The organism is Corallococcus sp. AB045, from assembly GCF_003668895.1.
In the GTDB taxonomy this organism is placed as follows: Bacteria; Myxococcota; Myxococcia; order Myxococcales; family Myxococcaceae; genus Corallococcus; species Corallococcus coralloides.
Map to the genome: position 1 here is coordinate 1 of NZ_RAWN01000057.1, position 50,760 is coordinate 50,760.

Annotated in this window: 42 protein-coding genes, 1 tRNA gene and 1 pseudogene; 25 read left to right on the forward strand and 19 right to left on the reverse strand. The window is 69.3% G+C overall.

Annotation, left to right across the window (positions count from 1 at the left end; genetic code table 11):
- Positions 1–1,215: hypothetical protein (locus tag D7Y21_RS43465; protein ID WP_233612121.1), on the forward strand; the 1,215-nt coding region annotated here is incomplete at its 5' end.
- 25 nt (positions 1,216–1,240) lie between these two features.
- Here D7Y21_RS43465 and D7Y21_RS15920 read toward each other — a convergent pair.
- Entirely contained in the window at positions 1,241–2,269 is a 1,029-nt protein-coding gene (locus tag D7Y21_RS15920) for a lipoate--protein ligase (RefSeq protein WP_120568071.1), read from the reverse strand.
- Between the two features lie 160 nt (positions 2,270–2,429).
- Between D7Y21_RS15920 and D7Y21_RS15925 the strand changes: the two genes are divergently transcribed.
- Positions 2,430–3,182: a pyridoxal-phosphate dependent enzyme gene (locus tag D7Y21_RS15925; protein WP_120568070.1), complete on the forward strand. Its 753-nt coding sequence runs from the start codon at positions 2,430–2,432 to the stop codon at positions 3,180–3,182.
- A gap of 12 nt (positions 3,183–3,194) precedes the next feature.
- Here the strand turns inward: D7Y21_RS15925 and D7Y21_RS15930 are convergent, their stop codons facing one another.
- Entirely contained in the window at positions 3,195–3,980 is a 786-nt protein-coding gene (locus tag D7Y21_RS15930) for a hypothetical protein (protein WP_120568069.1), read from the reverse strand.
- A 218-nt stretch (positions 3,981–4,198) separates the two neighbouring features.
- On the opposite strand from D7Y21_RS15930, the gene D7Y21_RS15935 reads away from it, so the two are divergent.
- Both D7Y21_RS15935 and D7Y21_RS15940 read left to right on the forward strand, forming a co-directional pair.
- The gene (locus tag D7Y21_RS15935) at positions 4,199–5,125 is read left to right on the forward strand and encodes a triacylglycerol lipase (RefSeq protein WP_120568068.1); all 927 of its coding nucleotides are present in this window, start codon (positions 4,199–4,201) and stop codon (positions 5,123–5,125) included.
- 22 nt (positions 5,126–5,147) lie between these two features.
- On the forward strand, positions 5,148–6,203 hold the full coding sequence (locus D7Y21_RS15940) for a lipase secretion chaperone (RefSeq protein WP_121714155.1): 1,056 nt from the start codon (positions 5,148–5,150) through the stop codon (positions 6,201–6,203).
- Between the two features lie 6 nt (positions 6,204–6,209).
- Here D7Y21_RS15940 and nadE read toward each other — a convergent pair whose 3' ends face one another.
- From nadE to D7Y21_RS15980, 8 genes are all read right to left on the reverse strand, one after another.
- Entirely contained in the window at positions 6,210–7,205 is a 996-nt protein-coding gene (gene nadE / locus D7Y21_RS15945; RefSeq protein WP_120568066.1) for an NAD(+) synthase, read from the reverse strand.
- Between the two features lie 2 nt (positions 7,206–7,207).
- Positions 7,208–8,806: a class I adenylate-forming enzyme family protein gene (locus D7Y21_RS15950; protein ID WP_121714157.1), complete on the reverse strand. Its 1,599-nt coding sequence runs from the start codon at positions 8,804–8,806 to the stop codon at positions 7,208–7,210.
- A gap of 67 nt (positions 8,807–8,873) precedes the next feature.
- The gene (asnB, locus tag D7Y21_RS15955) at positions 8,874–10,844 is read right to left on the reverse strand and encodes an asparagine synthase (glutamine-hydrolyzing) (RefSeq protein WP_121714159.1); all 1,971 of its coding nucleotides are present in this window, start codon (positions 10,842–10,844) and stop codon (positions 8,874–8,876) included.
- Between the two features lie 7 nt (positions 10,845–10,851).
- Positions 10,852–11,100 (reverse strand): acyl carrier protein, encoded by a 249-nt coding sequence (locus D7Y21_RS15960; RefSeq protein ID WP_014398060.1) that lies wholly within the window; start codon positions 11,098–11,100, stop codon positions 10,852–10,854.
- 108 nt (positions 11,101–11,208) lie between these two features.
- A complete protein-coding gene (locus tag D7Y21_RS15965; protein ID WP_120568063.1) occupies positions 11,209–11,805 on the reverse strand; it encodes an acyltransferase in 597 nt (198 codons plus the stop codon).
- On the reverse strand, positions 11,802–12,344 hold the full coding sequence (locus D7Y21_RS15970; RefSeq protein WP_120568062.1) for a DapH/DapD/GlmU-related protein: 543 nt from the start codon (positions 12,342–12,344) through the stop codon (positions 11,802–11,804). The genes D7Y21_RS15965 and D7Y21_RS15970 overlap by 4 nt, the downstream gene beginning before the upstream one ends.
- A 3-nt stretch (positions 12,345–12,347) precedes the next feature.
- Entirely contained in the window at positions 12,348–13,214 is an 867-nt protein-coding gene (locus D7Y21_RS15975; protein WP_120568061.1) for a hypothetical protein, read from the reverse strand.
- Between the two features lie 134 nt (positions 13,215–13,348).
- On the reverse strand, positions 13,349–14,839 hold the full coding sequence (locus D7Y21_RS15980; RefSeq protein ID WP_121714161.1) for a mechanosensitive ion channel family protein: 1,491 nt from the start codon (positions 14,837–14,839) through the stop codon (positions 13,349–13,351).
- 83 nt (positions 14,840–14,922) lie between these two features.
- On the opposite strand from D7Y21_RS15980, the gene holB reads away from it, so the two are divergent.
- The 5 genes from holB (at position 14,923) to D7Y21_RS16005 (ending at position 21,028) form a co-directional block, all read left to right on the forward strand.
- On the forward strand, positions 14,923–15,957 hold the full coding sequence (gene holB, locus D7Y21_RS15985) for a DNA polymerase III subunit delta' (RefSeq protein ID WP_121714163.1): 1,035 nt from the start codon (positions 14,923–14,925) through the stop codon (positions 15,955–15,957).
- Between the two features lie 8 nt (positions 15,958–15,965).
- Positions 15,966–17,270 (forward strand): DNA polymerase III subunit delta, encoded by a 1,305-nt coding sequence (holA, locus tag D7Y21_RS15990; RefSeq protein ID WP_120568087.1) that lies wholly within the window; start codon positions 15,966–15,968, stop codon positions 17,268–17,270.
- A 25-nt stretch (positions 17,271–17,295) separates the two neighbouring features.
- Entirely contained in the window at positions 17,296–17,745 is a 450-nt protein-coding gene (locus D7Y21_RS15995; protein WP_120568058.1) for a hypothetical protein, read from the forward strand.
- A 338-nt stretch (positions 17,746–18,083) separates the two neighbouring features.
- Positions 18,084–19,979 carry a M4 family metallopeptidase gene (locus tag D7Y21_RS16000; protein WP_121714165.1) on the forward strand — a complete coding sequence of 632 codons (1,896 nt, stop codon included), beginning with the start codon at positions 18,084–18,086 and terminating at the stop codon, positions 19,977–19,979.
- A gap of 158 nt (positions 19,980–20,137) precedes the next feature.
- The gene (locus tag D7Y21_RS16005) at positions 20,138–21,028 is read left to right on the forward strand and encodes a patatin-like phospholipase family protein (protein WP_121714167.1); all 891 of its coding nucleotides are present in this window, start codon (positions 20,138–20,140) and stop codon (positions 21,026–21,028) included.
- 16 nt (positions 21,029–21,044) lie between these two features.
- Here D7Y21_RS16005 and D7Y21_RS16010 read toward each other — a convergent pair whose 3' ends face one another.
- Positions 21,045–21,842: an NRDE family protein gene (locus D7Y21_RS16010; RefSeq protein WP_121714169.1), complete on the reverse strand. Its 798-nt coding sequence runs from the start codon at positions 21,840–21,842 to the stop codon at positions 21,045–21,047.
- Positions 21,843–21,951: 109 nt separating this feature from the next.
- Here D7Y21_RS16010 and metG point away from each other — a divergent pair, with 109 nt between their 5' ends.
- The 3 genes from metG to D7Y21_RS16025 all read left to right on the forward strand — a co-directional run bounded on the left by metG (position 21,952) and on the right by D7Y21_RS16025 (position 26,082).
- On the forward strand, positions 21,952–24,078 hold the full coding sequence (gene metG / locus D7Y21_RS16015) for a methionine--tRNA ligase (protein WP_121714171.1): 2,127 nt from the start codon (positions 21,952–21,954) through the stop codon (positions 24,076–24,078).
- Positions 24,079–24,334: 256 nt separating this feature from the next.
- A complete protein-coding gene (locus tag D7Y21_RS16020) occupies positions 24,335–25,309 on the forward strand; it encodes a HEAT repeat domain-containing protein (protein WP_121714173.1) in 975 nt (324 codons plus the stop codon).
- Complete coding sequence (locus D7Y21_RS16025; protein WP_120568052.1) at positions 25,306–26,082, forward strand: TatD family hydrolase; 777 nt, start codon at positions 25,306–25,308, stop codon at positions 26,080–26,082. The genes D7Y21_RS16020 and D7Y21_RS16025 overlap by 4 nt, the downstream gene beginning before the upstream one ends.
- Here the strand turns inward: D7Y21_RS16025 and D7Y21_RS16030 are convergent.
- The 5 genes from D7Y21_RS16030 to D7Y21_RS16050 form a co-directional block, all read right to left on the reverse strand.
- Entirely contained in the window at positions 26,069–28,039 is a 1,971-nt protein-coding gene (locus D7Y21_RS16030) for an HD domain-containing phosphohydrolase (RefSeq protein WP_121714175.1), read from the reverse strand. The two genes, D7Y21_RS16025 and D7Y21_RS16030, sit on opposite strands and share 14 nt — an antisense overlap.
- 5 nt (positions 28,040–28,044) lie before the next feature.
- Complete coding sequence (locus D7Y21_RS16035; RefSeq protein ID WP_121714177.1) at positions 28,045–29,571, reverse strand: HD domain-containing protein; 1,527 nt, start codon at positions 29,569–29,571, stop codon at positions 28,045–28,047.
- A 56-nt stretch (positions 29,572–29,627) separates the two neighbouring features.
- Positions 29,628–30,767 (reverse strand): class I SAM-dependent rRNA methyltransferase, encoded by a 1,140-nt coding sequence (locus tag D7Y21_RS16040; RefSeq protein WP_120568086.1) that lies wholly within the window; start codon positions 30,765–30,767, stop codon positions 29,628–29,630.
- Between the two features lie 127 nt (positions 30,768–30,894).
- Positions 30,895–31,269 carry a hypothetical protein gene (locus D7Y21_RS16045; RefSeq protein WP_121714179.1) on the reverse strand — a complete coding sequence of 125 codons (375 nt, stop codon included), beginning with the start codon at positions 31,267–31,269 and terminating at the stop codon, positions 30,895–30,897.
- Between the two features lie 48 nt (positions 31,270–31,317).
- Positions 31,318–32,913 (reverse strand): NAD(P)/FAD-dependent oxidoreductase, encoded by a 1,596-nt coding sequence (locus tag D7Y21_RS16050; protein ID WP_120568048.1) that lies wholly within the window; start codon positions 32,911–32,913, stop codon positions 31,318–31,320.
- Positions 32,914–33,233: 320 nt separating this feature from the next.
- On the opposite strand from D7Y21_RS16050, the gene D7Y21_RS16055 reads away from it, so the two are divergent.
- Positions 33,234–33,446 (forward strand): hypothetical protein, encoded by a 213-nt coding sequence (locus tag D7Y21_RS16055; RefSeq protein WP_233592079.1) that lies wholly within the window; start codon positions 33,234–33,236, stop codon positions 33,444–33,446.
- 186 nt (positions 33,447–33,632) lie between these two features.
- Positions 33,633–34,040, forward strand: a complete 408-nt coding sequence (locus D7Y21_RS16060; protein WP_121714181.1) for a YciI family protein — start codon at positions 33,633–33,635, stop codon at positions 34,038–34,040.
- Positions 34,041–34,097: 57 nt separating this feature from the next.
- On the opposite strand, the gene D7Y21_RS16065 is transcribed toward D7Y21_RS16060, so the two are convergent.
- Positions 34,098–34,742 (reverse strand): diacylglycerol kinase family protein, encoded by a 645-nt coding sequence (locus D7Y21_RS16065; RefSeq protein WP_120568045.1) that lies wholly within the window; start codon positions 34,740–34,742, stop codon positions 34,098–34,100.
- A gap of 80 nt (positions 34,743–34,822) precedes the next feature.
- Here D7Y21_RS16065 and D7Y21_RS16070 point away from each other — a divergent pair, with 80 nt between their 5' ends.
- The 6 genes from D7Y21_RS16070 to D7Y21_RS16095 all read left to right on the forward strand — a co-directional run bounded on the left by D7Y21_RS16070 (position 34,823) and on the right by D7Y21_RS16095 (position 41,514).
- Positions 34,823–37,705 carry an N-acetylmuramoyl-L-alanine amidase gene (locus D7Y21_RS16070; RefSeq protein WP_121714184.1) on the forward strand — a complete coding sequence of 961 codons (2,883 nt, stop codon included), beginning with the start codon at positions 34,823–34,825 and terminating at the stop codon, positions 37,703–37,705.
- Positions 37,706–37,802: 97 nt separating this feature from the next.
- The gene (gene gap / locus D7Y21_RS16075) at positions 37,803–38,816 is read left to right on the forward strand and encodes a type I glyceraldehyde-3-phosphate dehydrogenase (protein ID WP_120577065.1); all 1,014 of its coding nucleotides are present in this window, start codon (positions 37,803–37,805) and stop codon (positions 38,814–38,816) included.
- 56 nt (positions 38,817–38,872) lie between these two features.
- Positions 38,873–40,066 carry a phosphoglycerate kinase gene (gene pgk, locus D7Y21_RS16080; protein WP_121714186.1) on the forward strand — a complete coding sequence of 398 codons (1,194 nt, stop codon included), beginning with the start codon at positions 38,873–38,875 and terminating at the stop codon, positions 40,064–40,066.
- Positions 40,067–40,102: 36 nt separating this feature from the next.
- Positions 40,103–40,864, forward strand: coding sequence for a triose-phosphate isomerase (gene tpiA, locus D7Y21_RS16085; protein WP_121714188.1), 762 nt, complete (start codon positions 40,103–40,105; stop codon positions 40,862–40,864).
- Between the two features lie 84 nt (positions 40,865–40,948).
- Positions 40,949–41,347 carry a preprotein translocase subunit SecG gene (secG, locus tag D7Y21_RS16090; RefSeq protein ID WP_120568040.1) on the forward strand — a complete coding sequence of 133 codons (399 nt, stop codon included), beginning with the start codon at positions 40,949–40,951 and terminating at the stop codon, positions 41,345–41,347.
- Between the two features lie 85 nt (positions 41,348–41,432).
- A tRNA-Leu gene (locus D7Y21_RS16095) sits at positions 41,433–41,514 on the forward strand.
- Between the two features lie 169 nt (positions 41,515–41,683).
- Here the strand turns inward: D7Y21_RS16095 and D7Y21_RS16100 are convergent.
- Positions 41,684–42,115 (reverse strand): tyrosine-type recombinase/integrase, encoded by a 432-nt coding sequence (locus tag D7Y21_RS16100; RefSeq protein ID WP_147469297.1) that lies wholly within the window; start codon positions 42,113–42,115, stop codon positions 41,684–41,686.
- A 186-nt stretch (positions 42,116–42,301) separates the two neighbouring features.
- Positions 42,302–42,502, reverse strand: a complete 201-nt coding sequence (locus tag D7Y21_RS43645) for an N-terminal phage integrase SAM-like domain-containing protein (RefSeq protein WP_121714193.1) — start codon at positions 42,500–42,502, stop codon at positions 42,302–42,304.
- A gap of 89 nt (positions 42,503–42,591) precedes the next feature.
- Here D7Y21_RS43645 and D7Y21_RS43650 point away from each other — a divergent pair.
- The 5 genes and pseudogenes from D7Y21_RS43650 to D7Y21_RS16135 all read left to right on the forward strand — a co-directional run bounded on the left by D7Y21_RS43650 (position 42,592) and on the right by D7Y21_RS16135 (position 50,281).
- Positions 42,592–42,801 (forward strand): annotated as a pseudogene (locus D7Y21_RS43650) (helix-turn-helix domain-containing protein).
- A complete protein-coding gene (locus tag D7Y21_RS16120) occupies positions 42,801–45,221 on the forward strand; it encodes a class I SAM-dependent DNA methyltransferase (RefSeq protein WP_121714195.1) in 2,421 nt (806 codons plus the stop codon). The pseudogene D7Y21_RS43650 and the gene D7Y21_RS16120 overlap by 1 nt, the downstream one beginning before the upstream one ends.
- The gene (locus D7Y21_RS16125; protein WP_121714197.1) at positions 45,212–46,471 is read left to right on the forward strand and encodes a restriction endonuclease subunit S; all 1,260 of its coding nucleotides are present in this window, start codon (positions 45,212–45,214) and stop codon (positions 46,469–46,471) included. The genes D7Y21_RS16120 and D7Y21_RS16125 overlap by 10 nt, the downstream gene beginning before the upstream one ends.
- Entirely contained in the window at positions 46,464–49,556 is a 3,093-nt protein-coding gene (locus D7Y21_RS16130) for a type I restriction endonuclease subunit R (protein ID WP_121714199.1), read from the forward strand. The genes D7Y21_RS16125 and D7Y21_RS16130 overlap by 8 nt, the downstream gene beginning before the upstream one ends.
- Positions 49,556–50,281, forward strand: coding sequence for a M48 family metallopeptidase (locus D7Y21_RS16135; RefSeq protein ID WP_199735425.1), 726 nt, complete (start codon positions 49,556–49,558; stop codon positions 50,279–50,281). Before D7Y21_RS16130 ends, D7Y21_RS16135 begins: the two co-directional genes overlap by 1 nt.
- Positions 50,282–50,760 lie beyond the last annotated feature (479 nt).

Sequence of the window (50,760 nt, forward strand, 5' to 3'; positions counted from 1 at the left end):
CCCCCTGACCTGCCCGCCGAGTCACCGACCCCCCGGCCCTATGCCGGCGCGGTCTGGACGTCCGGGCACTGGTACTGGGACGGCGACAACTGGCAGTTCAAGTCCGGCGGCTGGGTGGAGCGCATGCCCGGCTACCAGTACGTCAACGGCTACTGGGCGCAGGACGACGACGTCTGGCGCTGGGTGTCCGGCGGCTGGGCCCAGGAGGGCTCCACCGAGGTGGAGATCCCCGTGGAGGTCGCCAGCGAGGACGTGACGGCCACCCAGGCGCCTCCGGCCCTGCGCGTGGAGGCGCCGCCCCCCGCGCCGGCCGTGGGCTACACGTGGGCGCCGGGCTACTGGTACTGGGGCGCCAACGGCTACGAGTGGGTCTCCGGCTCGTGGATGGAGCCGCCGCGTCCGGGCCTGGTGTTCGTGTCGCCGCACTGGGTGCGCCGCGGCCCGTCCTGGGCGTTCGTGGGCGGTGGCTGGGGCTATAACGGCTCGGTGCGCGTCGTCGTCCCGGTCTACCGCCACGCGCACATCTCGTTCTCCTTCGGCCGTCCGAACCCGTTCCTGCGCACGTGGTACCGGTACCCGGGCGTGTCGTGGCGCTACTACGGCTACGGGCACAGCCGCTACCGCCCGGGCGGCTACCACTACTCGCGCCCGGGGCCGTACCGGTACAACAGCCCGCGCGGGCATGACGCTTCGCCCGGGCGCTACACGTCCAACGGCGGCCGGGGCAACAGCCGTCCCGGGCCCTACCGTCCGCAGGGCAGCGGCGTCCATTCGTCGAACAACGGCAACGGTGGCAACAGCGGCGGCTGGGGTGGCACGCGCGGCCCGCCCCCCGGTGGGCGCGGCACGAGCGGCGGCGGGCACCCGTCCAGCGGCGGCAACAGCGGTTGGAATGGCGGCTCCAGCCCCGGGCGTCCGTCGTCGGGTGGCGGCTCCAGCCCCGGGCGTCCGTCGTCGGGTGGCGGGGGACGCTCCTCGTCCAGCAACGGCAGCGGTTGGGGCGGCGGCAGCTCCGGCCGTGTCCAGCAGACCGGCGGCGGGTCCTCCAGCAGCAACAGCGGCGGTTGGGGTGGCGGCAGCTCCGGCCGCGGCGGTGGCTCCTCCTCGCGCGGCTCCAGCGGCGGTGCGTCTCACGGTTCCAGCCGCGGCGGTGGCAATGGCGGCGGCTGGGGTGGCAACTCCGGCGGTGGCCACGGCGGTGGTGGCCATCGCTGAGTGAAGTGACGGCGGATGGGCCGGGTCAGACCTCGACCTGGCCCATCAGCCACGTCCCCAGCTCTCCCAGCTCGCGCTCCTGCGAGGGGTGACGGGCGCGGACCTCGGCGACGGCCTGCTGCATCCCGTCGCGGCTGTGCGGCTTGCCGGTGATTGCCGTCTGCAGGTCCTGCACGAGGTCCGGGTAGAGCGCATCCGAGAAGACCTGCGCGCGGGTGACGTGTCCGTTCTCCGCGTCGACGTGGACCTCGAAGAAGCCCCACGACAGGTACTCCACCATCTGGTGGCTGAAGCGGGGCGCGTTGCCGAAGCGCCAGTCCCACGACGCGTAGTGATCGAAGGTGCGCTTGAGCGACGGCTGGCCCTCCAGGAACGAGGGCTCCAGCAGCTCCGGCTCCGCGGTGGCGCCGTGGAAGTCGCAGAAGGCGCCAATCATCGCCTTCACCAGCGACTCATGGGAGGCCTCCGGCTGGAGGTCGCGGATGTTCATCACGCGCGAGCGCACCGACGCGCTGCCCTTGGACTCCAGCTTCTTAGGGTGCGGCGTGAGGTAGTTGGCCAGCCGCGACAGGTTGGCGTGGATGAGGAACGTGCCGTGGTGGAAGGCGCGGTCCTTCGTCTCGCGGTACGCGCTGCCGCTGATCTTCCGGGGGCCGTCCTCCAGCGGAATCACCAGGTCGTTGCGCCCGGACGCCTGCGCCGTCACGCCCAGCCGCGACAGCGCGTCCAGCAGGATGGTGACGTTCGCCGTCTTGTTGTAGCCCTCCTTCGCGGACAGGAACGTGAAGCAGGTGTTGCCCAGGTCGTGGAACACCGCGCCGCCGCCGCTGGTGCGCCGCGCGAGGAAGACCTGGTCCTCCTCCATGCGGGAGAGGTTGCACTCGGACCACGGGTTCTGGTTGCGGCCGATGACGACCGTGTTGTCGTTGCGCCAGAGGAAGAGCGTCTGGGTGGAGGGATCCAGCTCGCGGAAGATCCAGTCCTCGGTCGCGAGGTTGAACCAGGGGTTGTACGTCTCCGACAGCAGGATGCGGACGCGCGGGGCTTGAGACATGGGCCCGGAGCATAACCGCCCGCCACGTGCTTGCAGGGACTTGCGCCGTCCCGCGCAGGACATCCGCCCCGTCCCGGGGGCAATGGCCGTGGAGGGGCCCCCTCCGGAAGACTCCGGCGCGTGTCGGGCGCGGAATGCAGGTGCGCGCCAGGGGGCGGCCATGCGTGGAGTGTTTTCCCTGTCGCGTCCGCGAGCGAGCGGTCCGGTGGTGTTGTGGGGCGGGGCGCAGCCGTCCGGCAGCCTCAAGTACCTCACCTTCGCGCGCTACCTGGCCGCGATGCCGCCGGGCTCGCGCGGGCTGGTGGAGCTGTCCGGCGCGTCGAGCGCGCTGGCGCTGGACCTCCTGGGCCGCGAGCGGGGCCTGCCCACGGTGGCGCTGACGGACGCGGCGGGCGCGACGTACCTGCGCGCCCACGGCTTCCAGGGGCAGGTGCGGCAGGTGGACTCGATGGCGGACATGTTCCACCAGGCCCAGTCCCTGGAGCGCGAGGGCTGGTCCTGGCCCCGGCAGCTCACCAACCGGGCGCTGGTGGCGTGCGTGGAGGCCTGGGCGTCGGGGCTGCGCGCGCAGGTGCGCGAGCGCTTCCCCACGGTGCGGCACGTGGTGTGTGGCTTCGGCACGGGCGCGACGCTGGTGGGCCTGACGCGCGTCTTCATGGCCGGTGGCTTCACCGTCACCGGCCTGCAGCCCGCGCCCGGCAATTCGATGCCCGGCTGGCGCACGTGGGGGGCCCAGAACCTGGGCGCGGAGGACCTGTTCTTCGAACACCAGCCGCGCATGCTCCTGGCCACGGCCGCCCCCGCGCCGGATGCCTTCACCGCGCTCCTGGACTGGGCGCGCCGGCAGCCGAATCCCGAGCGGGTGCTCGTCATCGCGCACAACGCCCGGGAACCGGACTCCGCCCGCGCCTGAGGTGCCGCGCGCCTACCGGTGCGCCGCTTCGATTCGCGCCCGCACGGCGGCCACTCCGTCGCGCGGGTACGCGGGCACGTGGGACAGCTCGCGCTCGGCCAGTCGCAGGAGCGTGCGCGCGAGGCCGGGCGTATCGCCCTCCATGGCTCGCGCCAGCTCACCGCCGGTCTCCGGATACACGCGCTCCACGCGCCGCACCGGATCCAACCCGTCCAGCAGCGAAGCAGCAGGGGCGGGGACATGGCGCGCGAGCAGCAGGCAGAACAGGCGCACCGCTTCGTGGAGCCGTGAGCGTCCGCTGAGCCCTTCGCCGCGCGCGTGGCGCCCCACGCCCACCAGCACCTGCGTGAGCCACTGCCCGAACAGCCACGCGTCGTCCGGGGCCGTGCGCTGGAGCTCCACCGCCGTGTCCCGCGCGCGCTCGTTCATGCGCTCCGTCACGCCGCCCTTGTCCAGCAGCACGCGGTAGCGGTTGACGCGCGCGAACGACAGCTCCTCCAGGTCGAACACCGCGAACTCCAGCAGGTGCCCGTCGCGGTACACGACCTTGAGGCCATGCGCCGTCTCGCGGAACGCCAGCGCCACGTCCTCCGCGCGGGGCAGCCAGCCGCGCTCCTGTCTCAATGTTTCAGCGTGTCCGGGCCAGGCGACGACGAAGAAGTCATGGTCGCTGAAGTCATCCGGCGCGTAGTCGCGCGCCGCCATCGAGCCCAGCGCCACGAGCCCGCGGAACCGGCCGTCCGCGTCAGCCCTGCGCGTCAATTCCGTGGTGAAGGCCTGATAGGCGGCGGTGTCCAAGCGAGTGCTCCTCGGGAAGGGCCCGCATGCTGCCACTTTTCATGACGCAACGGGTCGCAGAGGGAAGGGCCGCAAACGCATGCGTCTGTCTTGACCCGGAGCTGACATGCTTTTCGGTTAATTCTGAGGTTGGCTTGATTTTTATCAGTGTCTCGCTTTATGGGCTGATTCGCGGGTCAATCCCTTCGATGATCCGCCCTCCCCAATCAGGAGCCTGTATGCGAAACGCCGTCCGGACCCTCGTTCTGACTGTCGCGGTTCTTGCCCTCTGGGCGCAGCCCGCCCGCGCGGATACGTACACGCAGACGAAGTACCCCATCGTGCTGGCGCACGGCATGGCGGGTTTTGATTCGCTGTTCGGGGTGCTCGACTACTTCTACGGCATCGAGTCGACGCTGAAGTCGGGCGGCGCGAAGGTCTACATCACGCACGTTCCGCAGTTCAACACGAGCGAGGCGCGCGGCGAGGCGCTGCTGGCGCAGGTGCAGGACGTGCTCGCGCGTTCGGGCGCGAAGAAGGTGAACCTGATTGGCCACAGCCACGGCGGCCTGGACGTGCGCTACGTGGCGGCGGTGCGGCCGGACCTGGTGGCGTCCGTGACGACGGTGGGCTCTCCGCACAAGGGCGCGGACCTGGCCACCTACCTGCGCTCGAACATCAAGGGCGGTTCGTTCACGGAGAGCGTGCTGTCGTACTTCGCGAACAACCTGGGCATGGTGCTGGGCCTGCTGTCCGGCAAGACGCAGCCGCAGGACGCGATTGGCGCGCTGTCTGCGCTGTCCGCTTCGGGCGCGGCCACGTACAACGCGAAGTTCCCGGCGGGTCTGCCCACCACCTCGTGCGGCACTGGCGCGGCGACGGGCACGCAGGGGCAGCGCTACTACTCCTGGTCCGGCACGGATCCCTTCACCAACGTCTTCGACGCGTCCGACTACGCGATGAAGCTGTCGTCCTTCTTCTACAGCGAGGCCAACGACGGCCTCGTGGGCCGCTGCAGCTCGCGCTTCGGCACGGTCATCCGTGACAACTACGACATGAATCACCTGGACGAAGTGAACCAGGTGCTGGGCCTCACCGCGTTCTTCACCGACCCGAAGTCCGTGTTCCGCACCCAGGCGAACCGCCTGAAGACCGCGGGCCTGTAATCCGCTCCAGGAGCGCCCCGCCATGAAGAGCCGCGCCGTCATTCTCGTGGTCGCGCTGTGCGCCCTCCTGGGTGCCGGTGTCTTCTCGTGGTGGAAGGTCCGGGCGGAGGACGCGCCCGGACCCGCTGTCCCGCCGTCCGCCGTTCAAGTCGCCCAGGGGCCGAAGCCGCTGGGGACGTCTCCCGGTGTTCCCGGTGCCGCCGCGACGCCGAGCCCGGCTCCGCAGGCTGGCTCGCCGCTGCCGCCGCTGCCCGGTTCGCTGAAGGACACGGAGGAGGATGGCGCGGTGCTGGTGGACGCGTCCGGGCACCTGGTGCCGAACGCGGACCTGCGCCGGTTCTTCAACTACTACCTGTCCGCCACGGGCGAGGAGCCCGCGTCGCTCATCCGCGAGCGCATCCTCGCGGCCCTGCGGGCGAAGAAGCTGCCTGCCGCCGCCATGGACGAAGCGGTGCAGGTGCTGGATGACTACCTGGCCTATCTGGAGGGGGCGCGGGGGCTGGCGTCAAAGGGCTCCGCGGCCACGATGGATACCGCCGAGCGCCTGGAGTCCCTGCGCAAGCTGCGCCGGGAGCACCTGGGCGGCGCGGCCGACGGCCTCTTCGGGCAGGAGGAGGCGGTGGACGCGGTCGCCGTGGAGCGGCTGAAGCTGATGCAGGACGCGTCGCTGACGAGGGAGGAGCGCGAGCAGCGCATGGCGGACCTGGAGGAGCGGCTGCCTCCGGACGTGCGCGCCAGCCGCGAGGAGGCCGTGCGCCCGCTGCGGCAGCAGGCCGTGGAGCAGGAGCTGCTGGCGGGGGGCGCGACGGCGGAGGACCTGCACCAGCACCGGCTGTCCACCGTGGGGCCGGAGGCCACCGAGCGGTTGGAGGCGCTGGACGCGGAGCGTGCGCAGTGGAAGCAGCGGCTGGCGGACTTCCGCGCGAAGCGCGCGGCGCTGGGCCAGAGCGAACCGGACCCTGCCCGGCGTCAGGCCGCGGTGCAGCGGCTCTTGTTCGACTCGTTCACCCCGGAGGAGCGTCTCCGGGTGGAGGCCGCGGACAGCATCGAAGCGGCCTCCGGTTCCGGAGGCGGGTGAAGCGCTTCAGGAGATCTTGAAGGGCTTCAGCTCGCTGACCTCTTCGAGCAGCAGCGGCTGCGCGTGGAGGTACGCGGTGGTGCGGCGCTTCTGGTCGATGTCGTCGTAGACGCGCTGGATCTGCTGCGGCGTGAGGCCCATCTCCGGGGAGACCTCCTCGGGCGTGATGCCGTGGTTCTTCGCCCAGAGGATGAGGTCCAGCTGCGAGTAGTGCACGGAGAAGTAGAAGTCCTCCTGCGACTGCTCCAGGCTGAACGTGTCCGTGGTGGGCTCGCGGTTGAGGATGCCGTCGATGACGCCCAGGTGCCGCGCGAGCTTGTACGTCTGCGTCTTGTAGAGGCTGGCGATGGGCTTCACGTCCGCGGAGCCGTCGCCCAGCTTCACGAAGAAGCCCTGATCATACTCCAGGCGGTTGGGCGTGCCGGACGCGGCGAAGTTCAGCCGGTCCGCGTGGAAGTACTCCATCATCTTGCGCGCGCGCTGCTTGAAGTTGGTGGCGGCGACGATCTGCACGTAGGCCTGGGGCGTGAGGCGGAAGCGCTGCTCCTGCCCGTCCACCTGCACCACCACGTAGAAGACGTTGAGGGCGTCCGTGTTGAGCCGGTCGCCGTGCATGACGATCTTCCACTTCATGTCCGGCTGGAACGCGGGGAACACGGAGCGCACGGCCGCGTCGCGCTGCGAATAGCACCCGGCGGCATCCAGCATGGGCGCGATGTCGTGCAGCGTGTACTGGATGCCCAGCTTCTCGCAGAGCTCGCGGCCCAGCTTGGAGGACAAGCCGCTGGAGTCGCGCTCCGGCAGGAGCAGGCCGAAGACGCGGTCCGGTCCCAGCGCGCGCACCGCCAGCGCGGCGACGCACGCGGAGTCGATGCCGCCGGAGACGGCGACCACCAGTCCGCGCTTGCGCAGCTTCTTGAGGACGGCCTCCTTGAGCCCGTCGGACAGCGACGCGGCCTTGGCCTCCCAGTCCAGTTCCAGCACCTGCTTGGAGAACTTCATCGTCACGACGACCTCGATTCAGGAGAAGAGAGTGAAGACAGCACGCGCGTGCGCAGGTCGGCCTTGAGCACCTTGCCGGTGGGCCCGCGAGGGAGCGCGTCGGTGAACAGCACGTGGCGTGGCACCTTGTGGGCCGGGAGCGCCTCGCGGCAGAAGCGGCGGAGGTCGTCCTCCTTCGTGGTGGCGCCGGGGTGGAGGACCACGGCGGCGCACGCGGCCTCGCCGCCCAGGTCGTCCGGCACGCCCACCACGGCGACATCCAGCACGGCCGGGTGGCGCGCGAGGACGTGCTCCATCTCCGCGGGGCTCACCCGGTGGCCGCCGACCTTGAGGATCTCCTTCGCGCGGCCGACGAGGAAGAAGAAGCCGTCCGCGTCGCGCCACGCGAGGTCGCCGGTCCACAGCCAGCCGTCATGGAGGATGGCGGCGGTGTCGTCGGGAGCGTTGAGGTAACCGGGGGTGACGTTGGCGCCCCTGGCCACGAGCTGGCCCACTTCACCGTCGGGCAGGGGCGTGGCGTCGTCACCGACCACGGCCAGCGTGACGCCGGGGATGCCCTGGCCGATGGAGCCCGCCTTGTCGGTGGCGCGCGAGGGCGGCAGGTAGGAGAGCCGCGCGGTGGCCTCCGTCTGGCCGTACATGACGAACAGCTCCGCCGGGTGGAAGGCCTCGCGCGTCCAGCGCACGGTGTCCGGGGACATACCGCCGCCGGCCTGGGTGAGGTAGCGCAGCTTCAGGTTCGCGAGCGAGTCCGGTGCGGCCTGACGGCGCAGCAGCTCGAAGGTGAGGGGCACGCCCGCGAAGCCGGTGCAGGACTCGGTGGCCATGGCCTCCAGCACCACCTGCGGGTACATGAAGCGCGGATCCAGGAACACGGAGCCGCCCGCGAGCAGGTGCGTCTGGAGCACGCTCTTCCCGTAGCAGTAGTGCAGGGGAAGGATGAGCATGGCGCGGTCGCGCGGGGTGAGGCCCAGGTACTCCACGATGGAGCGCGTGTTCGCCGCGATGTTGGCGAACGTCTGCACGACGCCACGGGGCGTGCCCGTGCTGCCGGACGTGTAGACGATGGACGCGGGCGCATCCGGAGGCAGCGAGGGCAGGGCGGCCAGCGGCTCCAAGCTGGCCTCTGGATCCACCGCGCCGTCCTCCTGCAACCACGTGCACGAAGCGGGCTTCAGCAGTCCGACCATGCGCTCCGGAGGACGGGAGCCGTGGACGATGAAGAAGTGGGTGAGCTGCGAGCGTCCCGTCCAGCGCCGCGCGTCCTGACCAAAGATGACCGCGTGGCGGGCACCCGTCTGCGCGAGGATGCTGGTCAGGGAGTCCGCGCCCGTCTCACGGTCCAGCTCCACGGCGCAGGCACCCAGGGCCTGCACCGCGAGCCCCGCGACGGCCGCCGCGCAGCCCAGGGGCAGGGCAATGAGGACCCGAGCCCCGGGCTCCACGCCGGATGCACGCAGCTGTCCCGCGAGCGCCAGCATCCGTGCTTCGAGCTGGGAATAGCTGAGCCGAGCCCACGGCGAATCCACCGCCGGCGCGTCCGGCGTCGCTGCCGCATGGCCACGAACCCATGACGGCGCGGTGTCCGCATGCGCGCTCACGCTCCCTCCCACTGCGCATGCGAACGCGGCGCGGGCGGACTCGCCACTCCGGTGCCTGAAGGCGTGCTCACGCGGCCTCCAACTGCACCGCGTCCACGTCCGCCTGGGGCACGGGCTTCGGCTTCAGGAAGTGATGCGCCAGCAACTGCGTGGACGCCACGGCGAACAAGGCCATGGTGTCCGCTTCGCTCTCCGCGGAGTTCGGCGCACGCAGCTTCGCGACCAGCCGCTCCACCTTGCGCGCGTCGAAGACGCCCGTCGCCGCCACCGCCTCCGGGGCCAGCAGCTCGCGCGCCCACGCGGGCGCATCCGGGCCCACCAGCGCTCCCGCGATGGGCGCACGGTACGGGAACTTGCTGCGCTCCAGGATGGACGCAGGCACCCGGCCCTTCGCGAAGCGCTTGAGCAGGTGCTTCTCATCCAGACCCCGCAGCCGCAGCCGCTCCGGCACGCGCGCGGCGAACTCCATCACGCCCGTGTCCAGGAACGGGAAGCGCCCCTCCACCGCGTTGCCCAGCAGCATGCGGTCGCCCTGCGCGGACAGGAGGTAGCCCGACAGCAACGTGCGCGCCTCCAGGTACTGCGCCCGCGCCAACGGCCGCCACTTCGCCACCGCGTCCGGCACCGTCGCGAGCACCGACGCCACCGGATCCTCGTCCGCCACCTTCGCGGCGAACTCCGGCGCGAGGAAGCGCAGGATGCGACCGCTGTTGCCCCACCGCACCAGGTGCGAGAACCCCAGCGCGTCCGGCGTCTCCAGCCCCGTGCCGAAGAACTCGCGCAGCAGCTCCACGTTCTGCTGGCTCACCGACAGCGTCGGGTACAACCGGCGCAAGAGCAGCGGCCGGTACTTCGAGCCCGGCTGGCGCGCCCAGAACTGGCGCACCTGCGTCTCCTTGAAGAGGTCGTAGCCGAGGAACATCTCGTCCGACCCTTCACCCGTCAGCACCACCTTGATGCCCTGGTCGCGCACCCACCCGGACAGCCGCAGGAACGGCGCGGGCGCGGAGCGCATCATCGCCTGCTCCGCGTGGAAGATGACGCCCGGCACCAGCGCGCCAATGTCACCGTCGCGCATCTCCACCACGCGGTGCTCGGTGCGCAGCTGCTCCGCCACCGTCGCCTGGTGCGTGCGCTCGTCGAACCGCGCGTGCGCGAAGCCCACGGAGAAGGTCCGCAGCGTCCCGCCCAGCTGCTCCTGCGCCAACGCGCACAGCAGGCTGGAGTCCAACCCACCCGACAGATACGCCGCCACCGGCACGTCCGCGCGCAGCCGCAGGCGCACCGCCCGGTCCAGCACCGCGCCCAGTTCCTCCAACAGCCGGGGTGCCTCCGCCGCGTCCGGCGTCACCCCGAAGTCCAGGTCCCAGTAGCGCTGGACCGTCAGCGCTCCATCGCGCCACTTCGCCACGTGCGCGGGCGGCAGCAGCGACACGCCCTCGAAGGACGTGCGCGGCGCCACCGGCGCCCAGAGCTGGAACGTCTGCTTGAGCCCCCGCGCGTCCAGCGCCGGCGTCACCAGACCTCCAGCGAAGAGCGCCTTCGCCTCCGACGCGAACGCCAGGTGCCCTTGCGGCAGGTGCGCGTAGAACAGCGGGCAGATGCCCACGCGGTCGCGCGACATCCACAGCGTGCGGTCGCGCGGATCCCACAGCGCGAAGGCCCACTGGCCCTCGAAGCGGCGCACGCAGTCGATGCCCCACGTGAGGAACGCCGCGAGGATGACCTCCGTGTCCGAGCGCGTGCGGAAGGCATACGCCCCCGACAGCTGCTCGCGCAGCTCCACGTGGTTGAAGATTTCGCCGTTGAAGACGACCGTGAGGCCGGTGGCCTCGTCGCGCATCGGCTGGTGACCGGAGGCCAGGTCGACGATGGACAGCCGCGCGTGCCCCAGCGCGGCGCCATCCAGGAGCAGGGCCCGCTGCGCGTCCGGCCCCCGGTGCTTGATGCTGGCGGTCATGCGGCGCAGGCGGTCGGCGTGCTGTGCCGTGCCCGAAGCGTCACCCGCCGGGAAGGTGAACCCCGCGATGCCGCACATGGGCGTCTCAGCTCGCCTTCGCCAGCGACTGCTTGCGGTCCACGAAGGCCACCACGCGCGACAGCGAGTCCAGGTTCTCCGGCACCAGCTCCTTGTCGTCGAGCTTGATGTGGAACTCCGTCTCGATGAAGGCCACCAGCTCCATCATGCCCGTGGAGTCGATGAGGCCCTTGCGCAGGAACGAGTCGTCGTCCGCGAAGTCGTCCACGAAGAAGGTGTCGACGATGAAGGTGCGAAGCGTGTCACGCGTGCTCATGGGTTGGGTCCTGTCGTTGAAGCGGATGATGGGGTGTGGGAGGGGATGCGGAAAAGAACGCGCCCGGCGCGTTTTGCTGAGCGCCGGGCGAAGCAAGCAAGCGGCCCGTCAGGTGCCCGTGGCGCCGCGGGCCACCAGGTCCAGGCTCATGCTGCGCGCCGGGTTGCCCATGGCGAGCGAATCCGGGGGCACGTCCTGCGAAACGATGCTGCCGGCGGACACCACCGACCGTGCACCGATGCGCACGCCGGGTAGCAGGATGGCGCCGTGGGCCACCCAGACGTCGTCCTCGATGATGATGGGGGCGATGCGCTGGCCGTCCCGGTCGCTCACGCGCACGAACGACGCGAACATGCACCGGTCGCCAATCTGCACCGACTCCCAGGCCTCCACGGACGCGCCGTAGTTGAACTGGGTCTCGTTGCCCACCAGCAGCCGCGCGTGCTCGTAGCAGACCACCGACGTGGGCAGCATGCCGCCCAGGAACGTCAGCTTGTCGCCCAGCTCCGCGTGGCCGTCGTTGCGCGCGGCCACCGGGCCATACGCCGCCACGTCCCGGCCCATGCGGAAGTCGCGGAACAGCCAGCGCGCCCGCGCCACGGCCACCACGCGCTCGGCGCGCGGAAGCACCTCCGTGCGCACCATCTGGAGGCCCGCGCGCGCCATCTGGAGCGCCTCGGCCCGGGAGGGGAGGGGAGGCTTCATCGCGCCACCTCGCGCCGCAGCACGCGGGCCGGAGCCCCACCCACCGTCACGCCCGGCGGGATGCGGCGGGAGATGACCGTGCCGGAGGCCACGCTCGCGCCCTTCTGCAGGTGCGTGCCCGGCAGCAGGATGGAGCGGCTGCCCACCGTGACGCCTTCCTCCACCACCAGCGGCACCGACTGCGGCCGCTCGTGCCGGTTGCCCCGGACCGGGTGGTACATGTTGTCCATCAGCTTGCACCACATGCCCAGGTGGCTGCGCGCGCCCACCGTCACGCATGACTGCGCTTCGATGGAGCTGCCTCCCTCGATGGTCACGTCGTCTTCAATCACGATGCGTCCCCCCCGCTGCGCGTGCAGCTCGATGGGCGCCATCCGCGCGTCGAACAGCACGCGGTCCCCCACCTGGATTTCACCCTCGCCGTGAATCCAGACGCGCCCCCAGACGGTGGGGGTGGCGCCCACGACTCCACAGCGGCGCAGCTTCAAACGCGCGACGGTTGGCCCCAGGCCGAGCAGCATCATCAACGGAACGCGCATGTCTCAGGGCCCGGCCTTCGCGGCGGCGGGCGCCTCGCGTGGGGTTTCCGGCAGGGCCGCCAGGAAGGTGACGAGCGCGGAGGCCACGCGCGCCTGCCCCTGCGCGTTGAGGTGCCCCCCGTCATCCGAGTAGGCCGGCACCATCGCCGGATACGCGCGGCCGTTGACCTCGTACGTCTCACGGGTGCCGTCCGGCTGCGACGACTCCAGCGCCGCCAGGTCGAACAGCGGCTCCTTGCCGCCGTAGGTCTGCCGCATCAGCGCGTTGAACGCCTCGCGCGACACGTTCTCCCCCACGCCGAACACCGCGCGCCCACGCAGCTCGTTGAACCACGCCTTCGCCCCGCGCTGCACCGTCGTCAGCGGCGCGGTGACGTGCACGAAGGTGACGCCCGGGTGGCGCGACTTCAGCCCCGCCAGCGTGGCGCGGTACTTCTCGAACAGTGACTTCGCGTCCGTGCTGGAGGTGAAGTCGATGTAGCAGAACTTCACCAGCGCCACGTCCACCTGCGTGGCGACGCCGCCGTCCAACAGCTGCTCGAAGTGCGCCAGCTTCGTCTCCGGCTGCTCGTTCTGGCCCACGAACGCGTGCGCCAGCGTGCCCCGCGGAATCGTGGCGCTCGCGTCCTTCACCTCCACGATGGCGGGCGCCTTCGCGTTCGGCAGGCCCCGCACGCCGTCCAGGATGTTGCCGCCCACCGACTGGTGGCCGAAGAAGACCCGGCGGTGCGTCAGCCGCTCCAGGCCCGCGACCGTCGCGTCTGGCTTCACCTGGGCCGTGGCCGCGGCGTTCTGGGGCAGGGCCATCAGCAGCGCGCCGGGAAGCAGCAGCGCGCCCAATCGCGCGGGGAAGCCACGAATGTCTTGCATGTGTGAACCTTTAGACCTTTCAGGCTCCAAGCGTCAAAGGCCCCGGCGTCGCGGCTGGATGCATGCCTTCCAGGCCGCCACGCAGTGCGTAACAGAGGGTCGTGATTGCCCCGGAGTTGTGCGGGGAAAATCCGCTATTCGTGCTTCAGGCCGAAGAGCGAACGCAGCCTTCCGAGGATGCGGCCCGCCTCGGGCGAGTGGTCCGGCCCGCCACCCGCGGCCTGGGCCACGGCGCGCAGCTGGGTGCGGCGCTGGGCGAGGAGCGCGGAGAGCTGCCGGGCGAGGCCCGGGTAGTCGGAGAACAGGCGCGCGAAGGTGGGCCGGTCCAGCTCCAGCAGCACGGAGTCCTGGAGCGCCACCACCGTGGCGGCACGGGGCTCGCCGGTGAGCAGGGACATCTCCCCGATGTACTGGCCCGGGCCCAGCCGCGTGATTTCGGACTGGAGCGTGCCGGCGCGCACGCTGACCTCGCCGGAGGCCACGACGTAGAAGGTCCCGCCCTCGTCGCCCTCCTGGATGACGCGCTCGTTGCGGCCGAAGCGGCGCACCACCACCTCGCACTGCAGTCGCTCCACCTCCTCCGGGCCCAGCGGCGCGAAGAGGTCCACCTGACGCAAGAGGTCGCGCACGGTCTCGTCCGCCAGCTCGCGGCGGCGGTGCTTCGTCTCGCGGCGCAGGGTCACCGTACGCTGGGCGTGGGGCAGCTCCATGCCCTCGCGGCGCAGCCGGTACCACAGCCGCGTGTGCAGCTCCTCCTTCACGCTGTCCGACAGCGCGAAGTCGTTGAGGAACACGCGCACCATGTACTGCGTGTTGGACTCCGTGAAGCCCACCGTGCGCGCCAGCGGCGGCGGCTGAACGAGGACCTGGGGAATCTCCCGGGCCACCTCCAGCAGCGCCTGCTTCACCTGGTTGGGCGGCGCGTCCAGTGACACGCCCACCTGCACCTCGATGCCCACGGGCTCGCGGTGCTGGGTGAAGTTCTTCACGTGCTCCTTGCCCACCATGCTGTTGGGCAGGGTGATGACCTCGCGCCGGAAGTTGGCGATGCGGATGGAGCGCCACCCGATGTGCACCACCCGCCCGGTGTGCTCGCCAATGCGGATGAAGTCGCCCACCTCGAACGGCCGGTCCAACTGCAGCGACAGGCCCGCGAAGAGGTTGCCCAGCGTCTCCTGGAGCGCCAGACCGATGACCACCGTCAGCACCGCGGTGGACGCGACCAGGCCCGCCAGGTCCAGGTCGAGCTGGCTCTGGAGGATGGGGACGGTGGCGAGCGCGTACAGCGTGAAGTCGATGACGTCGCGGAGAATCTTGGGCGTCGTCACCGGCGAGCGCATCCGCACCAGCTTCAGCGCGAACGCCACCGCGGCCCGGATGACGCCGTAGACGAACGTGAGCATCCAGCCCACGTTCACGAACTTGCGCAGGCCCTCCGGCGTCGAGGCCTCCGGCAGGAGGCGCGCCGCCAGCCGCAGCACCAGGAAGGCGAGCAGCATCCGCACCGCGCCCCGCAGGTCGTCGCGCAGGTCCGGGTCGCGGGTGGTCCGCTGGATGCCCAGCAGGAGCACCGTCAGGATGGAGCCCGCCAGCAGGGGGAGATAGCCTTCGAGGAAGTTCAACACGCCCGGCGAATCAGACCGGTGGCGCGCGCACGGGTCAAGGTGGCGGTTGACGGGTGGGCCCCGAGCGGGGATACACGCCCCCCATGACGCTTGCCTCGGTGCAGGGACAGTCCCGCGCGATGGACGCGCTCCAATCCGCCCTGCGGTCTGGCTCGGTGCATCACGCCTACCTGTTCGCCGGGCCCGAGGGGGTCGGCAAGGAGCTGGCCGCGGTGGGCCTGGCCCAGGCCCTCACCTGCCCGGAGGCCCCGGAGGTGGGCTGCGGCAAGTGCGCCAGCTGCGTGCGCCTGGCCAAGGGGCTGCACCCGGACGTCACCTGGGTGATGCCGGACGACGAGCGCGTGTCGCGAGGACTCGCGGGCCGCTCCGACTTCACCGGCACGCCCAGCCGTGAGCTGCGTGTGGAGCAGATAAGGCAGCTCCAGGAGCGCCTGGCGCTGCGCGGCCTGGAGTCCAAGCGCAAGGTGGCCATCCTGGTCAGCGCCGAGCAGATGAACGTCCAGGCGCAGAACGCGTTCCTCAAGACGCTGGAGGAGCCACCCGCGGAGACCACCCTCATCCTGGTGGCGAGCGCCATGGACCGGCTGCTGCCCACCATCCGCAGCCGGTGCAGCAAGGTGTACTTCGGTCCGCTGCCGGTGGACCTGGTCGCACGGCACGTGCAGCAGGAGCGCAAGCTGGACGCGGACACCGCCGCTCTGGCCGCGGTGATGTCCGGCGGCAGCCTGGGCCGCGCGCTCGCGCTGGACGTGGACGCGCTGAAGGAGCGCAAGGACGTCCTCACCGCCTTTGAAGCACTGAGCGGCAACGACATCCCGGCCCTGCTGCGCTTCGCGGAGGCGCACGGCGGCTCGCGCGAGGACGCGGACACGGCGCTGGAGCTGCTCATCCTGTGGACGCGGGACGTGGCGCTCGCCAAGGCCGGGGCGCTGGAGTCGCTGGCGAACCGCGACCTGACGGCGCTGGCGGAGGACGCGGCGAAGCGCACGTCGGAGGCCGCGCTGCACCGGCGGCATTCGCTGCTGGAGTCGGCGCGCACGGCCATCGGCTCGCGCAACGGCGCGCCCCGGTTGCAGCTGGAGCGGCTGCTCATCGAACTGTGCGTGGAGGGCCGGTGAGCGCGGACATGGACGAGGTGCTGGCGGAGGTGAAGGGCGGCAAGGTGTGGCCGCTGTACCTCCTGTGGGGCGAGGAGTTCCTGGTCAGGAAGGGCGCCGACGAGCTGGTGAAGACGCTGGTGCCGGACGCCGCCATGGGGCTGAACCTCGCGGTGCTGGACGCGGCCTCCCCGCGCGAGGTGGCGCAGGAACTGGCCACGCTGCCGCTGTTCCCCGGGCGCAAGGTGGTGCTGGTGCGCGACCCGGAGTTCCTCGCGCCCAAGAAGGGCAAGGGCGACGCGCTGGCCAAGGCGCGCGACGCGTGGAAGGCGGGCAAGCGCAAGGAGGGCGCCCGGCGGCTGCTGGCGCTCGCGGGCCGCGCGGGCTGGGGCGTGGACCAATTGGACCCCCGCGTGCCCGGCGCGCCCTCGGTGGAGCAGTGGAAGGAAGAGCTCAACGTGGACCTGGCGGAGGCGGACCTGGCCTTTCTCCAGGAGGCGGCGGCCTTCTGCCGCGACGAGCGCATCAGCGCTCCGGAGGGTGACGCGTCCGCGCTGCTGGAGCTGCTCCAGAAGGGCGTGCCGCCGGGGCACGCGCTGGTGCTCGCGGCCACGGACGTGGACTCGCGCAGCCCGCTGCTCAAGTTCGCGCAGGACAAGGGCCGCCTCTTCGAGCGCAAGGTGGCCGCGCGCCACAAGGACCTGGACCTCAGCGAGATTTCGAAGGAGTTCCTCGCCCCCTTCAAGAAGAAGCTGGGGCCGGGCGCGCTGGAGGGCTTGAAGGAGCGCATCGGCGGCAACATCCGGCTGCTCCAGTCGGAGCTGGAGAAGCTGGCCGTCTACGCGGAGGGGCCCACCATCGAAGCGCAGCACGTGGCGCTGCTGGTGCACCACGCGCGCGAGGAGGAGTTCTTCGAGCTGACGGAGGCGCTCCAGAAGCGCGAGCTGCGCGACGCGCTCTCCTACGCCGAGGACGCGATGGGGCAGGGCACGCACGCGCTACAGCTCTTGGGCGCGGTGACGTCCATCGTCCGCTCGCTCCTGGAGAACCACGCCTGGCTGGAGAAGTACGCGGGCGGCCAGCCGCCGCGCACCGGCCGCGACGTGGAGGCGCGCATCCTCCCCAAGCTGGAGGCGGAGCTGAAGGCCACCAAGCGCAAGACGCCCAACGCGTGGGCGCTCGCGTTCGGCATGCAGGCCGCCGCCCGCTACGAGCGCCGCGAGCTGCTCAACGCCCTGGTGGCGTGCGCGGACGCGGACCTGGCCCTGAAGTCCTCCGCCAGCGGGAAGCTCGTCATCGAGCGGCTGTTGTGGACGGTGTGCACCCGCGCCTGAAAAGGCCCGGGCTGAAGGAGCCGCCATGGCGGACAAGCGACGCTTCGACCTCTTCGCGGACCTGCTCGTCACGCGCTTTCCCCAGGCCCTGCGCGTCTATGACATCGCCGGCGGCATGGGGAAGCTGAACGAGTCCCTCACCCAGCGCGGCCGCACGGTCACCACCTTCGACCTGCGCCACAAGCACCTGCCCGTGAAGTACGCGCAGCGGCTCTTCACCCTGGAAGAGCCCTGCGAGGCGGAGCTCGTCGTGGGCATGCACCCGGACGGCGCCACGCGGATCATCATCGAGTACGCCGCGCGCCACGGGCTGGGCTTCGCCGTCGTCCCTTGCTGCTCCGACAATGGGATGCCCTACAAACCGTGGATGCGGCACCTGGCCGACGTGGCCCGCGACGCCGGCTACACCACGGTGGAAGAGGCCGCGCTCCCCATGGACGGGCGCGCGCGGGTGCTGCTCGGCGTGTGGCGCTGACGCACGGCGCGCGAATTCAGGGCCTTGCTTTGCGTAGCAAGAAAAAGCCGTCAGCCTGGGATTGTCCGAATAGAGGACGAACCCCCGTGTGCACTGTCATGGTTCAGGACAGGGACCCACGAAGGGCGAAAAGCCCAGTAAGAACGGGCCTTTGTGCCAGACGCGTAACGAATGCTTCCACATTACAGAAGATTTACTGGGCACTGATGTGCCAGCCGTTTTTCAGGGCCTTCCCGTACTGCGAGGCATTTCGCGGACTTAATGAGTTGGCCTGAAGAATGCTGAAAGGAGCGCTGTCCCGGCGACCACCCCCTTTGCGCCGGGCAGGAGGCAGTACCTTGGTTCGCACTCGTTTCGTTTCAGCCCTGCTGGCCTTCCCCCTCGTCGCTTGCGGCGTCGGTGAGATGGACTCCAACACTCAGAAGGATCAGCAGAAGCCGGATGAAGTCGCCGAAGTGCAGAACGCCCTGAGCGTCATTCCGGGCGCCCAGATTGTCGGCACCAACGCGGATGGGACGCCGCACACCATCCAGGGCCGCCTGGGCCAGGCGGACCGCCCGCTGACGGGCTTCGCGTCCGCGGAAGTGCACTCGGCCATCGCCGGGTCGCTGCCCTCCATCGCGTCGCTGTTCCGCCTGAACGCCTCCGACCTGCAGGTCCGCCGCATCAACGTGGACGAGCAGGGCGTTTCGCACATCCGCTACGCGCAGACGCTGAACGGTCTGCCGGTGGTGGGCGAGGAGCTGGTGGTGCACGTGGACAGCTCGGGCGCCATCTTCGGCGCGAACGGCTCCGCGCGCTCCGGCGGCGCCGTGTCCGCGCGTCCGCTGGTCGCCGCGGAGGCGGCCCAGACGGCGGCGCTGCGCGACACGAAGGGCACGGACCTGGCCGCGGAGGGTGCGCGCCTGGTGTACGTGAAGGCTGAGGACGGCCGCCTGCGCCTGTCGTACGAGGTGAAGGTCACGGGCGAGAGCGAGCTGATGCCGCTGCGCGACCGCGTCTATGTGGACGCCATCAACGGCGCCATGCTGCTGCGCGTGCCGGAGATCCACACCGCGCTCAACCGCAAGGTCTACAGCGCGAACAACGGCACCAGCACCCCGGGCACGCTCAAGCGCAGCGAGGGCCAGGCGGCCATCGGTGACTCGCACGTCGACACCAACTACGACATGCTGGGCTACACCTACGACTGTTACAAGGTGCTCTTCAACCGCGACTCGCTGAACAACGCGGGCACGGCGCTCATCAGCACGGTGCACTACAGCCGCAACTACGTGAACGCCTACTGGGACGGCACCCAGATGGTGTACGGCGACGGCGACGGAGTGAACTCCATCGAGCTGGGCAAGGACGCGGACGTCACCGTCCACGAGCTGACCCACGCGGTGACGGAGTATGAGTCCAACCTCACGTACTCCGGCCAGTCCGGCGGTCTCAACGAGGCGATGTCCGACACGTTCGGCGCCGTCTGCGAGAGCCGCGTCAACGGCTGGAGCACGGCGGCGGCCATCTGGATGGTGGGCGAGGACGTCTGGACGCCGGGCACGGCGAACGACGCGCTCCGCTACATGGACGACCCGGCGAAGGACGGCGTGTCCAAGGACTGGGCGGCCAACGTGACGTCCAGCACGGACGTGCACTACAGCTCCGGCGTGCCGAACCTGGCGTTCGCGCTGCTCTCCAAGGGCGGCGTGCACCCGCGCGGCCGCAGCACCATCAACGTGCCGGCCATCGGCGTCGAGAAGGCCGCCCGCATCTGGTACTACGCCAACACCAACCTCTTCACGGCGAGCACCACGTTCGCGCAGGCCAAGACCTGGACCGTCCAGGCCGCCGTGGCCCTGGGCTACACCGCGGCCGAGCAGGCTGCCGTGACGGCCGCCTGGGAAGCGGTGGGCGTGGGTGGCACGGTCACGCCTCCGACCTGCACCGCGCTGACCAACGGCGTCGCGAAGACGGGCCTGTCCGGCGCGACCGGCTCCGAGACCCTGTACTGCATCGACCTGCCGGCCGCGAAGGCGTCCACCTACGCCATGAGCGGCGGCACGGGCGACGCGGACATGTACATCAAGTTCGGCTCCGCCCCGACGACGTCGTCCTACGACTGCCGTCCGTACCTGGGCGGCAACAACGAGACGTGCAGCGCGGCGGCGAAGGCCTCGGCGGGCAAGATGTACATCATGCTGCGCGGCTACTCGACGTACAGCGGCACGTCGCTCAAGGCCACGTACTAGTTCCCAACGCGGGTCCGGCGTGAGTCCACGCCGGGCCTCGTGAAGGTCACCTTCCGCCTCCGGGGCTCCTGTCCCGGGGGCGGTCGTGTTCTGGGGGCCATGACGCCTGTCGCGCGGGAACGGGGTAGGGTGGCCCGACTTCGCACGTGGGAGGCTGCATGGGGCGGCGGTTGGGGCTGGTGTTGCTGACGGTGGTGGTGGCTTCCGGGGCCCTGTCGTGTCACCGGGACACGCGCGCTTCGCGCACCTGCGTGGTGCTGTCGGTGGGAGGCACCAAGGGGCTCGCGCACGTGGGCGCGCTGGATGCGCTGGTGGCCCGGGGCGTGCCCATCGACTGCGTGGTGGGCAACAGCATGGGCGCGGTGGTGGGCGGCCTCTACGCGTCCCAGCCCGGCGCCAACCTGCGCCAGCGCTACCATTCCTTCTTCACCACCTACGAAGACGAGACGCGCAAGGTCGCGGCGACACGCGGCGCGGTGGGCGCGGCGGTGGGCCTGCTCGCGGTGTTGGTGTCGGGTGGCGCGCTGGGACCGGCCGTGGCGGCGGGAGCGCTGGGCGCGGCGGGTGGCGCGGCGACAGTGCCGCCCTTGAGCCATGAGCGCTTCACCCAGGTGCTGGATCAGTTCTACGCGGGCGCGCGCGTGGAGGAGCTACCCGTGCCCTTCGCCACCTTCCACCAGGAGCCCTTCGCGGGCGGCATCCGATTGGTGACTGTCACGCGCGGTCCGCTGTCGGAGGCCGTCTCCGCGAGCGCCTCCAACCCGCTCCTGTTCAAGGACGCGACGCTGGAGCGAATCGACCCGGGCGCGGACCGCGTGTCCGCGACGCCCATCCATGACGCGTGTCAGCTGTTCCCGGGCGCGCGGCTCATCGCCATCAACGTCACGGGCGAGCCGGCCTTCTACCGCTCCGACCTGGGCTGCGACGTGCGGGAGGTCCGCGTGGACGTGGCCATGCCCCCGGTGGAGGCCTTCACCGGCCGGGGCCCCGCCTTCGAGGCCACCTACGACGCGGGCCGCGACGCGGTGATGCGCGCGCGGCTGGACTGAAGACGCGGCGGGCCGCTCAGGGCGCAGTGAGCAGCCCCGTCACGTCCCGCCAGCCGCCCTGGCAGGGCGCGATGTCCGTGGCCAGGTAGTGCCCCACGCGGCCGGGCCCGAGCGCGACGATGGCGGACGAGCGCGTCCCGTAGCCTTCTTCCGTGTGGATGCACAGTGCCTGGAGCTGCTGGAGGAAGTCCGCGGGCAGGCCATCCTCCGAGAGCGGCCCCGTCGCGGCCTCCCGGGGCGGCAGGGCATGGTCGGCCAGGGCCGCCTGGAGCCCCGTCACCAGCTCCGGCCACGGGCGCTTCGCCACGCCTTCCGCCAGGGCATGCGCCCGCCGCACCTTGGGGAGCGCCAGGTTGTCCAGGCTGTCGTTGGGGAGCACGTGCACGCCGTCCGGGACGTCCTCGTGCAGCAGGTGCTCATGGCCCGGCCGCGCGTAGGCTACCCGCAGGGTGCGCGCGTCCCCGTAGAGCAGGTTGAAGGGCAGGAACTCCGGGGCGGGCAGGGTGCCAAGGTAGCGCTCGATGGCCGCCACCGACCCGGCCTGCAGGGCGCGCAGCACCACCTCGCCCCGGGAGCGGGGGGCCAGGCCCAGGGTCCGGGCGCCGCGCTGGTTCGTCAGGGCGACCACGACTCCCTCGTGGGTGACCCCCATCCACGTGCCGCCCCGCTCCACGTCCTGGCCGCCCACCACGCGGGGGGACTCGGAGAGGACCTTCGGCCCGTGGGCCGGGCGCGCGTAGAACTCATCCCGGTTGGCGGCGAGGACCAGCGGCCACTCGGGGTGGACGTTACGGAGGAGGAGGACGGTGCACATGGCGTCCGCTCGATAACATCCCCCTTCGCGCCATGCAGCGTCCGGCCTGCATGTTGGCGATGACCTCGTATCCCCGAGCGGCTATGGTCCGCCGCCCTCAGGAGAGTCCATGGCGGAGAGAACCCTCGTCACCAGCGCCCTTCCGTACGCGAACGGCGCCATCCACCTCGGCCACGCTGTCGAGTACATCCAGACGGACATCTACGTCCGCTTCCTGCGCTCGTGCGGCCAGGACGTCGTCTACTTCTGCGCGGATGACACCCACGGCACGCCCATCGAAATCAACGCCGCGAAGCAGGGCATCCCGCCGGAGCAGTTCGTCGCGCGCTTCCACGACGAGCACCAGCGCGACTTCCGCGACTTCGACATCCGCTTCGACTACTTCCACTCCACCAACTCGCCGGAGAACCGCCACTACGCGGAGCTCATCTACGGGCGCTTGAAGGACGCGGGCGACATCGACCGCCGCGACATCGAGCAGACCTACTGCGAGAAGGACAAGCGCTTCCTACCGGACCGCTTCATCCGGGGCACCTGTCCCAACTGCAGGTCCACGGATCAGTACGGCGACGCCTGCGAGAAGTGCGGCAAGACGTACAACCCCACGGACCTCATCGACCCGAAGTGCGCGCTGTGCGGCACGCCGCCCGTACGCCGCAACTCCGTGCACCTGTTCTTCAAGCTGTCGCGGCACGCGGACTTCCTCCAGGAAGTGCTCAAGCGCCCCGGCTTCATCCACCCGGGCCTGGCCGCCCAGCTCCAGGGCTTCTTCGAGAAGGGCCTGGCGGACTGGGACATCAGCCGCGACGGGCCATACTTCGGCTTCGCGATTCCGGGTGAGACGGACAAGTTCTTCTACGTCTGGCTGGATGCGCCCATCGGGTACATCGCCACGACGGAGAAGTGGGCGAAGGAGTCGGGCCGAGTCCCGGACGCGCTCGCGTACTGGGGCAAGGACGCGCCCACGCGCATCGTCCACTTCATCGGCAAGGACATCGTCTACTTCCACGCGCTGTTCTGGCCCGCGGTGCTGAACGTCGCGGGGTTCCACATCCCCAACGAGATCAAGGTGCACGGGCACCTGACCGTGAACGGGGAGAAGATGAGCAAGAGCCGCGGCACCATGGTGGCCGCGCGTGACTACCTGGACCTGCTGGACCCCAGCTACCTGCGCTACTTTTACGCGGCCAACCTGGGCGCGGGCGTGGAGGACCTGGACCTCAACCTCAAGGACTTCCGCCTGCGGGTGAACGGCGAGCTCGTCAACAACGTGGGCAACCTGGCCAACCGCGCGCTGTCGCTGCTGGCCGGGCCGCTGGAGAAGAAGCTCGCGCCGGGCCGCGCGGAAGGGCCGGGGCGCAAGCTGGTGGAGGACGCACTGGCGCGTGTGCCGGAGGTGCGCGAGGCGTTCGAGAAGCTGGAGTACCGCAACGCCATCCGGGTCATCACGGAGATTGCCTCCACCGCGAACGCGTTCCTGCAGACGGCGGCGCCGTGGGCGCTGGTGAAGAAGGACGCGGAGGCCGCGCGCGCGGACCTGTCGGACGCGGCGGACGTGGCGTACCTGCTGGGCGCGCTCCTGGCGCCGGTGACGCCGCGCATTTCGGAGAAGCTGTTCGCGCAGTTGGGGGCGGAGCCGCTGACGTTCCAGGCGCTCGCCACCGCGAAGTATCCGCTGTTGGACCGCACCCGTCCGCTGGGCACGCCGGAGCCGCTGTTGCCCCGGCTGGAGGAGGAGCGCGTCAACGCCATCATCAAGGTCCCCGCGGGGACGCCGGTCGCCGAGCCCGTGAAGGCAGGCGGCAAGGACAAGAAGACGGAGAAGAAGACCGTGGAAGCGAAGACTCCGGAAGCGGTGACCACCACGCAGGCGTCCCCGGGAGCGGGGGCGGCGGAAGGCGCGCCCGCGGCCGACATCGAGTTCGCGGACTTCGCCAAGGTGGTGCTGAAGGCGGGACGCATCGTGGCCGCGGAGAAGGTGAAGGGCGCGGACAAGCTGCTCAAGCTGGACGTGGACCTGGGTGAAGGCACGCCGCGCACCATCGTGTCCGGCATCGCGGAGGCGTACGCGCCCGAGGCGTTGGTGGGCCGGCGCGTGGTGGTGGTGGCGAACCTCAAGCCGCGCAAGCTCAAGGGCATCGAGTCGCGCGGCATGCTGTTGACGGCGGGCTCGGGCGGCAAGGACCTGTCCCTGCTGGAGCCGGGCGACGTGCCGCCCGGCGCCGACGTGAAGTAACTCGAGCGGTGGCATCCCGGGCGGCCGCCGAGCTCCCCGGGATGCGAGCCGTGCGCGCGCACGCGGGCGGTCGCTTCCGGTCCGGGTGGGAGCAGGGTAGGGCGTCGTCCGGAATGCCCTCCCGCTCTGAATCCATGCGGCGCGGGAGTGGTTTCAGATTCGGGTGGAGCGATAGGCCCCTGGCGTCGGACGGCGACGGGAACTCCAAGGACGCGCCAGGCATGGGAAGGCCCGGGCGCCAGAGAGGTGACGAGACGTGGCGGACTGGCGTGCCGAGCGGGACCGCGCCCTGTTGACCCTGGAGCGGGAGAAGCGGCCGGCGAGCCGGGCCGAGGCGGCGGAGTTGCTGTTCCAACTCGCGTCGGAGGAGCCCGCGCACGCGGCGGAGTTCACGGACGTGCTCGTGCGGCTGCTCGCGGATGCGCAGCCGGAGGTGCGCCGCTCCGGCGTGAGTCTGGCGTCCGTCATCCTGCCGCCGGAACAGCTCCCGGACATGCTCCTGCCAAGGCTGCGTGACGAGGACACCCGCGTGCGGCTGGAGGCCACCGGACGGCTCGCGGACCTCGCGCTGCCGCACGCGCGCGGAGCCCTGGCCGGAATGCTGGAGGACCCCACGCCGGAGGTCCGCTTCGAGGCCGCGCGAGGCATCGCCGCCCTCAAGCACCCCGCCGGCCTGGACGTGCTCGTGGCCGCGCTGGACGTGGACACGCTGCGCTTCCGGGCGCTGGGCGCGCTGGCGGAACTGGAGGACACGCGGGCGCTGCCGGCGGTGAAGCGCCTCTTCGGCAAGTGGCTGCTGCCCGCGTTCGACAAGACGCAGGCCGCGGGCGTGCTGCTGAAGCTGGGCGACCCGGAGGGCGCGGACTGGCTGATGCAGCGCACGCGCAAGAAGTGGAGCGCGGACCGGGCGCTCGCGGTGGAGCTGTGCGGTGAATTGAAGGTCCCGGGCGCGCTGGAGCGGCTGAAGGACATCCTCGCGGACGCGAAGGACCCGTGCCGGGGCGCCGCCGCGCGCGGGTTGGGCCGGCTGGGGGATGCGCAGGCGCTGCCCTGGTTGCTCGCCGTGCTGGAGGACCGGAGCACGCCGGAGGACGACCGGCTGGATGCGGCGGACGGCGTGTGGCGTCTGGGCGTGGCGGAGGGGCTGGAGCGCGTGCGCGCCGCCGTGCCCACCTTCGCCTCGGAAGATGCGCGGATGGAGCTGGAAGAGCTGTTTCAGGAGAAGCCATGAAACTGGTTGATGCGCACTGCCACCTGGAGCCGAAGGACTACGCGGACGTGGCGCCCGTGCTGGAGCGCGCGCGCGCCGCGGGGCTGGTGCACGCGGTGCTGGTGGGGCAGTTCCACGCCCCCGGGGACTGGGGCCACGCGCTGGAGGTCGCCGCCCGGCACCCGGAGTTCCTGTCGCCCACGCTGGGCATCCACCCGCACGCGGCCGCCCGCGCCACCGAAGCGGACTTCGAGATGCTGGAGCGCACCTGCGCCCGTCCGGAGCTGCGCGCCGTGGGCGAGGCCGGGTTGGACTACTACTACGACTACTCGCCGCGCGAGATTCAGGCCACCGTCTTCCGGCGGCAGTGCGCGCTCGCGAAGCGCCTGTCCAAGCCGCTGGTGGTGCACGTGCGCGACGCGCACGACGACTGCGAAGCGGCTCTGGCGGCCGAGGACGTCACCAGCGGCGTCATCCACTGCTTCACCGGCGACACGGCCGCGGCCCGCAAGTACCTGGACCGGGGCTTCTTCCTGTCGCTGTCCGGCGTCGTCACCTACAAGAAGACGGAGGCCCTCCAGGACGCGGTGCGCTTCGCGCCGCTGGAGCGCCTGATGGTGGAGACGGACAGCCCGTACCTCGCGCCGGTGCCCCACCGCGGCCGCAAGAACGAGCCCGCGCACGTGCTGGAGACAGCGAAGAAGGTCGCGGAGCTGAAGGGCGTGTCGCTGGAAGAGGTGGCCCGCGTCACCACGGCGAACGCGGCCCGCCTCTTCAACCTCACGCTGGCGTGAGCGCGTTGGCCAGGGCTTCCAGGTCCTGGTCCAACTGCGGCATGTCCAGCAGCAGCGCGTCCGGGTCGTAGACGAAGTCCGCCTGCTTCAGCTTCAGCAGGGCCTGCAGCGCGGGTTCGCCCGCGTGGCCGCCGAACGCCGCGTGCACCACGCGGCCGCGCTCCAGGTGCAGCGAGCCCTCCAGCGTGTGGCTCCGCAGCTGGAGCTTCCCGCTCTTCTTGCCGCCGCCCAGCGTGCGCAACAGCTCCTTCGGGGGCAGCTCGTCGAAGCTGCCGCGCACCACCCGGCCCGGGCCGTTGTGCTGCACGCGGTCCTGGAAGAGGGACAGCACCGTGCGGGCGACCTCCGCTTTGTCGCTCGGGGAGAGCACCGCCGTCGCGCCCGCCATGAGCAGCCGCTCGCGCGCCTGGGCATCCGGTTCGCCCACCACGGCGATGGGCAGACCCGCGCTCTCCGGCATGGAGCGCACGGCCTCCAGCAGGTCCATCACCTCCTGCTGGCCCAGGCGCAGGCTCACCACCAGCACGTCGCAGTCCTGCCGCGACAGGCCGTCCAGCGCGCCGTCCAGCGTGGAGAGCGCGTGCGCCACCAGCTCCTGCTTGAGCACCGCCTCCAGCAGCTCGCCGCGCGTGGCCTCGTCCGGCTCCGCGATGAGCACCTGGCGGCCCTCGCTGGCCAGCCGGTGCACCAGCAGCGCGCCGCTCTGCAGCTGCCCGACGATGTCCGCCACCACCGGATCGTAGAGCACGCCCGCGTTCTTCTTCAGGTGCTCCAGCGCCTGCTGCTTGGTGAAGACGCGGCCGAACGCATTGCCCGGGTTCTTGGTCAGCTCCAGGAAGCTGTCCACCGCCGCCAGGATGCGCGCGCCCAGGGTGATGTCCTCGCCCTTGGCGCCCTGGGGCGTGCCGGAGCCGTCCCAGGCCTCGTACAGCTGCGCGAGGATGGTGTTCACCTGCGCGGGCAGGTGCACCGTCTCGAAGAGCTTCGTGGGCGCGCGGCAGCACGCCTTCGCCTGGGCCTTCCACTCCGGATTGGCCGCGTTGCTCGCCAGCGAGAAGTGCCGCTCCGGGGGCTTGCCCAGGTCGTGCAGGTACGCGGCGATGGACAGCGCCGCCAGCTCCTTGTGGGGCATGCCCATGCGCTGGCCGACGATGCCCGCCTGCCGCGCCAGCTGCGCGGAGTGTCCGCGGTGCCGGGGCCGGTCCTGCTCCAGCAGCCCCACCATCAGGCTCAGCGTCTCCACGTAGTCCGTGTCGCTGATGAGCCCGCGCGGGCCGCCCGGTTCGCGCCGCTGCGTGGAGACACGCGCCACGTTGGTGCCGCTGCCGGCGCGCTGCAGCCGCATCCGCGCGTCCGTCTCCAGCCGCATGCTCAGGCTGGTGGCGTTGCTGCGTCCGCCGGAGCTCCCACTGCGCCCGGGCTCCGCGCCCACGTGCGTGTTGGAGGGCGTGTCCGGACGGCGCGGGCCATTGTTCGCGGAGGGGCCCTCCAGCAGCGTGGAGAACGCCGTGGGGTCGCCGTAGTAGTGCTTGCGGATGGCCGCGGAGATGGCGCTGCGCAGGCCGATGTACGCGTAGACCTCCGACATGCCGGTGACGAGGGCGATCTCGTCGAGCAGCGACTTGTTCTGCGGCTCGGCGGCCACCACCGAGAGCAGCTTGCGCTCCGGATCCACGGCCAGCGGGAGCACGTTCTGCGCTTCCGCCAGCCGCACCGGCAGCTTGTCCAACACCTTCGTGTCGATGCGGACCTTGGCCAGCTTGTCCGCGGTGACGAAGCGGGTCTGGAACTCGTTGGCCAGGAGCCGCAGCAGCGCGGCCTCCTGGAGCAGGCCCAGCTCCACCAGACAGTCCCCCAGCTTGTGGCCGGTGATCTTCTGGTGCTCCAGACCCTGCTCCACGGCCCCCGGAGTCACGAGGCCGGCCTCAATCAACCGCTCTCCCAGCCGCTTCGCCATGGACTTCAGCCCTCCGAGGAGCCACCACCCTCATCACCGGACTTCGGGGCCGGCGCCAGCGCGCTGAACGGCTTGAAGGTCAGCTCGCCGGGCAGGCTCTTGGGGTCGCGGGGCGGACGGTCCTCGCGCGGCGGACGGGCGGGGCGCTCCTCGCGGGGACCCCGGTCCTCACGCGGCGGACGCTCGGCGCGGGGCTCGCGCGGAGGCCGCGGCGGACGCTCCGGACGGGCCTCCTGGGACGCGGGGGCGGCAGCGCCCTCGCCAGCCTGGGACGGCGGGCCCTTGTCGGCGCGCGCCTTGCGCTTCTCCTCGCGGTGCTTGCGGCGGCCGCCCTCCACCGGAGCCCGGCCGCGGCCGGTGGGCACGAAGCCCTTCCAGAGCGAGCGGTCGTACGCGCGCAGGTGGTCCGTCCAGCGCTCGTTCGGATCGCGCTGCATGGCCTCCACCCACGAGGAGATGCGCGCGTCGAGCGAGCTGAGCGTGTCGACGATCTGCGCCTCCAGCGTCACCGGCACCTTCGCGCTGGGGGCGCCGGACGGCCCCGTCTGGGAGATCGCCAGGTGCGTCAGGTGCTGCTCCAGGAGCGGCGGGAAGCCCGGGATGCCCAGGGTCTTCTCGCGGATCTTCTGCGCGGCCAGCACCGCGTGGCCCACCAGCCGGCCCTCGTCGGAGGTGTCAAAGCCCTTGTCGGACGCCCCGTCGCCGCCCTTCATCACGTCGTGCAGGAACGCGCCGGCCAGCAGCAGGTCGCGGTCCGCCATGGGGTAGTGGTCCGACACACGCAGCGTCAGGCGCATCACCGACAGGACGTGCTCGGCCAGCCCGCCGCGCCACGCGTGGTGCACGCCCTTGGCCGCCGGAGCCACCGGCAGCGCCGAGGACACCTGCGCGTCGTCCAGGAACGCCAGCAGCAGCTGCTTCACGAACGGGTCGTTGACGCGCTCGGTGACGAGCTCGCGGATCTGCCCCACCGCGCGCGGACCACCGCCGCCCTCGTGGCGCTCGGCCTTGCCTTCAGCCTGCTTCGCTTCGCCCGACTTGGACTCGGCCTTCGCGTCGCCAGACTTCGCTTCGCCGGCCTTGGACTCGGCCTTCGCTTCGCCCGACTTCGCTTCGCCGGCCTTGGACTCGGCCTTCGCCTCGGCGGGCGGGGCGGGGGGCGGCTCGAACTCCTTGGGGTCGAGCGGCTCCGGATCCAGGCGCTCCATGGCCTCCACGACGACCTGGGTGCGGCCGTGGAAGACGATGACGCTGCCCTGCACGAGGACGAAGTCACCGCTCTGGAAGGCGGGCTCCAGCGCGTCCACCTTGTCGAAGACGCGCGCGTCCACCGTGCCGCTCTTGTCGGCCAGGGACAGCGACAGGAACACCTTGCCGCTGCGCGCGTTCACCTTCTCCTTCTTGGTGACGCGGAAGACGGTGTTGACCCGGTCCTTCTCGCGCAGGTCCGCCGCGTACACCTTGCGGACGGTCTCGACGGAAGCCTCCGGGGTGGAAGAGGTCGCGGCCTGGGACTCGTTTTCGGTTGTCATCGCGGCGCGGACACTAACACCGAGGAGGGCCCGTCGAGGGCGAAACAGCACGGGCTTCAGCTCACCTCGAGCGCCACCGCCTCCAGGTACTCGGCCCCTGGGGAGCCGACCGGCGCCGGGTGGTCCGGCGGCAGTCCCATCCGTACCAGCCGGAATGCGATGCGCGCCTCCTGCTCGCAGGCCGTGGCCACGCACTCCGTGAACGAGCCCAACGCCAGCGGTGGGTGATAACCGACCACGAGCAACCGTCCGCCATGGCGGGTGCGCCGCAGGGCCAGCCGTACCTGTTCGATGAAGTCCTCCTCGGACGCCACCCCCAGCGTGTCGAGCAGCACCAGGTCGAAGGTCTCCTTGAGGGCCCGGAGCACGGCCAGCGGCTCGCCCTGTTCCACCGTCACCCGGCCGAGCAGCCCGTTGGCCTCCGCGTTCTCCCGCGCCAGGTCCGCCGCGTCCGCGTTGCCGTCGAAGGCCAATATCTGCTTCGCCCCGTGTCGCCCCGCGTGGACGAAGAGGCCGCCCACGTTGCACGCCACGTCCAACACCCGGTCCCCGTTGCCGGTGCGCACCAGGAAGCGGCGCAGCTCGCGGTGGTCATACGCGTAGCCCGTGCCCCGGCCGTAGGTGAGGTCCACGGTGAAGCGCGCGCCCATCTCCAGCAGGCGGCACCAGCGCGGCGGCGTGCCGTACATCACGTGCGGGCGCTGCGCGGGCAGGCCCAGCGCCTTGCGCCGGAGCGTGTCGTTGCGCAGCAGCACGGAGGCAGCCCCCGTCACCTCTCCCAGCGTGCGGGTGATCTCCTCCTGCCGCGCGTCCATGGAGCGGGTGAGCGTCTGGACGACGAAGTGCTGATCATACCGGTCCACGATGAGGCCCGGCAGGCCGTCCCCGTCGTCGTTGACGATGCGGCAGAAGCGCGGGTCGTCCACCAGCCGGCCGCGCCGCTCGAAGGCGTGGCGCACGTGGCGCGGGATGAGCCCCTCCACGGATTCGTCCGGCAGGCCCAGGCGGCGCACCGCGTACGAGGCCTGGAGGTCCACGTCTCCCAGCCCCAGGACATGCCCGTCCTCGTCCTTGAGCTGCATGGGCGTGCCGGGCTGCGGCTCGCCCTCCATGGAGACGATGTCCTCGCGGCGCAGCCAGGGGGCGCCATGGCGAAGCTTGCGGGCGGCTTCTCGGGACAGGTAGGTGCTGAGCAAGGTGCGGTCCTCCTCCAGCGCGATGGAAGGCACCCCGCGGGGTGCCTTCCACCAAACATGGGCCGTGTGGGGCCTGCTGGCGGCGAGGGCCGTGCCGCTGCCTTGGAGGGCAGGGGAGGGAGCGTCGTCAGAGGACGGGCGGAGGCCGCTTGTATGCCTTGAAGGACACCCGGGTGAGCATTCCGCTGACCACCAGGGCCAGCGCGATGCCCATCATCCGGACATTCCAGTTCGTACCGGTGAAGAGCAGCACGAGCGCGAGCACGCCCGCCGCCACCGCGCCCACCACCGTGAGCGTCTGGGCGCGCTTGGACGTGTCCTGGCCGTGGGGCTTCTTCGCCCGGGCCAGGACGGGCAGCGAGGACGCCTTGCGCCACTTCTCCGCGCCGTCCTCGCGCACCTCGTCGTCTGGGTCCACCAGTCCCTGCACATAGGCGCGCTCGATGTCGCCCAGCGAGGGGAACATCAGCTCACCATCCGGAGTGCGCACGCGGTACGCCATGGGTCTTCCTCCCTCCCGGCCTACCCTGCCCGGAAGGGGGCGGGGACCTCAAGCCAGCTCGGTGGCAATCTGCTCAGCGGCGCGCAGTCCATCAATGGCGGAGGACACGATACCGCCCGCGTAGCCGCAGCCCTCGCCGACCGGGTACAGGCCGCGCATGGACACGGACTGGAGGTCGTCACCCCGGGTGATGCGCACCGGCGAGGACGTCCGGCTCTCGATGCCGATGAGCTTCCCTTCGTCGCTGATGAAGCCCCGCATCTTCCGGTCGAACGTGCGCAGCGCCGCCTTGAGCGACTGTGTCAGCCGCTCCGGGAAGAGCTTGTTCAGGTCCGTGTGCGCCAGGCCCGGGCGGTAGCTGGTGTCGCCGGGGTCCTTCTTCACGCGGCCGGCCAGGTAGTCCGGAATCGTCTGCGCGGGCGCGAAGAAGCGGCCTCCGCCCAGCTTGTAGGCCTCACCCTCCCAGTGCCGCTGGAACTCCAGGCCCGCGAGCGGCCCGTGGAAACCCTCGCGCGCGAAGTCCGCGACGGACACGGACACGACGATGCCCGCGTTGGCGTACTTCGCGTTGCGCCGCGAGTTGCTCATGCCGTTGGTGCACTGCAGCCCCTCTTCGGTGGGCGTGGGCACGACGATGCCGCCGGGGCACATGCAGAACGAGTAGACGCCGCGCACCTCGCCGTCCACGTCCAGGTTCTCCGCCAGCTTGTAGTCCGCGGGCGGCAGCTTGGAGTGCTTCGCCGCGGAGCCGTACTGGATGCCGTTGATCAACGACTGCGGGTGCTCCGCGCGGAAGCCCAGCGCGAAGGGCTTGGCCTCCACGCTCACCCGGCCGTCGGCGGCGAAGCGCTCATACAGCTCGCGAGCGGAGTTGCCCGGCGCCAGGATGACGCGGTCGCTCTCCAGCGTGCGCCCGTCCGCCATCTTCACGCCCGCGATGCGGCCGTCGCGGTAGAGCAGGTCGTCCACGCGCTGCTCGAAGTGCACCTGGCAGCCACCCGCGATGAGTTCGTCGCGCAGCTTCGCCACCGCGCCGGGCAGCAGGTCGGAGCCGATGTGCGGCTTGCCCTCGATGAGGATGTGATCCGGCGCGCCGTACTTCGCGAAGGCTTCAATCACCTTGCGCACCATGGGGTGGTTGATGCGCGTGGACAGCTTGCCGTCCGTGTACGCGCCCGCGCCGCCCTCGCCGAAGTTCATGTTGCTCTCGCGGTCGAGCGACCCGTCGCGCATGAGCTTCGCCACGTCCTTGCGGCGCGTCACCACTTCCTTGCCGCGCTCCAGCAGGATGCTGCGCACGCCGCGCTCCAGCAGGCCCAGCGCGCAGAACAACCCCGCGGGTCCGGTGCCGATGATGAGCGGCAGCTTCTCCGGCTCCTTCACGCGCGGCGGCAGCTCTGGCAGGGGCGGGGCCTCGCTCACGTCGGGGGGCAGCCGCGGCGCCTTGCGGCCCGGGGCCAGCTCCACCTCCAGCGTGTAGATGTAACGCGGGCTGCCCTTCTTGCGCGCATCCAGCACCGAGCGCACCACTCGCACGGAGGCGAGGTCGCTCCGGGTGACCCCCAGCTTCTCCGCGGCGCGCTGGCCGAGCAGCTCCTCCGGCTCGTCCAGCCACAGCCCGATGTTGTTCACCCGGTACGCCATTGTGTTCTGACTCCTCGGTGGGGGCGCGTATGTGCTCCACCCCCCGGAGGGAATGCAAGCACTTGAAAAGACAAGATGGCCCGTGGGGTGGGTGCGTACCCGCCGATGCACCCGGGAACGCCGTTCCAGGCTGAGCGGACGTCCGGGTGCGTAACCCCCTTCGCACACTCCACGTTCCGTGCCGTCCAGTTCCGGGCTTCAACCCCTGAGGACTGCTGGAGAATCCGTTCGGAAGAGAACGGCTGGCACGGAGGTTGAAGACCGGACTCGCACGTAGTTGCGGCGCCGAACATGTGACGCCGATTCCGGAGGCAATTCCCGTGAGCACCGACCAGAAGGGCACCCGCATCCTCGCGCGCACGTTCTTCAACCAGCTGCGCGCAAGCGGTTACACGCCGCACCAGGTCATCGGCATCGCCACGGAGCTCCTGGAGCTCGTGACAACCGACCTGAAGGAAGGCGACAAGGCGGTCGCCGCCGCCCAGTCGACGCCAGCCCCCGACTCCGGGGCAGGCTTTCATCAGCGCGCGTAGCCCCTTAGACTCCCCTGCATCAACCCTCCGCGGGTGAGCGGGCTCCGGACTGGTTCCGGGCGCCCCACCCGCGAGGTGGCGGGAGCAAACCCGAGCAGGATTCGTAGAACGCTGTCGATCTCCGACATGCCCGTTCGTCGCCACTGTGAGTCGCCATAGAGGCCGGCTCAAACCAGGAGGCAGACGATGCGGGTGATGGTGTTCATGATCGCCAATGAGGACAGCGAAAAGGCCGTGCCCCCCACGCCCGAGGCGTTCGAGGCGATGGAACGGTACACCGAGGAGCTGGTCACGGCCGGTGTCATGGTGGCCGGCGCCGGCCTCAAGCCCTCCTCCGAAGCCAAGCGCATCGCCTGCGAGGGTCCCGGCCGCACGGTCATTGACGGGCCGTTCACCGAGGCCCGCGAGCTGATCGCCGGCTTCTCCATCTGGAAGGTCAAGGACATGGACGAGGCCGTGGCCTGGGCGAAGCGCTGCCCCAATCCCATGTCGGGCCGGAACACCATCGAGATCCGGCCGTTCTTCGAGGCGGAGGACATGGCCGAGGCCCTGTCGACCGATGCCCAGACGCGCGAGAAGCTCGGCGTCGCCTGAGACCGTCGGCCGCCGGTCTTTCAGGGCCGCGCGACGCGCCGTGTCGTCCTCAGGGATTCAGGGCTGGGGATGGCGCCTGCGCTCGCGGGCCGCCGCGGCGGCGATGACGAGCAGCGCGGCGGTGAGCGCGGTGAAGACGAGGCTCGCGGACGTGGGCGCCGTCAGCGCGAGCAGCCCCAGGGCCAGCAGGAACGCGAGCACGTCCACGGCGGCGGGCCTGGGTTGGGGCAGCACGAGCACCGTGGCGCAGCCGGCCAGCGGCAGACCCAGCGCGACCTGCCGGAAGATGGCGTCGGTGCTGGTGCGCACCGTCTCCCAGTAGTTGATCAGGATGGCGGCGAAAATCACGACCGTGCCGCCCGCGAGCACGAGCACGCCCGCGGCCGCCGCGTCCTTGGTGAGCCGGGCCTTCTCATCGAACTGCTGCACGGCCAGGTCCACCAGCTGCTCCAGCGCGCTGTTCAAAATCTCCGCGAAGAAGATGAGCAGCACGCAGAAGATGAGCGTGACCTTCTCCGCGAGCCCCAGCGGGATGCCGCTGCCGACCAGCCCCACCAGCACGCCGGAGATGAGGTGGATGCGCATGTTGCGCTGCCAGGCCACCGTGTGGATGAGCCCTGCCCACGCATGTCCGAACGAGGCGAACAGGCCGTTGCTGCGGCGGGAGGGAAACTGGGGACGAGGGGATACAGGAACGGTCATCGGAAGGTGAAGGGGTGGGCAGGCTAGCACCCACGGGTCCGATTGAAGCGGGGGAGTGAAGGGGTAAGGTCGGTCGCGTGATGCGAACGTTCCTTTCGTCCTGGTCGCGCTCGCTGGCGCTGACCCTGCTGTGCACCTCCGTCCTCGCTCATGCGCAGGGCAGTCCCGAAGCTTTTGAAGGCGACGACCTGGGGGTGGAGCCGCCGGGTGTTCAATACCTGCCAGCTCCGGCGCCCCGGGCGCACGAACAGCGCCGCCTGTCGCCGGACGCGCCCGCCGTGGTGCGGCGTGAGACGCGAGCCGCGAAGTCCAACGTGAAGGCCGCGGGCGTGCCGCAGACGCGCCGGGGAGAGGGCGCGCTGTCCGGCAAGGTCATCTACCTGAGCCCGGGCCACGGCTTCTATCGCGACAACGGCCTGAAGCGCTGGGCGACGCAGCGGCCCAACACCTGGGGCGTGGTGGAGGACTTCATCTCCGTGGAGGTGGTGTCGCAGGAGCTGCAGCCGATGCTGATGGCGGCGGGCGCCACGGTGGTGTCCGTGCGTGAGACGGACCTGAACCCGCTCATCGCCACCGTGGACAACGGCGGCACGGGCTACGTGGAGGGCGGGGACGCCGCGCGCTTCCACGCCTCCACGCAGAAGGGCTGGGCGCCTCCGCCCGTGCCCATGGGCAACGGGGTGGAGCCCTTCACGCTGGGCACCACGCGCACGCTGGACACGGCGGCCACCTCCACCGCGAAGGTGACGTGGACGCCGGATGTGCCGGCGGACGCGGCCTACAACGTCTACGTCTCCTATGGATCCGACCCCACGCGCGCGACGGACGCGCACTACGTGGTGAAGCACGCGGGTGGGGAGAGCCACTTCCGAGTGAACCAGCAGCGCCACGGCGGGACGTGGGTGCTGCTGGGGCGCTTCTACTTCAAGGCGGGCCAGCACCCGGAGTCCGGCGCTGTGGTGCTGGAGAACGACTCGGCGCAGGGCACGGGCGCGACGCTGTCCGTGGACGCGGTGCGACTGGGCGGTGGGCGCGGCCTGATGGGCGACGCGGCGCAGGGGCCGCTCTTGCGTCCGCGCTTCGAGGAGAGCGGGCGCTACCACGTGCAGTACAGCGGGGCGCCGTTCAGCGTGTACGCGCCGTCGGGGGCCAACGCGCTGTCCAACGAGCGCAACGCGGACGTGACGTCCCGGCCGCGCTTCGCCGCGTGGCTACATGAGGAGGGCGAGGACGCCGTCTACGTCGCGTGGCACACCAACGCGGGCACGTCCGGCACGATTCGGGGGACGGAGGCCTACGTCTACGGACCGAACCCGGTGGACGGCACGCTCAACTTCACCGGCGTGAAGGACAGCGACGTGATGGCGCGCGCGCTGCTTTCGCAGCTTGAAACGGACCTGAAGCGCGAGGTGGATCCGAACTGGCGGGTGCGCAGCCTGCGCTCGGCGAACCTGGGCGAGGTGAACCCCACGCACAACCCGGAGATGCCCAGCGTGCTCCTGGAGATGGCGTACCACGACAACACGACGGACGCGGCGAACCTCAAGGAGGCCCGCGTCCGCCACGTGGCCGCGCGTGCCATCACCCAGGGACTCATCAAGTACTTCGCGACCCGCGACGGTCAGGCGGTGCACCTGCCGCCGGAGACGCCTGGAGCGGTGGTGGCGCGCAACGCGACGCCCGGCGCGGTGGAGGTGAAGTGGTCGGAGCCCCCGCAGGTCGCGTCGGAGGAGGGCCGCGACGCGCCCACGGGCTACCGGCTCTACCAGAGCGCGGACGGCTTCGGCTGGGACGAGGGCACGGAGGTCCAGAACACGTCGGCCACCGTCACGCTGTCGGCCGGCACGCTGCGCTACTTCCGAGTGGCAGCGGTGAACGCGGGCGGCGAGTCCTTCCCGTCCTCCACGGTGGGCGTGCGGGTGGGAGGCACGGCGCCGGTGCTGATGGTCAACGCGTACGAGCGCCTGGACAGGACGGTGGCGTGCGGCGAGGAGCTGGAGACGCCGTACGACCTGGAGGCGCCGCTGCGCGTCTACCTGGAGGCGATGAACGACGGCAGCTACCTGCGCCAGCACGGCGCGGCGTTCGCGCAGTCGGCGGTGGCCTTCGACAGCGCGACGGGCAACGCGGTGGCGGCGGGGCTGGTGTCGCCCACGGGCTACCGGCTGGTGGACTGGTCCACCGGGCGCGGAGGCGTGGGGGGCGCGGGCCTGACGCGGGCGGAGCAGGACGCCCTGCGCGCGTTCGTCACCGGGGGCGGGCACCTGATGCTGTCGGGCGGACGCACGGTGTCCACGCTCGCGGCCGGGAGCGCGGACGACAAGCTGTTCCTCACGGACATCCTCCGGGCGTCCATCGCGGCGGGGGCGCCGGCGGCCCGGGTGGAGGGCTCGGCGGGCGGGCTCCTCGCGGACCTGTCGGCCACGCCGCTGGCGGATGGGACGCTCGGCGCCTACCCGGTGGGGGTGACGGACGTGCTGGCGCCCACGGGCGGCGGCGCGGACGTGCTGCGCTACACCGGCACGTCGCTGGGCGCGGGCGTGCTCTCCGCGGGCACGGCCCCCGCGGGCCAGGTGCTGGTGCTGGGCTTCCCGTTCGAGGGCCTTGCGTCCAATCGTGAGCGTTCGCGGCTGGTGGGCGCGTTCCTGGTGCGCTCGGGAATCGTCGCCCAGGCGCCGGCCCTGCCCGACGCGGACGTGACGCCCGCGGTCAGCCCCCGGCCGCTGTCGTCCTGCGTGGCGGTGCGGGAGGTGGATCCGCATCCGCCCGTGCAGCCGCCACCGCCGCCTCCGCCGCCGGAGCCCACGGTCGTTCCAACGCTCCCCAACGACTATTCCCCCAAGGCGGACAGCGGCTGCGGCTGCGGGGCCGGAGCGGGAACGGCCTCCGGGCTCTGGCTGTTGGTCGGGGTGATTGTTCAGCTCCGGCGTGCACGCGCGAAAGCGGCCCACGCGAAGCGTTGACTCGGCGGGGGCGCCTGCCTACGGTCGCCCGCCTTCTTTACGAGATTCATGACGGTGGGCCGCGAAGGCCCACTCCTTCAAGGAGACGGAAAACACCATGGCCATCAAGCTCGCCATCAACGGCTTCGGTCGTATCGGTCGCTGCATCCTGCGCGCCGCGCTCAGCCGCAAGGAAGACCTCGAGATCGTCGCCATCAACGACCTCGACAAGCCGTCGGCGCTGGCCCACCTGTTCAAGTACGACTCCGTGCACCGCACGTGGCCGGGCGAGGTGAGTCACACGGACAAGGGCATCGTGGTGAACGGCAAGGAGATCGCCGTCACCGCGGAGAAGGACCCCTCCGCGCTGCCCTGGAAGAACATGAACGTGGACGTGGTGATGGAGTGCACCGGCCGCTTCACGGCCCGTGACGCCGCCGCCAAGCACCTGGCCGCGGGCGCCAAGAAGGTCATCATCTCCGCGCCGGCCAAGGGCCCGGACCTGACCATCGCGTACGGCATCAACCAGAACGAGTACGACCCCGCGAAGCACCACATCGTGTCCAACGCCTCGTGCACCACCAACTGCCTGGCGCCCATCGCCAAGGTGCTGGTGGACAACTTCGGCATCGAGAAGGGCCTGATGACGACGGTGCACAGCTACACCAACGACCAGCGCATCCTGGACCTCACCCACGAGGACATGCGCCGCGCCCGCGCCGCCGCGCTCTCCATGATCCCCACCAGCACCGGCGCCGCGAAGGCCATCGGTGAGGTGATTCCGTCGCTCAAGGGCAAGATGCACGGCATCTCCGTCCGCGTCCCCACCCCGAACGTGTCCCTGGTGGACCTGACGGTGAACACCACCAAGAAGGTCACGGCCGAAGAGGTCATCGCCGCGATGAAGGCCGCCGCCAACGGCGCGCTCAAGGGCGTGCTGGAGTTCAGCGACGCGCAGACGGTGTCGGTGGACTACAACGGCAACCCGCACTCGGCCATCTTCGACGCGACCAACTGCTTCGTGATGGGCGACAACATGGTCAAGGTCATGGCCTGGTACGACAACGAGTGGGGCTTCTCCAACCGCATGGTCGACACGGCGAAGTTCCTCGTGTCCAAGGGCGTGGCGTAAAGCCTCCCCGCACCGGCACCCCAGGCTGACCGAGACAGGCACAAGGGACACCCAAGATGATCCGCTACATCGATGACCTGCAGTTGACCGGCAAGCGCGTCTTCATCCGCGTGGACTTCAACGTCCCGCTGGAGGGGCGCCGCGTCACTGACGACACCCGCATCCGTGAAGCGCTCCCCACCATCCGGCGAGCGCTGGAGATGGGCGGCAAGGTCATCCTGGCGTCCCACCTCGGCCGGCCCAAGGGCGCGGACCCCAAGCTGTCCACGGTGCTCGTCGCGGAGAAGCTGGCGGAGCTGCTGGGCGGCAAGCACGAGGTCATCCACGCGGACGACTGCGTGGGTGACAACGTGAAGAAGCAGGTGAATGACCTGAAGGCGGGGCAGGTGCTCCTGCTGGAGAACCTGCGCTTCCACAAGGAGGAGGAGGCGAACGACGAGGCCTTCTCGCGCGAGCTGGCGGCGCTGGCGGACGTCTACGTCAACGACGCGTTCGGCACGGCGCACCGCGCGCACGCGTCCACGGCCGGCATGGTGCCCTTCGTGAAGGAGAAGGCCGCCGGCTTCCTGATGCGCAAGGAGATCGAGTACCTGGGCGACAAGGTGCTGCGCAATCCGCAGAAGCCCTTCGTGGCCATCCTGGGCGGCTCCAAGGTGAGCGACAAGATCAAGGTCATCGAGAGCCTGCTGCCCAAGGTGGACGCGCTGCTCGTGGGCGGCGCCATGGCGTACACCTTCCTGAAGGCGCAGGGCATCGAAGTAGGCAAGAGCCGGGTGGAGGAGGGCGACAAGCTGGCGCTGGCGGCGAAGCTGCTGGACACGGCCAAGCGCCTGAAGACGCCGCTGGTGCTGCCCATCGACCACATCGTGTGCGCGGACATCGACGGCAAGGGCCCGGTGAAGGAGACGCCGGATCAGGTGGTGCCGGCGGACATGATCGGCCTGGACATCGGTCCCAAGACGCGCGCGATGTACACGCAGCGCATCCGCGACGCGAAGACGGTGATCTGGAACGGGCCCATGGGCCGCTTCGAGGTCGACAAGTTCGCGGAGGGCACGCGCTCGGTGGCCGCGGCGATGTCCATCAACAAGGACGCCGTCACGGTGATTGGCGGCGGCGACAGCGCGGCGGCGGTGGAGCAGATGGGCTACGCGGACAAGATGAGCCACGTGTCCACGGGTGGTGGCGCGTCGCTGGAGTTCCTGGAGGGCCAGCCGCTGCCTGGCATCAAGGCGCTGGAGATGAAGTAGGGCACCCACGCGGTACGCACCGGGGGAGACACCTCGATGGCTCGTCGGAAGATCGTCGCTGGCAACTGGAAGATGAACAAGACGGTGCCGGAAGCGCTCGCGCTGGTGCGGGAGCTTCGCGGCGCGGTGGCGGCAATGGGCGACAAGGTGGAGGTGGCCATCGCGCCCCCGTTCGTCGCGTTGCAGCCCCTGCACGTCGCGCTGGAGGGGGCACCCCTGCAGCTGGCGGCGCAGAACTGTCACTGGGAGTCCTCGGGCGCCTTCACGGGCGAAATCAGCGCGCCGATGCTGGCGGAGCTGGGGTGTGCCTACGTCATCGTGGGGCACTCGGAGCGCCGGCAGTTCTTCGGTGAGACGGACGCCACGGTGAACCAGCGGGCGAAGGCGGTGAAGGCCGCCGGGATGACGCCCATCGTCTGTGTGGGCGAGACGCTGGCCGAGCGCGAGTCGAACCAGACGCTCACGGTGGTGGAGCGCCAGGTGCGGGGTGCGCTGGAGGGCTTCTCCGGGGCGGACGTGGCGACGTTCGTGCTGGCGTACGAGCCGGTCTGGGCGATTGGGACGGGCCGGACGGCGACGACGGCGCAGGCGCAGGAGGTCCACGCGGCCATCCGGGGCCTGCTGACCCGGATGTACGACGAGGGGACGGCCGAGCGGGTGCGCATCCAGTACGGCGGCAGCGTGAAGCCGGACAACGCGGCGGAATTGCTGGGTCAGCCGGACGTGGACGGGGCGCTCGTGGGGGGAGCGAGCCTCAAGGCGGCGGACTTCGTGGCCATCGTGAAGGCGGCTGGCTGAAGCCGGTATCCCCGTTAGAAGTTGTCACCCGTTGACCACTTTGTGTAGGTTGCGCCCTCTTTTCACGGAGCGTTGGGAACACCCATGCTGACCTTCTTCACGATCGTGCACGTCCTGCTCTGCGTGTTCATGATCTTCGTCATCTTGTTGCAGCCGGGGAAGGACGCCGGCATGGGTTCCGCCCTCGGTGGCGGCGCCGCGACGAGCGCCTTCGGTGGGCGCGGCGCGGTGACCTTCTTGAGCAAGCTGACGGGCGTCTGCGCCGGCTTGTTCTTCCTGACCTCGCTGGGCCTGTCGTTCGTGGGCCTGCGCGGTTCGGTGGCTGCGGGTTCGGTGGCGACGCCGCCGGCGAAGACGGCCCCGGCGACTCCGGGCGCCACGACGCCGCCGCCTGCGGCGCCGGGAGCGGTGGAGCAGGAGCGGTCCGCGACGCCGCCGGCGGAGGGCCAGCAGGCTCCCGCGCCGACGACGCCCGCGCCGTAGTCGTCAGGAAGCATCGGATTCACGCGACCGTTGAATTGGTTGTTGCGTGAATCCACGGGGTCCGGTACATGGACCCCGCCGAAACGCCCAGGTGGTGGAACTGGTAGACACACCATCTTGAGGGGGTGGCGCCGAAAGGTGTGCGGGTTCGAATCCCGCCCTGGGCACTCCGAACAAGAGCCTCCGAGTCGAAAGACTCGGGGGCTTTTGTCGTTTCTGGGGCAGGCTTCCTGGCTGTGTGCCCCTGGGGCGCACGTTGAAGGCCCGTACCGCGTCCGCCTTCAAGTCCGAGCTGCGGTGGGCATAGCGCAGTCATCTCGATGGTCGCGTGCCACATCAGTTCCTGGACGGCCTTGACAGGCACTCCGCGCATAGCGAGGTGGCTGGCGAAGGTGTTGTGGCCCAGCGTTTGACACCCGATGGGTCGGATGCCCGCGTGGCATTGCGGAGGATGGCCTCCGCGCAGGTGTGCTGTGGGTGGTGGATGAAGCCCCCGTCCCGCTGGGGGAACACCCACGGCGAGTCGATGCGCCGCGGATACTCCCGGAGGACCTTCGGCGCCCACTCGTTGAGCGGCACCTCGCGCTCGTGCCCGCCCTCCGGCGAGCAGAGATGGCTCAGGTAGACGTTGCGCTTAACCAGCAGTCGTCTGGAGGCTAGGTCCACGCGGTCCCACGAGAGCGCGGCCAGCTCTCCGATGCGCAGGCCGGTGTTGAGAGCGAGGGAGAGCATCGTCTTCCACTGGCCGGGCTCCGCGAGTGCCTCCAAACTGCTCGGCCTCCTCGAACTGGAGGAAGTCGGTTTCGGGCTTGGGCGTCTTGAGCCACTCCACCTTGGGCACCGCGTTGAGTCGCCGAACTCCTGGGCGAGGGCCAGGTGCTTGCGCAGGGTCGTCAGCAGGTTGTTGACGCTCTTCTTGGGGAGCCCCGCCTTCACCTTCTGCGCCTTGAACGCCTAGATTCGCGCGGTGTCGATCTGGTCCAGCTTCAGGTGGCCGAAGGCGGGGATCAAGTGCTTGCGCAGGATGTCCACCTTGCTCTTCGCAGTGGAAACCTTGTTGTTCGTGCGTGCTCGAGGAACTGTTCCTGGCACTACTCCAGGGTCGTGGGCCGAGCAGCGTGCGGCGTGGGCGGGCGTTGTCCACGCAGGTAGCACGGTCCTCTCTAGTCGGGTCTTGTTGGCAGATTTCGGCCCAGATAGCCTGCTCGCCTAGCCAAGGTCCATCCACAGCCGGAGCTGCGTCGATGACAAGCGAGCCGTGGGTCTCCGTCGAGGACGTCGCGAAGCACCTGGGCGTGGCGAAGGACTCCGTCTACCGCTAGATCGAAACACGCAGCCAGCCAGCTCACGAGATCGGCCGCCTCTGGAAGTTCAAGCTGTCCGAGGTCGACGAGTGGGCCCGCGCGGGTGGCGCCGGACACGAAGGGCTTGAGCAAGACAAGGAACGTCGCTGATGGCTATCAAGAAGTCTGACCTCTACTCCTCGATCTGGGCGTCGTGCGACGAGCTCCGTGGCGGCATGGATGCTAGCCAGTACAAGGACTACGTCCTGTTCATGCTGTTCATCAAGTACATCACGGACAAGTACGGGAACAGCACCGATTTCGCCCCGCCCGTGACCATCCCGATGGGCGCGAGCTTCAAGGACATGATCGCCCTCAAGGGCAACAGCGACATCGGCAACAAGATCAACACCCAGATCATCCAGCCGCTCATCGACGCAAACGCCCGTCTGGCCCGCAGCGACTTCCCCGACTTCAACGACCCGAACAAGCTCGGCGAAGGCCCGGCGATGGTCGCTCGCCTGACCAACCTGATCGGCATCTTCCAGAAGCCCGAGCTCGACTTCTCGCAGAACCGCGCCGACCACGACGACCTGCTCGGCGACGCCTACGAATACCTCATGCGCCACTTCGCAACCGAGAGTGGCAAGAGCAAGGGCCAGTTCTACACGCCGTCCGAGGTCAGCCGCGTCATCGCCAAGGTGATCGGCATCTCGAAGGCGAACACCAAGGCCTCGACGACCGCCTACGATCCGACCTGCGGTTCGGGCTCGCTGCTCCTGAAGGTCGCGGCCGAGGCAGGCAAGCACATCACGCTGGAGGGGCAGGAGAAGGACGTCACCACGGCGGGCTTGGCCCGCATGAACATGATCCTTCACGATTTCCCGACCGCGAACATCCTCTCGGGGAACACGCTGGCCGCACCGAAGTTCAAGGACGACAAGCAACTCCGGACCTACGACTACGTCGTCGCCAATCCGCCGTTCTCCGACAAGACGTGGACCACTGGACTCACACCATCGAACGACCCCTTCCAGCGCTTCTTGTGGGGAGAGCCGCCCGCCAAGCAGGGCGACTACGCCTACCTGCTCCACATCGTCCGCTCGATGAAGAGCGCGGGCAAGGCGGCCTGCATCTTGCCCCACGGCGTCTTGTTCCGCGGCAACGCCGAGGCTGTCATTCGCGAGAAGCTCGTTCGCTCGGGCTACCTGAAGGGCATCATCGGTCTGCCCGCCAACCTATTCTACGGAACGGGCATCCCCGCATGCATCATCGTGCTCGACAAGGAGAACGCTGCGGGCCGCAAGGGCATTTTCATGATCGACGCCGCCAAGGGCTTCACCAAGGACGGCCCGAAGAACCGCCTTCGCGAGCAAGACATTCACCGCATCGTCGATACCTTCGTGAAGCAGGTCGATGTGCCTCGCTATGCACGCATGGTGCCGATCGACGAGATCGCCGACGCGAAGAACGACTTCAACTTGAACCTGCCGCGCTACATCGACAGCAGTGAGCCCGAAGATCTGCACAACATCGACGCCCACCTGCGCGGCGGCATCCCCGAACGAGATCTCGACTCACTCGAGGCGTACTGGAAGGTGCTGCCCAGCGTGCGCGGCCTGCTGTTTGAGTCCGCCGGGCGCCCGGGCTACGCGCGATTGAAAGTACCGCTTGCCGGCGTGAAGGCCTCGATTTTTGGCCACGCCGAGTTCGCCGCGTTCCAGCACCGGGCGACGAAGACCTTTGCCGACTGGAGCAAGACGGCGAGGTCGAAGCTCGTCGAGTTCGACAAGGGCTGGCACCCGAAGGCGCTGATCGAGAACGTCGCCGAGGAGTTGCTCACCACGTTTCGTTCGGTGCCGTTGCTCGACGCCTACGACGTCTACCAGCACCTGATGAGCTACTGGGGCGAGGCGATGCAGGACGACTGTTATTTGCTTGCTGCCGACGGCTGGGTAGCGGTTCCTGGGCGGATCGTCGAGACCGACAAGAAGGGCAAGAAGAAAGACAAGGGCTGGGCGTGCGACGTCGTGCCCAAGGTCCTCATCGTGGCTCGCTACTTCGCGAAGGAGCAGGCTGCTCTCGACGCCAAGCAGGCCGAACTCGAGGCCACTGAGTCGGCGATCTCCGCTCTAGAGGAAGAGCACGGCGGCGAGGAGGGCTTCCTCGGTGCTTTCGACAAGATTGCGAAGGCGGAGATCAACGCGCGGCTCAAGGAGATCAAGGGAGACAAGGACGCTAAGGAGGAGCGCGGGGTGCTCGAACAGTGGCTCCAGCTCACGGAGAGCGCGGCGTCGCTCAGGCGCGCGGTGAAGGAGCAGGACGCCGCCCTCGACGCGCTGGCGCTCGGCAAGTACCCCAAGCTCACTCAGGCGGACATCAAGACGTTGGTCATCGACGACAAGTGGATGGCCCGGTTGTCGGCTGCTGTGCAGGGCGAGCTTGATCGCGTCTCGCAGTCGCTCGCTGCCCGCGTGCGCGAGCTGGCCGAACGCTATGCCACGCCACTGCCGAAGCTCGCCGACGACGTGGCGGACCTCACGAAGCGCGTTGAGGCCCATCTCAAGAACATGGGGGCGTCGTGGGATTGAAGCCTGGATACAAGCAAACCGAAGCGGGGCTCCTTCCGAAGGATTGGGACGCAACGCGACTCGGTGCCTTCGTGAAGATCACCAGTGGAGCCAGTCCGTCACTGTTTCGCTTCTCCGGAAGCGGCATCCCCTACTTCAAAGTCGAGCAACTGAGTAATTCAGAGAAGTACCTCAGCGCCACCGATACCCCGTACCAGTTCGAGCGCGGAGACACAGTTCCGGCAAACAGCGTTGTCTTCGCCAAGAGGGGAGCAGCCATTGCGCTGAACAAAGTTCGGATCCTCAAAGAGGAATCGTTCATGGACACGAACCTGATGGCGTTGACGCCGCAGGGCGGCCTTGACTGCGAGTACCTCTACTACGCACTTGCCCACATCGGACTGTGGCGGTTCGCAGATACGACGTCAGTTCCTCAGATCAACAACAAGCACGTCAAGCCGCTGCCGTTCCCGTTGCCGTGTCCTGACGAACAGAAGTCAATTGCAAGGACATTGGCAGACGTCGACGCCCTGATCGAGGGGCTCGACCGGCTCATTGGCAAAAAACGCGACATCAAGCAGGCCGCGATGCAGCAGTTCTTGACCGGCCAGACCCGGCTGCCGGGCTTCAGCGGCGAGTGGAAGTTTGTGCGACTTGGCGACCACGTCACATTCCTGCGAAACGGAGTGAATTCGCGCGCCGAGTTGCTGCCCGAAGGCAGTGTTCGCTACCTGCACTACGGGGATATTCACGCCTCTGGCGCCACCCATCTAGCGGCACGTGACCTTCCCTTCCTTCCATCCGACAAGGCTTCGCGACTCGACCGACTGCGAGATGGCGACCTCATTTTTGCCGATGCGTCCGAGGATCTTGAAGGCGTAAGCAAGTCAGTTGAACTGAGAGACATCGGCGACTCGGTTGAAGTTGTTTCTGGCCTGCACACGATCGCTGCCAGATTTGACAAGGCGATTTTGGCGGATGGCTTCAAGGGGCTCCTTCAGTGCATCCCTATGTTCGCGGCCCACCTTCGTCGTCTCGCTGCCGGAACGAAGGTGTACGCCACGAATCGTGCGCACGTCGCGAGCGCAGAAATTCCTCTGCCTTCGACCAACGAGCAGCGTGCGGTCGCGAAGGTCCTTTCGGACATGGATGCCGAACTCGCCGCGCTGGAAGCACGACGGGACAAGACCTGGAAGCTGAAGCAAGCAATGATGCAGGAGCTGCTGACCGGCAAGACGCGGCTCGTCCCCACAGGAGGCGCCCGTGTCTAAGAATCCCCGCTCCGAGCGCAAGACCCAGGACCGGGTCGTCGCTTTGTTCACCGACGACAAGCGCGAGGGCAACCTCGGCTACTACTTTCTCGGCAACCTCTCGAAGGAAGAGAGGAACCGCTGCGTGCGGCCCGAGCTGGAACTCAACCTCGAGCGGCGCGGCTATTCGGGGGCACACATCACGCGCGCCCTCGAAGAGCTGCACAAGGCGATCGACTCGACGGGCACCACGCTCTACGCGGCCAACCTCCGCACGTATCAGTTCCTGCGCTACGGCGTGCAGGTCAAGGTAAGCGAAGCGCGGCCGTACGAGACCGTGCACCTCATCGACTGGGAGCATCCCGAGGAGAACGACTTCTTCTTGGCGGAGGAGGTCACACTCAAGGGCGGGCACGAGCGGCGCCCCGACCTGGTCCTGTACATCAACGGCCTCGCCATCGCGGTGATCGAGCTGAAGCGCAGCTCGGTGGAGATCGCCGACGGGGTGCGGCAGCTCATCACCAACCAGGAAGAGATCTTCAACAAGGCCTTCTTCAGCACGGTGCAGCTCGTGCTCGCGGGCAGCGACTCGCAGGGCCTGCGCTACGGCACGACCGGGACCCCGGAGCAGTTCTTTGTCGAGTGGAAGGACGAAGCGCCAAAGGCCACGCCGCCCGCCGAAGGCGCACTGCTCGACCGGCCGCTCGCGCAGCTGTGTAACAAGACTCGGCTGCTCGACCTCCTGCGTAACTTCATCATCTTCGACGGCGGCCAGAAGAAGGTGCCGAGGCAGCACCAATACTTCGGCGTGAAGGCGGCGCAGGAGCGCATCGGCAAGCGCGAGGGCGGCGTCATCTGGCACACCCAAGGCAGCGGTAAGAGCATCTTGATGGTGCTCATCGCCAAGTGGCTGCTGGAGCACGACCCCGAGGCGCGCATCCTCGTCATCACCGACCGCGACGAGCTCGACAAGCAGATCGAAGGGGTGATGAAGAACGCGGGCGTCATCGCCCCGGAGTCCGTTTCGCCGCGCATCGCCTCGCGCGCGGAGTTCGTCGAGAAGCTCGGGGCCGCGACGCCGCGCCTCCTGTGCGCGCTCATCCACAAGTTCGACGTCTCCGACCTGAAGGGCGAGCCGCCGCCCGTGAAGGGACGCTTCTACGTCTTCGTCGACGAGTGCCACCGCACGCAGGGCGGCGACATGAACAAGCAGATGAAGCGCTGGCTCGAGAGCGCCATCTTCATCGGTTTCACGGGCACGCCGCTGCTCCGCAAAGACAAGGTGATGACGCGCGACGTGTTCGGCACGTACATCCACACGTACAAGTTCCACCAGGCCGTCGCCGACAAGGTGGTGCTCGACCTGAAGTACGAGGCGCGCGACGTGCCGCAGCGGCTCACGTCGCGGGCGGCCATCGACAAGTGGTTCGAGCAGAAGACCAAGGGCCTCAACAACTTCCAGAGGGCGGTGCTTCGCAAGCGCTGGGCAACGATGGAAGAGCTGATGAGCGCGGGCGAACGCAAGCAGCGCATCATCGCCAACATCATCGAGGACTTCAGCCTCAAGCCGCGCCTGAACAGTGAGCGCGGTACGGCGATCCTCGTCGCGCCGTCGATCTACGACGCCTGCCACTACTTCCGGCTCTTCCAGAACACGAGCTTCGGCACGTACTGCGGCATCATCACGTCATACGAGCCGAACCACAACGCCATCTCTCGCGAGCCAGCGAACAGCGACGAGCGCTACAAGTTCGACACCTACACGCAGCACGTCCTCAAGAAGGGGCAGACGACGAAGCAGTACGAAGACGAAGTGAAGCGGCGCTTCATCGAGGAGCCCGCGAACATGAAGTTGCTCATCGTCGTCAGCAAGCTGCTCACGGGCTTCGACGCGCCAAGCTGCACGTACATCTACCTCGACAACGAGCTGCGCGATCACAACCTGTTCCAGGCCATCTGCCGCACCAACCGCCTCGACGGAGAAGACAAGGACTACGGCCACATCGTCGACTTCAAGGAACTCTTCGGCGACGTGCAGCAGGCCATCGCGGTCTACAGCTCCGACGAGCTGGACATCGACGATGGTGGCGACGCAGAGAACAACGTCCACCTCAAGAACTGGCTCGAAGAGGGGAAAAAGAAGCTCGACGAGGCAAGTGAGGCGCTGCGCTACCTGTGCGAGCCGGTCGCGCATCCCCGCGAGGTGGAGCAGTTCCTTCACTACTTCTGCGGCGACGCCGTGAACCCGAACGCGCTGAATGAGACCGAGCCGCTGCGCATCTCGTTCTACAAGGCGGTGGCCGTCTTCGTGCGCGCCTTCGCGGCCGTCGCGCAGGACCTCGCAGAGGCTGGCTACTCCGACGCGGAAGCGGCCACCTTGCAGAAGGAGGTCGAGTTCTACGGAGACCTCCGCGCCGCCATCAAGAAGCACTCCGGCGAGGAGCTCGACATCAAGCCCTACGAGGCGGACATGCGCCACCTCATCAACACGTACATCCAAGCCGATCCTGCCGCCGACCTCGGTGAGCTGGGTGAGATGTCGCTGACCGAGCTGATCATTGAGACTGGCATCCACGACGCCATCGCCAAGAAGCTGAACGAGAAGGGCAAGCTCTCGAAGAACGCGATCGCCGAGGGCATCATCAACAACGTCCGCAAGACGATCATCCGCGACCAGCTCACAGATCCCAGGTTCTACGAGCAGATGTCGAAGCTACTCGATGACCTCATCAAGCAGAGCCGCGCCGACGCGGCGGCATACGAGGACTTCCTTCGCAAGGCAGAGGCGCTCGTGAAGCGGCTCGCGGCGAGGCAGCCCGAGGCGGGCATCCCTGCTGCGCTGCACGGCAAGCACGAGGCCGCGGTGTTGTTCAACAACCTGGGGAGCATCGCGGCGACGAACTTCAAGTGCCCGACGAACGACGATGAGAAGGCGGCGCTTGCCTTGCAGATTGATGTCGTCGTGCGCGAGCGCGCCCCGGCCGGATGGAAAGGCGATCAGGCGCGCGAGGCGCAGGTCTTGAACGCGCTGTTTCCGTTCCTTGACCGAGACAGGACGGCGACCCAGGCCCTCTTCGAGATCATCAAGAACCAGCCGGGGTACTGATGATGCTGATGGCCGAGACGTTCCAAATTGGCGAGATCGCCATCGAGATGACCCGGAAGGACGTCAAGCACGTTCACCTCTCGGTGCATCCGCCGACGGGCCGAGTCAGTCTGGTCGCGCCGAGGGCCACTCGTGTCGAGGTCGCGCACGCCTACGCGATTTCGAAGCTGGGGTGGATCAGGGAGCAGCGAGCAAGGCTGCAGGCCCAGGCGCGAGAGACGCCGCGACGCTTCGTCGAACGCGAGAGTCACTACGTCTGGGGGCGGCGTTATCTGCTGACGCTCGTCGAGGCCGACGAGAAGCCCGGCGTTCGTCTCGGTCACCGCAGGATCACGCTTCGCGTGCGGCCGGGCACAAGCGCGGCGAAGCGCGCGGACATCATCCACGACTGGCACAAGACCTTGCTCCACGAGCTGGTGCCGCCCCTCATCGCGAAGTGGGAGGCGAAGCTCGGGGTCAGCGTCACCGGCTACTACCTCCAGCGCATGAAGACGAAGTGGGGAGGTTGCAACCACCGGGTGGGCAATATTCGGCTCAACACCGAGCTAGTGAAGAAGCCCAAGGATCTCGTGGAGTACGTGGTCGTCCACGAGTTGCTGCATCTGATCGAACCGACCCATAGCGAGCGCTTCATCGGTCTCCTAGACAAGCACTACCCCCCGTGGAGAGAGGCACGCGCGGAACTCAACGCATTGCCGCTCGCTGCGGAGAAGTGGCGCGAGTAGCTGGTGATGGGTGACCGGCGGGGAGGCGCCTGCTCGGGAGAGCGCCCCGTCATCGGCACCCGCGACTGCAAGGACGTGGTGCACACGTTTGCCTCAGCCAATGTCATTGCCGGCGAGGTGACGAGCCGATTGTATGGCGGCCGCACCCAGAAATGCCGCAGGGATGGGCTGTCGAAGACGAAGCGGATGCAGGTTGTCTTTGCCCACCACCTGCTCGACGTCGCACGGGCCTACCCGGCCAACGAGTACCCCCGAAGTCGTCCTGAACATCAACAACGTGTACCGCACCGAATTGTTGAGACACCAGATTGGTTGTAATCAGGCCGCCTGCTTCGACTGCATCAGCGCTCGTCGGGCCTGACTCGGCGAGCGGAAATGGTGGCGCTCCAGCAGCCAGTGCTCGTTGTACCGGTGGGCCCACTCCAGCAGCGCCTGTCGGAGTGCCTCCACGGTGGAGAAGGTGCGTACCCAGAGCAGTT

Coding starts and splice junctions, on each gene's coding strand:
- asnB (WP_121714159.1), bottom strand. CDS start 10,844: ATGTGCGGCATCGCGGGGTTCACCTTCCCGGCGGGTGACGCTTCGGGC.
- D7Y21_RS16030 (WP_121714175.1), bottom strand. CDS start 28,039: ATGGCGAAGCGGCTGGGAGAGCGGTTGATTGAGGCCGGCCTCGTGACT.
- holA (WP_120568087.1), top strand. CDS start 15,966: ATGGACGAGGTGCTGGCGGAGGTGAAGGGCGGCAAGGTGTGGCCGCTG.
- D7Y21_RS16070 (WP_121714184.1), top strand. CDS start 34,823: ATGCGAACGTTCCTTTCGTCCTGGTCGCGCTCGCTGGCGCTGACCCTG.
- D7Y21_RS15940 (WP_121714155.1), top strand. CDS start 5,148: ATGAAGAGCCGCGCCGTCATTCTCGTGGTCGCGCTGTGCGCCCTCCTG.
- D7Y21_RS15975 (WP_120568061.1), bottom strand. CDS start 13,214: ATGCAAGACATTCGTGGCTTCCCCGCGCGATTGGGCGCGCTGCTGCTT.
- D7Y21_RS16005 (WP_121714167.1), top strand. CDS start 20,138: ATGGGGCGGCGGTTGGGGCTGGTGTTGCTGACGGTGGTGGTGGCTTCC.
- D7Y21_RS15960 (WP_014398060.1), bottom strand. CDS start 11,100: ATGAGCACGCGTGACACGCTTCGCACCTTCATCGTCGACACCTTCTTC.
- nadE (WP_120568066.1), bottom strand. CDS start 7,205: ATGAAGTTCTCCAAGCAGGTGCTGGAACTGGACTGGGAGGCCAAGGCC.
- D7Y21_RS15970 (WP_120568062.1), bottom strand. CDS start 12,344: ATGCGCGTTCCGTTGATGATGCTGCTCGGCCTGGGGCCAACCGTCGCG.
- D7Y21_RS15920 (WP_120568071.1), bottom strand. CDS start 2,269: ATGTCTCAAGCCCCGCGCGTCCGCATCCTGCTGTCGGAGACGTACAAC.
- D7Y21_RS16120 (WP_121714195.1), top strand. CDS start 42,801: ATGGCTATCAAGAAGTCTGACCTCTACTCCTCGATCTGGGCGTCGTGC.
- secG (WP_120568040.1), top strand. CDS start 40,949: ATGCTGACCTTCTTCACGATCGTGCACGTCCTGCTCTGCGTGTTCATG.
- D7Y21_RS15995 (WP_120568058.1), top strand. CDS start 17,296: ATGGCGGACAAGCGACGCTTCGACCTCTTCGCGGACCTGCTCGTCACG.
- D7Y21_RS16010 (WP_121714169.1), bottom strand. CDS start 21,842: ATGTGCACCGTCCTCCTCCTCCGTAACGTCCACCCCGAGTGGCCGCTG.
- D7Y21_RS16035 (WP_121714177.1), bottom strand. CDS start 29,571: ATGACAACCGAAAACGAGTCCCAGGCCGCGACCTCTTCCACCCCGGAG.
- D7Y21_RS16135 (WP_199735425.1), top strand. CDS start 49,556: ATGATGCTGATGGCCGAGACGTTCCAAATTGGCGAGATCGCCATCGAG.
- metG (WP_121714171.1), top strand. CDS start 21,952: ATGGCGGAGAGAACCCTCGTCACCAGCGCCCTTCCGTACGCGAACGGC.
- D7Y21_RS16025 (WP_120568052.1), top strand. CDS start 25,306: ATGAAACTGGTTGATGCGCACTGCCACCTGGAGCCGAAGGACTACGCG.
- gap (WP_120577065.1), top strand. CDS start 37,803: ATGGCCATCAAGCTCGCCATCAACGGCTTCGGTCGTATCGGTCGCTGC.
- pgk (WP_121714186.1), top strand. CDS start 38,873: ATGATCCGCTACATCGATGACCTGCAGTTGACCGGCAAGCGCGTCTTC.
- D7Y21_RS16050 (WP_120568048.1), bottom strand. CDS start 32,913: ATGGCGTACCGGGTGAACAACATCGGGCTGTGGCTGGACGAGCCGGAG.
- D7Y21_RS15925 (WP_120568070.1), top strand. CDS start 2,430: ATGCGTGGAGTGTTTTCCCTGTCGCGTCCGCGAGCGAGCGGTCCGGTG.
- D7Y21_RS15935 (WP_120568068.1), top strand. CDS start 4,199: ATGCGAAACGCCGTCCGGACCCTCGTTCTGACTGTCGCGGTTCTTGCC.
- D7Y21_RS16045 (WP_121714179.1), bottom strand. CDS start 31,269: ATGGCGTACCGCGTGCGCACTCCGGATGGTGAGCTGATGTTCCCCTCG.
- D7Y21_RS15965 (WP_120568063.1), bottom strand. CDS start 11,805: ATGAAGCCTCCCCTCCCCTCCCGGGCCGAGGCGCTCCAGATGGCGCGC.
- tpiA (WP_121714188.1), top strand. CDS start 40,103: ATGGCTCGTCGGAAGATCGTCGCTGGCAACTGGAAGATGAACAAGACG.
- D7Y21_RS16060 (WP_121714181.1), top strand. CDS start 33,633: ATGCGGGTGATGGTGTTCATGATCGCCAATGAGGACAGCGAAAAGGCC.
- D7Y21_RS16065 (WP_120568045.1), bottom strand. CDS start 34,742: ATGACCGTTCCTGTATCCCCTCGTCCCCAGTTTCCCTCCCGCCGCAGC.
- holB (WP_121714163.1), top strand. CDS start 14,923: ATGACGCTTGCCTCGGTGCAGGGACAGTCCCGCGCGATGGACGCGCTC.